The 55,677-nt window shown below is 61.9% G+C and carries 55 protein-coding genes, 1 tRNA gene and 1 pseudogene (1 of these 57 only partly in view); 20 read left to right on the forward strand and 37 right to left on the reverse strand.

The genetic code is table 11. The features are described 5' to 3' along the window. Positions 1-65: 65 nt before the first annotated feature. Positions 66-464, reverse strand: a complete 399-nt coding sequence (gene tnpA / locus EA462_RS03475; protein WP_124177810.1) for an IS200/IS605 family transposase — start codon at positions 462-464, stop codon at positions 66-68. 43 nt (positions 465-507) lie between these two features. Between tnpA and EA462_RS03480 the strand changes: the two genes are divergently transcribed. Beyond that, positions 508-1,824 (forward strand): RNA-guided endonuclease TnpB family protein, encoded by a 1,317-nt coding sequence (locus EA462_RS03480; protein WP_124177195.1) that lies wholly within the window; start codon positions 508-510, stop codon positions 1,822-1,824. A 10-nt stretch (positions 1,825-1,834) separates the two neighbouring features. Here EA462_RS03480 and EA462_RS03485 read toward each other — a convergent pair whose 3' ends face one another. The 4 genes from EA462_RS03485 to EA462_RS03495 form a co-directional block, all read right to left on the reverse strand. Beyond that, positions 1,835-2,092 carry a hypothetical protein gene (locus EA462_RS03485; RefSeq protein ID WP_243641355.1) on the reverse strand — a complete coding sequence of 86 codons (258 nt, stop codon included), beginning with the start codon at positions 2,090-2,092 and terminating at the stop codon, positions 1,835-1,837. A gap of 291 nt (positions 2,093-2,383) precedes the next feature. Next, entirely contained in the window at positions 2,384-2,524 is a 141-nt protein-coding gene (locus EA462_RS17170; protein WP_165872012.1) for a hypothetical protein, read from the reverse strand. A gap of 25 nt (positions 2,525-2,549) precedes the next feature. Continuing rightward, complete coding sequence (locus EA462_RS03490; protein WP_124177196.1) at positions 2,550-3,038, reverse strand: type II toxin-antitoxin system death-on-curing family toxin; 489 nt, start codon at positions 3,036-3,038, stop codon at positions 2,550-2,552. Positions 3,039-3,379: 341 nt separating this feature from the next. Next, a complete protein-coding gene (locus EA462_RS03495; RefSeq protein ID WP_124177197.1) occupies positions 3,380-3,661 on the reverse strand; it encodes a hypothetical protein in 282 nt (93 codons plus the stop codon). A 233-nt stretch (positions 3,662-3,894) separates the two neighbouring features. Here EA462_RS03495 and pyrF point away from each other — a divergent pair, with 233 nt between their 5' ends. After that, the gene (gene pyrF / locus EA462_RS03500; RefSeq protein ID WP_124177198.1) at positions 3,895-4,695 is read left to right on the forward strand and encodes an orotidine-5'-phosphate decarboxylase; all 801 of its coding nucleotides are present in this window, start codon (positions 3,895-3,897) and stop codon (positions 4,693-4,695) included. Positions 4,696-4,737: 42 nt separating this feature from the next. Here pyrF and EA462_RS03505 read toward each other — a convergent pair whose 3' ends face one another. Further along, positions 4,738-4,989 carry a hypothetical protein gene (locus EA462_RS03505; protein WP_124177199.1) on the reverse strand — a complete coding sequence of 84 codons (252 nt, stop codon included), beginning with the start codon at positions 4,987-4,989 and terminating at the stop codon, positions 4,738-4,740. Between the two features lie 174 nt (positions 4,990-5,163). Further along, a complete protein-coding gene (locus EA462_RS03510; protein WP_124177200.1) occupies positions 5,164-5,343 on the reverse strand; it encodes a hypothetical protein in 180 nt (59 codons plus the stop codon). A 148-nt stretch (positions 5,344-5,491) separates the two neighbouring features. Here EA462_RS03510 and EA462_RS03515 point away from each other — a divergent pair, with 148 nt between their 5' ends. After that, positions 5,492-7,147 carry a GTPBP1 family GTP-binding protein gene (locus EA462_RS03515; RefSeq protein ID WP_124177201.1) on the forward strand — a complete coding sequence of 552 codons (1,656 nt, stop codon included), beginning with the start codon at positions 5,492-5,494 and terminating at the stop codon, positions 7,145-7,147. Positions 7,148-7,258: 111 nt separating this feature from the next. Then, the gene (locus tag EA462_RS03520; RefSeq protein ID WP_243641356.1) at positions 7,259-7,579 is read left to right on the forward strand and encodes a hypothetical protein; all 321 of its coding nucleotides are present in this window, start codon (positions 7,259-7,261) and stop codon (positions 7,577-7,579) included. A 17-nt stretch (positions 7,580-7,596) separates the two neighbouring features. Here EA462_RS03520 and EA462_RS03525 read toward each other — a convergent pair whose 3' ends face one another. The 5 genes from EA462_RS03525 to EA462_RS03545 all read right to left on the reverse strand — a co-directional run bounded on the left by EA462_RS03525 (position 7,597) and on the right by EA462_RS03545 (position 10,595). Further along, positions 7,597-8,277, reverse strand: coding sequence for an HAD family hydrolase (locus EA462_RS03525; protein ID WP_124177202.1), 681 nt, complete (start codon positions 8,275-8,277; stop codon positions 7,597-7,599). A 37-nt stretch (positions 8,278-8,314) separates the two neighbouring features. Then, positions 8,315-8,857 (reverse strand): hypothetical protein, encoded by a 543-nt coding sequence (locus EA462_RS03530; RefSeq protein ID WP_207891626.1) that lies wholly within the window; start codon positions 8,855-8,857, stop codon positions 8,315-8,317. Positions 8,858-8,859: 2 nt separating this feature from the next. After that, positions 8,860-9,792 carry a methenyltetrahydromethanopterin cyclohydrolase gene (mch, locus tag EA462_RS03535; protein ID WP_124177203.1) on the reverse strand — a complete coding sequence of 311 codons (933 nt, stop codon included), beginning with the start codon at positions 9,790-9,792 and terminating at the stop codon, positions 8,860-8,862. 55 nt (positions 9,793-9,847) lie between these two features. After that, positions 9,848-10,162, reverse strand: coding sequence for an MTH1187 family thiamine-binding protein (locus tag EA462_RS03540; protein ID WP_124177204.1), 315 nt, complete (start codon positions 10,160-10,162; stop codon positions 9,848-9,850). Positions 10,163-10,235: 73 nt separating this feature from the next. Further along, positions 10,236-10,595: a HalOD1 output domain-containing protein gene (locus tag EA462_RS03545; RefSeq protein WP_124177205.1), complete on the reverse strand. Its 360-nt coding sequence runs from the start codon at positions 10,593-10,595 to the stop codon at positions 10,236-10,238. A 188-nt stretch (positions 10,596-10,783) separates the two neighbouring features. Between EA462_RS03545 and EA462_RS03550 the strand changes: the two genes are divergently transcribed. The 7 genes from EA462_RS03550 to EA462_RS03580 all read left to right on the forward strand — a co-directional run bounded on the left by EA462_RS03550 (position 10,784) and on the right by EA462_RS03580 (position 19,919). Beyond that, complete coding sequence (locus tag EA462_RS03550) at positions 10,784-12,085, forward strand: Single-stranded DNA binding protein (protein ID WP_124177206.1); 1,302 nt, start codon at positions 10,784-10,786, stop codon at positions 12,083-12,085. Beyond that, positions 12,082-13,788, forward strand: coding sequence for a hypothetical protein (locus EA462_RS03555; protein ID WP_124177207.1), 1,707 nt, complete (start codon positions 12,082-12,084; stop codon positions 13,786-13,788). The genes EA462_RS03550 and EA462_RS03555 overlap by 4 nt, the downstream gene beginning before the upstream one ends. A gap of 15 nt (positions 13,789-13,803) precedes the next feature. After that, the gene (locus EA462_RS03560) at positions 13,804-14,673 is read left to right on the forward strand and encodes a metallophosphoesterase (protein WP_124177208.1); all 870 of its coding nucleotides are present in this window, start codon (positions 13,804-13,806) and stop codon (positions 14,671-14,673) included. 162 nt (positions 14,674-14,835) lie between these two features. After that, positions 14,836-16,380, forward strand: a complete 1,545-nt coding sequence (locus tag EA462_RS03565; protein ID WP_124177812.1) for an acyl-CoA carboxylase subunit beta — start codon at positions 14,836-14,838, stop codon at positions 16,378-16,380. Between the two features lie 9 nt (positions 16,381-16,389). Then, a complete protein-coding gene (locus tag EA462_RS03570) occupies positions 16,390-16,731 on the forward strand; it encodes a hypothetical protein (RefSeq protein ID WP_124177209.1) in 342 nt (113 codons plus the stop codon). Positions 16,732-16,805: 74 nt separating this feature from the next. Next, positions 16,806-18,635, forward strand: a complete 1,830-nt coding sequence (locus EA462_RS03575; protein ID WP_124177210.1) for an acetyl-CoA carboxylase biotin carboxylase subunit — start codon at positions 16,806-16,808, stop codon at positions 18,633-18,635. A gap of 114 nt (positions 18,636-18,749) precedes the next feature. Continuing rightward, complete coding sequence (locus EA462_RS03580) at positions 18,750-19,919, forward strand: NAD(P)/FAD-dependent oxidoreductase (protein WP_124177211.1); 1,170 nt, start codon at positions 18,750-18,752, stop codon at positions 19,917-19,919. 192 nt (positions 19,920-20,111) lie between these two features. Here EA462_RS03580 and EA462_RS03585 read toward each other — a convergent pair whose 3' ends face one another. Continuing rightward, a complete protein-coding gene (locus tag EA462_RS03585) occupies positions 20,112-20,678 on the reverse strand; it encodes an acyltransferase (protein ID WP_394341813.1) in 567 nt (188 codons plus the stop codon). Positions 20,679-20,749: 71 nt separating this feature from the next. Next, positions 20,750-21,571 (reverse strand): Nmad3 family putative nucleotide modification protein, encoded by an 822-nt coding sequence (locus tag EA462_RS03590; RefSeq protein WP_124177213.1) that lies wholly within the window; start codon positions 21,569-21,571, stop codon positions 20,750-20,752. A gap of 361 nt (positions 21,572-21,932) precedes the next feature. Here EA462_RS03590 and EA462_RS17175 point away from each other — a divergent pair, with 361 nt between their 5' ends. Further along, a complete protein-coding gene (locus tag EA462_RS17175) occupies positions 21,933-22,088 on the forward strand; it encodes a hypothetical protein (RefSeq protein WP_165872013.1) in 156 nt (51 codons plus the stop codon). 207 nt (positions 22,089-22,295) lie between these two features. Here the strand turns inward: EA462_RS17175 and EA462_RS03595 are convergent, their stop codons facing one another. The 12 genes from EA462_RS03595 to EA462_RS03650 form a co-directional block, all read right to left on the reverse strand. Further along, on the reverse strand, positions 22,296-23,549 hold the full coding sequence (locus tag EA462_RS03595) for an XdhC family protein (protein WP_124177214.1): 1,254 nt from the start codon (positions 23,547-23,549) through the stop codon (positions 22,296-22,298). After that, complete coding sequence (locus tag EA462_RS03600) at positions 23,546-24,409, reverse strand: Rossmann-like domain-containing protein (RefSeq protein WP_124177215.1); 864 nt, start codon at positions 24,407-24,409, stop codon at positions 23,546-23,548. Before EA462_RS03600 ends, EA462_RS03595 begins: the two co-directional genes overlap by 4 nt. Next, the gene (locus EA462_RS03605) at positions 24,402-25,892 is read right to left on the reverse strand and encodes a VWA domain-containing protein (RefSeq protein WP_124177216.1); all 1,491 of its coding nucleotides are present in this window, start codon (positions 25,890-25,892) and stop codon (positions 24,402-24,404) included. Before EA462_RS03605 ends, EA462_RS03600 begins: the two co-directional genes overlap by 8 nt. A gap of 21 nt (positions 25,893-25,913) precedes the next feature. Beyond that, a complete protein-coding gene (locus tag EA462_RS03610) occupies positions 25,914-26,939 on the reverse strand; it encodes an AAA family ATPase (RefSeq protein WP_124177217.1) in 1,026 nt (341 codons plus the stop codon). Further along, a complete protein-coding gene (locus EA462_RS03615) occupies positions 26,936-28,027 on the reverse strand; it encodes an XdhC family protein (protein ID WP_124177218.1) in 1,092 nt (363 codons plus the stop codon). The genes EA462_RS03610 and EA462_RS03615 overlap by 4 nt, the downstream gene beginning before the upstream one ends. A 41-nt stretch (positions 28,028-28,068) precedes the next feature. Beyond that, entirely contained in the window at positions 28,069-30,570 is a 2,502-nt protein-coding gene (locus EA462_RS03620) for an aerobic carbon-monoxide dehydrogenase large subunit (protein ID WP_124177219.1), read from the reverse strand. Further along, entirely contained in the window at positions 30,567-31,211 is a 645-nt protein-coding gene (locus tag EA462_RS03625) for a (2Fe-2S)-binding protein (RefSeq protein WP_124177220.1), read from the reverse strand. Before EA462_RS03625 ends, EA462_RS03620 begins: the two co-directional genes overlap by 4 nt. Next, positions 31,208-32,095, reverse strand: a complete 888-nt coding sequence (locus EA462_RS03630) for an FAD binding domain-containing protein (protein ID WP_124177221.1) — start codon at positions 32,093-32,095, stop codon at positions 31,208-31,210. The genes EA462_RS03625 and EA462_RS03630 overlap by 4 nt, the downstream gene beginning before the upstream one ends. After that, the gene (locus tag EA462_RS03635) at positions 32,092-32,691 is read right to left on the reverse strand and encodes a CoxG family protein (protein WP_124177222.1); all 600 of its coding nucleotides are present in this window, start codon (positions 32,689-32,691) and stop codon (positions 32,092-32,094) included. Before EA462_RS03635 ends, EA462_RS03630 begins: the two co-directional genes overlap by 4 nt. A gap of 171 nt (positions 32,692-32,862) precedes the next feature. Next, entirely contained in the window at positions 32,863-33,021 is a 159-nt protein-coding gene (locus EA462_RS03640) for an AbrB/MazE/SpoVT family DNA-binding domain-containing protein (protein ID WP_124177223.1), read from the reverse strand. Positions 33,022-33,085: 64 nt separating this feature from the next. Beyond that, positions 33,086-33,343, reverse strand: a complete 258-nt coding sequence (locus EA462_RS03645) for a hypothetical protein (protein WP_243641357.1) — start codon at positions 33,341-33,343, stop codon at positions 33,086-33,088. Between the two features lie 269 nt (positions 33,344-33,612). Beyond that, positions 33,613-34,695 carry an anthranilate phosphoribosyltransferase gene (locus tag EA462_RS03650; RefSeq protein WP_124177225.1) on the reverse strand — a complete coding sequence of 361 codons (1,083 nt, stop codon included), beginning with the start codon at positions 34,693-34,695 and terminating at the stop codon, positions 33,613-33,615. Positions 34,696-34,818: 123 nt separating this feature from the next. On the opposite strand from EA462_RS03650, the gene ahbB reads away from it, so the two are divergent. Next, complete coding sequence (gene ahbB, locus EA462_RS03655; RefSeq protein WP_124177226.1) at positions 34,819-35,859, forward strand: siroheme decarboxylase subunit beta; 1,041 nt, start codon at positions 34,819-34,821, stop codon at positions 35,857-35,859. Positions 35,860-35,922: 63 nt separating this feature from the next. On the opposite strand, the gene EA462_RS03660 is transcribed toward ahbB, so the two are convergent. Together EA462_RS03660 and EA462_RS03665 are read right to left on the reverse strand one after the other, a co-directional pair. Continuing rightward, positions 35,923-36,432 carry a peptidylprolyl isomerase gene (locus tag EA462_RS03660; protein ID WP_124177813.1) on the reverse strand — a complete coding sequence of 170 codons (510 nt, stop codon included), beginning with the start codon at positions 36,430-36,432 and terminating at the stop codon, positions 35,923-35,925. Between the two features lie 265 nt (positions 36,433-36,697). After that, entirely contained in the window at positions 36,698-37,216 is a 519-nt protein-coding gene (locus tag EA462_RS03665) for a peptidylprolyl isomerase (RefSeq protein WP_124177227.1), read from the reverse strand. Between the two features lie 79 nt (positions 37,217-37,295). On the opposite strand from EA462_RS03665, the gene EA462_RS03670 reads away from it, so the two are divergent. Next, positions 37,296-38,279 (forward strand): succinylglutamate desuccinylase/aspartoacylase family protein, encoded by a 984-nt coding sequence (locus tag EA462_RS03670; RefSeq protein ID WP_124177228.1) that lies wholly within the window; start codon positions 37,296-37,298, stop codon positions 38,277-38,279. Between the two features lie 43 nt (positions 38,280-38,322). Here the strand turns inward: EA462_RS03670 and EA462_RS17515 are convergent, their stop codons facing one another. Next, positions 38,323-38,706 carry a hypothetical protein gene (locus EA462_RS17515; RefSeq protein WP_243641358.1) on the reverse strand — a complete coding sequence of 128 codons (384 nt, stop codon included), beginning with the start codon at positions 38,704-38,706 and terminating at the stop codon, positions 38,323-38,325. A gap of 477 nt (positions 38,707-39,183) precedes the next feature. On the opposite strand from EA462_RS17515, the gene EA462_RS03680 reads away from it, so the two are divergent. After that, positions 39,184-41,169, forward strand: a complete 1,986-nt coding sequence (locus EA462_RS03680; protein WP_124177229.1) for an archaea-specific SMC-related protein — start codon at positions 39,184-39,186, stop codon at positions 41,167-41,169. A gap of 288 nt (positions 41,170-41,457) precedes the next feature. Here EA462_RS03680 and EA462_RS03685 read toward each other — a convergent pair whose 3' ends face one another. From EA462_RS03685 to EA462_RS03695, 3 genes are all read right to left on the reverse strand, one after another. Continuing rightward, a complete protein-coding gene (locus EA462_RS03685; RefSeq protein WP_124177230.1) occupies positions 41,458-42,621 on the reverse strand; it encodes an acyl-CoA dehydrogenase family protein in 1,164 nt (387 codons plus the stop codon). Positions 42,622-43,195: 574 nt separating this feature from the next. Beyond that, entirely contained in the window at positions 43,196-45,433 is a 2,238-nt protein-coding gene (locus EA462_RS03690; protein WP_124177231.1) for an LUD domain-containing protein, read from the reverse strand. Then, positions 45,433-45,993 (reverse strand): LUD domain-containing protein, encoded by a 561-nt coding sequence (locus tag EA462_RS03695; RefSeq protein ID WP_124177232.1) that lies wholly within the window; start codon positions 45,991-45,993, stop codon positions 45,433-45,435. Before EA462_RS03695 ends, EA462_RS03690 begins: the two co-directional genes overlap by 1 nt. A gap of 673 nt (positions 45,994-46,666) precedes the next feature. Between EA462_RS03695 and EA462_RS03700 the strand changes: the two genes are divergently transcribed. Beyond that, on the forward strand, positions 46,667-49,738 hold the full coding sequence (locus tag EA462_RS03700) for an FAD-binding and (Fe-S)-binding domain-containing protein (RefSeq protein ID WP_124177233.1): 3,072 nt from the start codon (positions 46,667-46,669) through the stop codon (positions 49,736-49,738). Positions 49,739-49,887: 149 nt separating this feature from the next. Here EA462_RS03700 and EA462_RS03705 read toward each other — a convergent pair. Next, a tRNA-Leu gene (locus tag EA462_RS03705) sits at positions 49,888-49,971 on the reverse strand. Positions 49,972-50,206: 235 nt separating this feature from the next. On the opposite strand from EA462_RS03705, the pseudogene EA462_RS17520 reads away from it, so the two are divergent. Beyond that, positions 50,207-50,461 (forward strand): annotated as a pseudogene (locus EA462_RS17520) (IS630 family transposase); the annotation flags it as partial. Here the strand turns inward: EA462_RS17520 and EA462_RS03710 are convergent. Continuing rightward, positions 50,411-50,761, reverse strand: a complete 351-nt coding sequence (locus tag EA462_RS03710) for a hypothetical protein (RefSeq protein WP_124177234.1) — start codon at positions 50,759-50,761, stop codon at positions 50,411-50,413. The pseudogene EA462_RS17520 and the gene EA462_RS03710 overlap by 51 nt on opposite strands. A gap of 226 nt (positions 50,762-50,987) precedes the next feature. Between EA462_RS03710 and EA462_RS03715 the strand changes: the two genes are divergently transcribed. Then, a complete protein-coding gene (locus EA462_RS03715; RefSeq protein ID WP_124177235.1) occupies positions 50,988-51,296 on the forward strand; it encodes a hypothetical protein in 309 nt (102 codons plus the stop codon). A gap of 38 nt (positions 51,297-51,334) precedes the next feature. On the opposite strand, the gene EA462_RS03720 is transcribed toward EA462_RS03715, so the two are convergent. Then, on the reverse strand, positions 51,335-52,705 hold the full coding sequence (locus tag EA462_RS03720) for an NRAMP family divalent metal transporter (protein WP_124177236.1): 1,371 nt from the start codon (positions 52,703-52,705) through the stop codon (positions 51,335-51,337). 147 nt (positions 52,706-52,852) lie between these two features. On the opposite strand from EA462_RS03720, the gene EA462_RS03725 reads away from it, so the two are divergent. After that, positions 52,853-53,377 carry a DUF5817 domain-containing protein gene (locus EA462_RS03725; RefSeq protein WP_124177237.1) on the forward strand — a complete coding sequence of 175 codons (525 nt, stop codon included), beginning with the start codon at positions 52,853-52,855 and terminating at the stop codon, positions 53,375-53,377. An 87-nt stretch (positions 53,378-53,464) separates the two neighbouring features. Beyond that, on the forward strand, positions 53,465-53,821 hold the full coding sequence (locus EA462_RS03730; protein WP_124177238.1) for a hypothetical protein: 357 nt from the start codon (positions 53,465-53,467) through the stop codon (positions 53,819-53,821). Between the two features lie 119 nt (positions 53,822-53,940). On the opposite strand, the gene hmgA is transcribed toward EA462_RS03730, so the two are convergent. Then, complete coding sequence (gene hmgA / locus EA462_RS03735; RefSeq protein WP_124177239.1) at positions 53,941-55,167, reverse strand: hydroxymethylglutaryl-CoA reductase (NADPH); 1,227 nt, start codon at positions 55,165-55,167, stop codon at positions 53,941-53,943. Between the two features lie 145 nt (positions 55,168-55,312). Next, positions 55,313-55,677 carry the 3' portion of a hypothetical protein gene (locus EA462_RS03740; RefSeq protein WP_124177240.1) on the reverse strand. The gene runs 67 nt beyond the window's last position, so the window shows 365 of its 432 coding nt (coding positions 68-432); its start codon lies off the right edge, out of view; the stop codon is at positions 55,313-55,315.

Genomic DNA, 55,677 nt, shown 5'->3' on the forward strand with positions numbered 1-55,677 from the left:
AATCTAAAGGGAACAGCGAGAGTTCCACGGGTCACCTGACCCGTGGGTGAATCGCGTACGCTTGCCTAATGTTCAGTCTCCTCGATGTACCGACGAACCACATCCTCAGAAACTGCACCCGTTGTTCCGACGTAGTATCCGTCCTTCCACAGACCACTTCCCCAGAAGTACCGCTGTTTGATCTCGGGGTGACGCTTGAGAATCGTTCGTCCCGAGTAGCCCTTGAATTGCTTCGCTATCTCGGCAGGACTCCATTTCGGGTCGGCCTCGACGAACAAGTGAACGTGGTCGGTGGCAATCTCTCTGGACACAATCTCGTGACCGAACCGTTCAGCAGTTCCTTGGAACAATTCCGCAAGTTCGTCTTGAACTAACTCCAACACCTCGTGCCGGTACTTCGGGCACCACACGAAATGATATTTACACAAACTAATCGAATGTGCATGACTCTTGTAACTTTCCACCATAATCCCTACTTTTATCATCATTTGATACGATAGTCAAGATATGGGTATCGAAGAAGTCACGAAGACCGCACGCACCCGACTCTGCATAGAGTCTGGTGAGCGGTCGTGGCTCAAAGATGCCCGTTACACCGCACGAGACATCGCCAACGACACACTCCGACTCAAACAACAAGGCTACAACAAGACCGAGATTCAACGCGAGGTTGACCGCGATGACTTCCTTCGGAACAACAAGTGCGCGGTCGTCGGCAAAGCCCTGCAAGCGTGGGACTCCTACAAAGAACTCCTCAACTGGTGGTACGACCAAGACGACACCAACGTTGGAAAACCGTCGCCACCAGCCACAGACAAGAAAGGAGCCTACCCACTCGTCATGGCACACAGCGAAGGGTACCGCCTCACCTACAATGACGAAACTGACCGTCTTAGGTTTCGTGTGAGTCCGAAGCCGTACAAGAAGGTGAGAGGACATCTTCGAGGGAGACAAGAAGACCTCAACCTCATCGAGGCAGCCTTGACCGAAGAGGAGTGGTCGTTGGGACAGGCCGAGCTTCTGTACCGAGATGGCGTGTACTACCTACACGTCACGGTCAAAACAGAAGTTCAAGTGCCTGAACCCGAAGACGCTGACACACTCGTCGGCGTCGATATTAACGAACGCAACATCGCTCTCACCGCTCTTAACCGTGAGACGATGGACACGCTCGGAACACTCGTGCTTGATTACGGCTCGGTGAAAGCCGAACGCCAACGCTACCACACCATCACGAAACGCTGTCAAGAACATGGGCAACACTCTATCCACAACCAACTCGGTGAAAAAGAAGAACGCTACACCGAGTGGATTCTTCACCGACTGTCGCGAGTCGTGGTGGAGTTCGCCCAACAGTTCTCAAACCCGGTCATCGTGTTCGAGGACTTGAGCGGGATTCGAGACGCCATCAAGTACGGCACGTACATGAACCGTCGTCTGCACAAACTGCCGTTCCACAAGTTCGAGCAACAAGTTCGATACAAAGCAATGTGGAATCAGATTCCGTGTGAGACGGTTGAGTCGCCGTACAACTCGAAGTCGTGTTCGTGCTGTGGACACCGTGGCTACCGCCAAGGTCGGCGGTTTCGGTGTACGAACGACTCGTGTGCAGTTCAGCAAGATCACGCTGATCGAAACGCGAGCGTGAATGTGGCGTGGCGATCGTGGGCGAAACACGCTGGTGTAGACGTTGAATCAGTTAATTACCGGACTCGCAAAACCCAACCGTTTGTTCGGAAGGTGAGCCTGTCTGGGTCGGGGCGCTCTGTAAACCGCCCATCCTCATCCCGCGAAATCGCTTCGCGTGGAGTGCTTACGACGTAGGCTGAGGGAATTACAAAAGCCACGGGTCACCTGACCCGTGGTTGTTTACTTCGAGATCGTCTTCAGATCGCATTCCGTTTTGAACAACAAGAATATAGGATTCGTCGAAATCCGTCTCGTCACTAAAAGCCGATACTTGTTCAACATCGTCAAATTCGCTGGCTGCAGTTTCTTCGTCTGCGATAAGCGTATAAGATTCTTCCCTCAGGGCAAAGACATCACGTGGGTCGAAGACATTTCGTTCGAGATATAATGTCTCTACGGTCATACCATCGGGTATTGACGGAGATTGAAATCTGTTCCATGCGAGATACCCTCCTGTCCCAAGACCAAGACCACCGACAGCAAGGAACTTCCGTCGATTCACAATCAAATGTTTGAGATGATTCATCATATGTCCTCGGGAAGCTCAAACCCCAATTTGATCAATCCGTACCTGTAGTGACCGCGAAGATCAAGGCGAATCAAAAGCGAGTTTATACGTTGTGTACGTTGTCTGTACTCAGAACTGGAAATCAAGATCGTGAGTACGAACTGATACAATCGGAACCGTAGCGTGTTACTCGTGTTCGAGCGCGTCGTAGATATCTCGATTCGCGTCACGGTCTGCCGTTGCCACTCGCTGGACGAGTTCTCGTCGGATGTCGTCCATCACTTCATCGAGCGGGGAACCAGACTCTGAACCCTCCTCGGTTGCCATATGCAGAGTATCGTCTCGACTGCGGTTAATCGTTTGGGTTAGATGAGTCGCCGGTTAGTTCGTCCAGTCCGTACCGGATGAGGTCGTCGCGCCATTGTTCAACCTCGCCTATGAGGTCGATCTCTTCAGTGTGCGAACGCAGGTATTCGATGGTTTCTGCTTCTTCGACGGTCGTCTGATCGGTGCCGAACTGTTTGAGGATCGTCCTGATTTCGTTGTCGTACGCGAACCGATATCCGTTGAGGAAGTAGAACACGACCGTCGTGTTGAGTGCAGTACGCTTGTTTGCGTCGACGAACGGGTGGTTCGCCACCAACAGCCGGATGAGGTGGAACGCTTTCCCGTGAATCGTCTCGGGTACCGTTCCGAAACTCCCGTCCTCGATGTAGTTCAGGGCAAACTCGAGATCTCCACGATTTTGGACGCCAGCGTGCGTGTCAGAATACTCTGATACGATGTCGTCGTGGATGGCAAGAACGTCGCCCACTGACGGATACCAGAACGAGTCTGCCATTCGTTCGTTCAATCAGACTGCACCCGACGTAATCCTTGCTATTGCAGCTCACGGAGTTAGACTGGATTTATCCGTTGTGTACGTTGTGAGTACTCAGAAGTACTGATCAAGACCGTGAGTACTAACTGACAACATTGGAGTCGAGTACGCTACTCGTTTTCGAGCGCATCGTAGATACTTTGATTCGGTCCCGGCCAGCCGCTGCTACCCGCTGGATGAGACCGGTCTCGTCGGTTCGAGGACCCGGATACTCGGCGGATTCGCCTCGTCGCCGGTTGTCCGATCGATGTGAACTGAGAGAGGATTGTCTCGATGAGCTCCGAGTCACAGCCGACGGAAATTTATCGGCACGAAAGCGTCGAAGAGACCTGCTCTAGGTCCTCATCACACTCGGAACAGACGCGCTTGTCGTGGGCGATATAGACGGTTCGACACGTCGAGCAGTGAAAGAGATTTCCCGGTGAGTCAGGCGACCCGCTCGGTGATTTACCGTCGGAATCGCACTCCAGATCGGCGTCCGTAGACCGGTTCGTCCGCGGTCTGGATCCCGAAAGCGTCGTTCGAACGCGTTTGCGAAGGGATCCAAGCGACGGCACCGACGTCAGTTTGTTTCGACTATCCATAGGATGGGACTCAATCATCCGAGACAAGTACGTACCCCCTAACATATTTGGATCCGCGACAGACAGCGAACGACGAATGACGTCCGGTGACGAGACTTAACCGTTCGACGGCGAGAACGTTCCCCAGTGCAGTGCGGCCGAAAACGATTGCGCCGCTCGAGAAGCGCGCATCGTACTCGCTTCAACGACGACGATAGCAACCTTTTCGGCCGTTGCGCGTCCACTCGAGGATAATGAACTTCTTCGATCGACTGCACGACCGTATTCGGACGGTCGACAGCGTCGTCAGCGTTGGACTCGACGCCGACCGTTCGCGAATTCCCGACCATCTCGAATCGCACGATCTTCCCCGGTGGGCGTTCAACCGGCGTATCATCGATGCGACCCACGAACACGCGGCGGCGTTCAAGCCAAACGCCGCGTTCTACGAAGATCCTGACGGATGGCAGGCGCTCGAGGAGACCGTCGCCTACGCACACGGAAAGGACGTCCCGGTCCTCCTCGACGCCAAGCGGGCGGATATCGGGAACACGACGCGCCAGTACGCCCGGATTCTCGAGACGGTCGACGCGATCACCGTCAATCCCTACATGGGTCGTGATTCACTCCAGCCGTTCTTGGCGAACGAGGAGGCCGGCGTCTTCATCCTCTGTCGGACCTCGAACCCTGGCGGGAGTGACCTTCAGGACCTCGAACTCGAGACCGGCGAACCGATCTACGAGCGGGTCGCGGCGCTGGCCGACCTCTGGAACGAACGCGATAACGTCGGCCTCGTCGTCGGAGCGACGAACCCCGACGAACTCGCGGAGATCCGCGAGCAGGTCCCGGATCTCCCCTTCCTCGTGCCCGGCGTGGGTGCACAGGGGGGCGACGCCGAGGCGGCGATCGAGCACGGACTGTCGAACGGCGTCGGACTCGTCAACTCCTCCCGAGGGATTATTTTCGCGGGCGAGAGCAGCGGCAAGGAGTTCGCACGCGCGAGCGGACAGTCGGCAAAGCGGCTCAAAGAGCGGCTCAATCAGTACCGTCGATAGCGCGTCGATACCGTCTTGAGACGGAACGGGTGGACGGGGTCGTCAGTCCGCGTCGGCGTCGACGATTTTGCCTGCGACTCGGCCGTCGACGACCCTGTCGAGGATTTCGACCGTGACTGGCTGGGGTGGCGGACGGCGTGTGATCGACTCGAGTCCCTCGACGACGGCGACGTCCATCGGACTGTCGTCGTCCGGGTGAACCGCGACGAGCGTTCCGTCGCGCTCGGTGAGGGTGAGACGATAGGTCTCTCCGACGCCGACTCGGTCCGCGAGCAGGTCTCGAATGGAAGTCATGGGTTTTCGTCGTTGAGGCGGGGTTCTCGGTAGGCGATGGCTCGTGTTCGACGATCACAGGGGCGGTCCTGCGCCCGCGTCATCGGTGACCTCATACGGTTTGCTGTGACTTTTTACCGGGACGACCACGAGCCGTCCTGCGGTCGCTCCGGTAACGACTTACAGTAGACCGTATCAGAACCGGTGGACGTCCACGTCATCGTGGCCACGTTCCGGATCCGCGCGGGCGACACAGTCGGCACACAACCCCGTTCCCCGCTCGTAGTGTTTCTCACACGCGAGCGTGCCACAGTTCGAACAGCGCTCCTGGGCGGGCCGTGACTCGCAGATCTGGCAGAGGCCGCTGACGCTCATACGGTACGTAAGCGCTCGAGTGTCTTGAAACCGGTCCCGAAACACGTCGACGTGACGGTCGAAAATTGCTTCGTGAGCGGTGAACGCCCACGCCCTCTGGTAACACACGACGAGAAAGCTTTTCACGTGGGGGCCGCTACCGGACCCTATGAGCCGTGACCGGGCTCTCCTCGAGCGGGCCCTGGACCGTGGCGAACAGGACGGTGGGAGCGTCGAATTCAAAGAACGGCTTTCACGGGACGTCCACCTCGAGGGAGGACGTCGGGAGAGTTTGGCTGCACAGCTTCGCCACCGGTTGCTATCCGGTGACGGCGAGGCGACGTACGTCGTTGGAGTCACCGATGACGGCGGACTGGCCGGCGTTGACCACGACACCTTCTCGGAATCGATGGACGTGCTCTCGTTGCTAGCCGAGGAGGCCGACGCCCACATCGACGACGTCCAGACCTGGGGTGTCGACGGGGGAACGAACTCAAGCGCAGTCGATAGCGCTCCGTCGACTGAGAACGTAGGACGCGGCCTGGTCGGCGTCGCGACCATCCGTGACGGCGGCGTACTCGAGACGGACGACGAACACGTCGTCGTCGGGACGGCGGGTCACGTCGATCACGGAAAGAGTACGCTCGTGGGTTCGCTCGTTACCGGTCGACCGGACGACGGCGATGGCGCAACGCGTGCCTACCTCGATGTTCAGCCTCACGAAGTCGAACGCGGACTCTCGGCGGATCTCTCCTATGCGGTCTATGGTTTCGACGACGACGGTCCAGTGCACGTTCGAAATCCGAACCGAAAAGAAGACCGAGCGGCGGTCGTCGAGGAAGCCGACCGGCTCGTCTCGTTCGTCGACACCGTCGGTCACGAGCCCTGGCTTCGGACGACCATCCGTGGACTCGTCGGACAAAAGCTCGACTACGGATTGCTGGTCGTCGCGGCCGACGACGGTCCGACCCGAACGACGCGGGAACACCTGGGGGTCCTGCTCGCGACCGAGTTGCCGACCATCGTCGCGATTACCAAAACCGACGCCGTCGACGACGAGCGCGTCGAAGAAGTCGAACGCGATGTCGAGCGTCTCCTCCGAGAAGTCGAGAAATCACCGCTGCGAGTTTCACGACACGGCGTCGACGCCGCCGTCGAGGAGATCAACGAGCGCGTCGTCCCCATCGTCGAAACGAGCGCGATCACGATGGACGGCCTCGAGACGCTCGACGAGCTGTTCGATCGGCTTCCGAAGACGTCGACGGACGCCGGCGAGTTTCGCATGTACGTCGATCGGAGCTACTCGGTCACGGGTGTCGGCGCGGTCGCCTCGGGTACGGTCATGTCCGGCGAAGTCGAAGCGGGCGACGAACTCCTGATCGGACCGATGTCGGACGGTCGGTTTCAGGAGGTCGAGGTCCGATCGATCGAGATGCACTACCACCGCGTCGACAGGGCCCGAGCGGGCCGGATCGTCGGCATCGCGCTCAAGGGGATCAAAGAGAGTGCCATCGAACGCGGGATGGCGCTCGTTCCGCGCGACGCCACACCGGAACCCGTCCGGGAGTTCGAGGCCGAAGTCATGGTGCTCAACCATCCGACCCGAATCGGTGACGGCTACGAACCCGTCGTCCACCTCGAGACGATCGGTGAAGCCGCGGCCTTCCATCCAGAAGGCGGCCGTCTCCTGCCGGGCGACACGGGCGAGACCAGCGTTCGATTCAAGTTCCGACAGTATCTCGTCGAGGAGGGCCAGAAGTTCGTCTTCCGTGAGGGCCAGAGCAAGGGAGTCGGAACGGTCACCGAGATCCACCCGACCGACTGATCTCGACGCCAGGTGCGACACGTAGATGGGGGGCTCGTCGTACGCGATCACGTCGGAGACGTTCGTGATGATTCGGTGAACTTTTTGTCGTGCCAGAACGTTTTCCGGTCGATGCTCTCCGAGTCTCCCCGAAATCGCCTCGAATGGGCGATCGTCGAATCGCTGATCGTCTTCGGAATCTTCCTGTTCTGGATCGTCGCTGCCATCGCCACCGTCGTCGGCATACGGATACTGGTGTTCCCGCTCGTAGTACTGGGCGTCCGAGTCGAGAGGCCGTTTATCGAACTGTTTCAGTTGACGACACCGCTCTCGGACCTCGTTCTTCTGGTGGCGGTGATTACGTCGCTCCTGTACGTCCTCGTTCGTGGGGGAACGCTCCTCATCGATCACTATCACCGGACCGTCCGCCCGAGGTCAGGGTCGGACGAATAGCGGCGGAACGCGCCCGGCTACCAGGACAGCGACGGCAACTCCGCGAGCGACTCGAGTTGGTGATCCGGAACCGGGTCGGGACGGTCGGGAACGGTCTCGCCGTGTGGTACCCAGATCGACCGCAGGCCGGCGGCGTTCGCCCCCGCGACGTCGGACGAAAGCGAGTTTCCGACGTAGGCCGCTCGCTCGGGCGTCGACTCGAGTCGCCCGAGCGCGACGTCGAAGGGTTCGGGGTCCGGTTTCGGTGCCGTGTCGAATCCGGCACAGACGACCGTCTCGAAGCGTTCGGCAAGGCCGGTCGACTCGAGTTTCGCCCGTTGCATTCCCGGCGCACCGTTGGTGATCAGCCCGAGTCGATACTCCCCGGAGAGCGACTCGAGTACCCGCCGGACGCCGGGGAGACGTTCGACGCCAGCGCCGTCCCGAACCGTGGCGTACTCCTGAGCGACGGTCCAGCCCGTCTCGCGGTCGTATCCGGTAGCGACGGCCAGGTCCCCGAAGCAGCGTCGCCGGAGGTCCTCGATGTCCGCACTCTCCTCGAGATAGTCGCCGTATTGTCCGTGGTAGGCGTCGATCGTCCACGGATCGTCGACGCCGACGCGTTCGAACGCCGCCTCGAGGGCGACCTCGCCAGGCTGCGTGTACGTACACAGCGTGTCATCGAGGTCGAAGCAGACGGTATCGATCCCGTCGGTCATGTCGAAGCGTACCGTCGTCTCGCACAAAAGCCGATCGCTACCGATCCGAGACGAGGGTTCGATACCGTGGCCGGCGGTCGTCCGAATCCCCTGTCTGTTTGCCCTCGACCCGCTCTATGGCCCCGAGCAGGACGGCCCACTCGAGGATCCGTTCGGTCCGATCGAACTCCCGACGATTGGTCGAATTCCGGTCTCGAGCACCGGCGTCACCGGACGATCGATCCTCGGTCCGCTCGACGACGGCTCGTGCGTCGAGTGGTTCCCCGTGTTCTTCGAGGACGTCGAGTACCGCCGCCGAGCCGTAGACTCGCTCGCGAAACCGTTCGCGTAACGTCGGCGGGGACCGGCCCTCGCTCGTGCGAACGTACCCATGCGGCTCCGACCGAACCAGCTCGAGCGCTCTGAGGAACGTCAGCCAGTCGCCGGCGTCGTCTCGACTCCGGATGTGGGTTTCGTCGATCAGGCGGGCACAGCAGTCGATATCGTTCCGGCGCGACTCGGCGGGCAACGGCGTCGCGGCCCGGACGTCTCCGACGGTCTCGAGGTCGGACGGCGGCTCGGGGATCGGTTTGAACTGCACGGTTACAGCTCGAACGACTCGAGGAGGAGTTCCTCGTCCGTCTCGCCGTGGACGTACGTCGGCCCGCCGACGACGTCGACCGTCACGCGTGCGGGTGCGAACAGGTCCGAGGGAACCTCCTCGAACTCCCACTCGAGGTCGTCGAAGACGTCAGCGAACGGCCGCCCGTGATCGTCTCCGGCCGTCGATGGGACGGCGTCGAACACGTCGGCGTCCTCCCTGACGGAGAGGTGTGCGGTCCCGCCGTAGGCGATCGCGTCGGTGGTTCGGGCGATCGCCGTTCGTTCGTCCCCGGGAACGGGGGCGACCGGCCCTCGTCCCGTCGCGGAGACGATGTCGAGCGGATCGTAGCCGAGTTCCACGAGCCGGAAAGTGGCGAGTTCGGCCACGCGGGCGGCGTTCGAGATACTTCCGACGAGGCTCGCGGTCGGATACGCGAGCAAGAACACGCTGCCGGTCTCGACCTCCGCGAGCTCCGCGACCTGTTCGGCCGCGGCCTCCGTCGGGTGCGAATCGGCCTCGAGTGCGAGCGCGGTCAGATCGAACGCATCGGTGTAACCGATCCGTCTGAACTCCTCTTCTCTCGCGACCAGTGCGCGAGCGGGACCGCTCCCGAGGCCTTCGAAATCCTCGGTGGTCAGCTCCCAGCCGGCCTTCTGCGAGCAGAGTAACGACAGCGCCGGCTGGTCGCTCGAGAGCTGGACGAACGGAACCGACGCGTCACCGATCTCGCCCAGGTCGTAATTCAGCGTCGCCATTCCGGCCGTCTGAATCTCCGTCAGGAGCAATCCAGCCTCGATTCCCCCGTCGAAGTCGAGGCCGAAATCGAGCACCGTCGCCTCGTTGTCGAGATCGTATCCGCCAACGTTCAGCTCCTCGGCGTACTCGAGGGCCTCGTCGACCAGTTCGATCGCCATTCGGTTGAGACTCTCCATACCGTCGCTTTAGCGCCCGGCGTAAAACCGTTTGTCAGTTCGTGTCCGACGACCGTCAGACCCGGTCGCTCGTTGCGGCGCGACCGAGGCGGTCCTCGACGGCCTCGACTTTCTCGGCCGCGGATGTATCGACGGTTCGCTTGTCGTCGATCTTCAGGAACGTACTCACCCGATCGCCGTCGACAGCCTCGTGGGCGGCCTGTGCGGCCGAAAACAGCTCATCGGCGTCGTCAGCTTCGATCACCGTCCCCATCGGGTTCGTCTCGTACTCGACGTCGTAGGCCTCGAGCGCGTCGACGGCGTCCGCGACATCGCTCGCCATACTGTCTTCGATCACCGGTGCGACGCTGAGGAGTGCAACGACTGTCATCGGTGGTACCGTCGCGACGGGCGTTCCTAAATCCGTGGCCTTCGTTGTCGTGGGAAGCCGGGCTATCCCGTCGTCAGTTCGAGACCGGCGGATGGCTTACGTTCGCGTCCGTCGGCGGGTAAATGATGACGTCGCCGTTTGCATAGACGTACACCTCGTGTTCGAGGGCACTGAAGGCGACGTGACCGCCGGTCCGGTCCGTTCCGTCGGCCTTCTGACTGAAGATGTGCTCCAGGGCGTCCGGGTCGACACTGTCGTAGAGGGAGAACTCTCCCTGGGAGACATCGATATCAGCGATCGATGCGATCGCGTGGACGATCGTGGTCGTGATCGTTGCCGTTCCATCGCTGTCGTAGTGAAAGACGTATCTGTCGTTTGGCTGGTCGTACTGTGGCACGTTCACGTCGTCGGCGGAGGACAGTTCAGTTTGCATTGCTCTCTAATCGGTCAATCGTCAGTTAGTCCGTAGCAAACGGCAGTATAAAAACTAACCGCACCGGGGAACGGTTGTGGGAAGTGAACTATCTGGGCTATGAGCGTTCCTTTCTAAAGACTGTCTGCTGGGCGTGACGATCCGCACCGAACTGAACGTTTTTTACGGCCCACCCCGAATACCCAGTGATGGAACTCGACAGCCATGCCGAGGATCTCGCCTCCGACCTCGGTGTCGACAAAGAGGAGGTCAAAGCCGACCTGAAGAATCTGGTGGAGTACAGTGTTCCGATCGACGAGGCCAAAGGAAGCCTTCGGCGGAAGTACGGCGACGGCTCGAGCGCTGGAAGCTCGACGCCGTCAGCGAGAAATCTCGGAGACGTTACGCCCGACGACGGGAGCGTTACCGTTACGGGAGTCGTTCTGACGGCCGGCGAGCGGTCGATCCGGTATCAGGGTGACGATCAGGTTATCGTCGAAGGGCGACTTGCCGACGAGACCGGCGTCATCGATTACACCGCCTGGGAGGACTTCGGACTCTCTCCGGGAGAGACGATCACCGCGGGCAACGCGGGCGTCCGCGAGTGGGACGGCGAGCCAGAACTCAACCTCGGTGAGAGTACCTCGCTGTCGTTCGTCGACGAGTCTCTCGACGTCGACTACGAGATCGGCGGCGACGCACAGCTCGCGGAGCTACAGACGGGCGATCGAGCGGTGTCGATCGAGGTCTCGGTCCTCGAGTGTGAACGTCGGACGATCGACGGCCGCGACGGCGAGACGGAGATCTTGAGCGGCGTCTTCGGTGACGAGAGTGGCCGTCTTCCGTTTACGAACTGGGATCCCGCTCCCGAGATCGAAGACGGCGGACCCGTCCGTATCGAGAACGCGTACGTCCAGGAGTTTCGGGGGGTTCCCGAGGTCAACGTCTCGGCGTTTTCGACCGTCAGCGCGCTCGAGCGCGAGGTCGACGTCGGGGCGGATGCGACGACGATGGAGATCGGTGACGCCGTCCGTACCGGCGGTATCTACGACGTCGAGATCGTCGGGAATCTCATCGCCGTTCGAGACGGCTCAGGGCTCATCCAGCGCTGTCCCGAGTGCTACCGCGTGATCCAGAAGGGACAGTGTCGAACCCACGGCGACGTCGACGGCGTCGACGACCTCCGCGTGAAAGCGATTCTCGATGACGGTACCGGCACCGTCACCGTCGTCCTCGACGACGACCTCACGGAAGACGTCTACGACGGAACGCTCGAGGACGCCCTCGAGCAGGCCCGCGAAGCGATGGATCAGGAAGTCGTCGCGGACACGATCCGGGAACGGATCGTCGGTCGCGAGTATCGCGTTCGGGGTCACCTCTCCGTAGACGACTACGGTGCGAACCTGGACGCGGAAACCCTCGAGGAGAGCGCCGACGATCCCACGACTCGAGCGCGAGCGTTCCTCGAGGAGTTTGGAGCTGACGCCGAGGCTACCGAGGTGGATTTATGAGCGAGACCGGCGACGATGGCGAGGAAATTCCGGGGCGAGAGATCGCCTATCGGATTCTGGCGGCCGAGTACGACGATGCCTCGGTCTCTCACACCGAAAGCGACGAAGAGCGTGCGCCGAACTACGTGATCACGCCGACCGGCGCGCGAGTCAACCGGCTGTTTGCGGTCGGAACGCTCACCGAGGTGACGTCGGTCAACGACGAGATGGTCCGTGCTCGCGTCGTCGATCCGACGGGCGCGTTCGTCGTCTACGCCGGGAAGTACCAGCCGGACGCCCTCGCGTTCCTCGAGGGGACGAACCCGCCGGCGTTCGTCGCGGTCACCGGCAAGGCACGGACTTTCCAGCCGGATGACTCGAATCAGGTTTACACTTCGATCCGCCCGGAGAGCATCGCGACGGTCGACGCCGATACGCGAGACCGCTGGGTCCTCACCGCCACAGAGCGGACGCTCGAGCGAATCGGAACGTACGCCGAAGCTACTGGGCTCGACGTGACCGGTGACGAGCTGACGGCCGCGTTGCTCGAGGCCGGCGTCGAACAGGGGCTCGCGTCCGGTGTTCCGCTCGCACGGGAACACTACGACACGACGCCGTCGTACCTCGGCGCTGTTCGTGACTGCGCACTCGAGGCCGTCGAAGTCGTCGCCGGCGATCGAGACGAGGTGAGCGGTATCGGAACGGCTCCCAGCGATGCAGGCGATTCGTCGGTGACGTTCGACGCGCTTTCGACGCTCGGTGACGTCGACTCCCTCGAGGAGGCGTCCGTGGCGGTCGCCAGCGAAGGCGCGACGAGCGCCCCCTCCAGCGCGGACGACGCAAGCGGTGCTGGATCCGACGACGAGAGCGAGACGACGGATGAGACTGCTGTGCCTGATGAGACTGCCGTGACGGACGAAGCGAGTGACACAGTGTCTATGGACGAGGAGGATGACGCGCCGTCGATCGACGAGGGAGCGGACACTCCGTCGGTCGACGAGACGGATGGGCTATCGTCGCCGGCCGAAACAGTCGACGCCGGTGAGGACCTGCGTGACGGCAACGACGGAGCTACCGACGAACTCGGTGACTTCGACGCCGCCGACGCCGGCGACGGAATGTACGAGATGGACGACGATGAACGCGAACAGCTCGAAGCCGAGTTCGGTACCGAATTTACGACCGGCGGCGAGGTCGACGAGCCCGGTCAGGCGGGAATCGACGTTCCGTCGTCCGAAGACGGATCGGCTGAGGACGAGCCGACTGAGGACGAACCGACAGAAGACGAGTCGGCCGCTCCCGAGTCGGACGATCTCGGCGCGCCGCCGACATCTCGACTCGAGGAACCGTCAGCGGAATCCGAGGATAAGACGGCCGACGAACCAGATGAGGCTGAGTCTGCAGGCGATTCCGGCAAGGCAGAAACAGCGTCTGACGAGCCAGAGACGGGCCGCGATGACGACTCGGACGACGGCGTCGAGCGTGAGAGCGCTTCGGAGCCGGCCGACGAGGCCGACCCGGACGAGGACCTCGACGTCCAGAAGTACGTTATCGACACCATGTCGGAACTGGACGACGGCGACGGTGCGGATCGAACGGAGCTGATCGAGACGGCGACGACCGAGACCGGCCTCACAGCGGACGAAGTCGAGGACGCGATTCAGGACGCGCTCATGGGCGGACAGTGTTACGAGCCGAACGACGAGACGGTAAAGCCGATCTAACTCGCCCGAAGCGCGATGTCGGATCTTCCGTCTTCCGTTCACGTCGAACCGGTCCCCGGCGAGCCCGCGGCGACGGCGCTCGTCTCGAACGAGCGAATCCTCCTGATCGCGGACTACCACGCCGGCTACGAAGCGGGGCTCCGATACGAGCGTGGTGTCGACGTGCCCAGCCACGCTTCCGACCGACGAGAGCGGTTGCTCGCGCTCCTCCAGCGAACGAACCCGGACCGACTCGTCGTACTCGGTGATCTGATGCACTCGATCGGTGATCCCGGTGGAGCCGAACGGGGCGAACTCGAGATCCTGTTCGAGTCGTTCCCGGCGGCACTCGATGTAACGGTCGTCAAGGGAAATCACGACGGGGTGATCGAGACGTGGCTCGGTGGAACCGGTGTGGACGAAATCGACGACGACGATCGCGGTATCGAAACTGGAGAGAGTTCCGGGACGGACGCTCGCGCTTTTTCGAGAACGGCGATCGTCCCCGGTTCTGGCGTGGCGTTCGACGGCCTCGGCGTCTGTCACGGACACAGCTGGCCTGCACCGGCCGCCCTCGAGAGCGACGTGCTCTGTCTCGGCCACGAACATCCCTGCGTTCGACTCGAAGACGAACTCGGCGGGAGTCGAACCGAACGCGCCTGGCTCCGTGGCCGGATCGATCCGACGCCGTTTCGGGACCGACCAGAGTACGAGGGCGTCTCCTGGCTCGAGACGGGAGCCACGCCCGAGGTCGTCGTGGTTCCGGCGTTCAACGATCTCGTCGGCGGAACGTGGGTGAACGTTTCAGGACGATCGTTTCTCTCGCCGTTCCTGCCGGATGGACTGGACGACGGCGAAGCGTATCTGCTGGATGGCACTCGGCTCGGCTCGTACCGACGGATCTGAGCTCCGATCGGAAGTATCGTCGATGGGAGCGGCGACTCCCATCCCGGTACAGGCAGATCGTGGCAACGGTCAGCCGCTGTCCCTTCGAATTGCAGAACGCTTTTCATTTGCCTCGCCGTTTCTCCCCCCAATGACCGACGACGGGAGAGGGCAACCATGACGATGGGTGACCGAATCGACGAACTCGAGGAGTTGCGCGAGGAGGCCCGTCTGGGCGGCGGCGAAGATCGAATCGAGCGACAGCACGAGAAGGGAAAGATGACCGCCCGCGAGCGGATCGATTACTTTCTGGACGAGGATACGTTCACCGAGTTCGATCAGCTTCGAACCCACCAGACGAGCGAATTCGGCATGGAAGAAAAGAAGATTCCCGGCGACGGCGTCGTAACGGGATACGGCGAGGTCAACGGACGGACCGTCTTCGTCTTCGCACACGACTTTACCGTCTTCGGCGGCTCGCTCGGTGAAGTGTTTGCCGAGAAGATCAGCAAGGTCATGGATATGGCGATGGAGGTCGGTGCGCCGATCGTCGGACTCAACGACTCCGCCGGCGCTCGCATTCAAGAGGGCGTCAAAAGCCTCGCCGGGTTCACGGAGATTTTTCGACGAAATCAGGAAGCCAGCGGCGTCGTTCCGCAGATCTCTGCGATCATGGGGCCCTGTGCCGGCGGTGCCGTCTACTCCCCGTCGATCACCGACTTCATCTTCATGGTCAAAGACACGAGCCACATGTACATCACGGGCCCCGGCGTCACCAAGACCGTCACCGGCGAGGAGGTGACCCACGAGGAACTCGGCGGCGCGATGACTCACGCGAACAAGACCGGAGTCGCGGAGTTCGCCTGCGAGAGCGAAGAGGACGCACTCGACGACATCAAACGACTGCTCTCGTATCTTCCTCAGAACAACGTCGAGGACCCACCACGCGTCGATCCCTGGGACGATCCCGACCGCCGTGACGAGGATCTGACCGACATCGTTCCCTCGAGCCCGCAAAAGCCCTACGACATGGTCGACGTGATCGATTCGGTCGTCGACGAGGGCTCGTTTTTCGAGGTGGCGGATAATTTCGCGAACGAACTGGTCGTCGGCTTCGCTCGACTCGACGGTCGGTCGGTCGGACTGGTCGCAAATCAGCCCCGGGTGAACGCCGGAACGCTCACCGTCGACGCGTCGATGAAGGGATCGCGATTCATCCGCTTCTGTGATTCGTTCAACATCCCGATCGTTACCTTCGTCGACGTTCCCGGCTACATGCCCGGAACCGACCAGGAACACCGCGGTATCATCCGCCACGGGGCGAAGCTACTCTACGCCTACGCCGAGGCGACCGTTCCGCTTCTGACGGTCATTACGCGCAAGGCCTACGGGGGTGCCTACTGCGTGATGGCCTCGAAGAACCTCGGCGCGGACGTCAACTACGCCTGGCCGACAGCCGAAATCGCCGTTATGGGCCCACAGGGAGCGGTCAACATCCTCTACCGTGACGAACTCGCGGAAGCGGACGATCCCGACAAATTGCGAGACGAGTTGATCGAAGAGTACCGCGACGAGTTCGCTAACCCCTACACGGCGACGGACAAGGGCTTCCTCGACGACGTCATCGTCCCGACCGAAACGCGTCCGCGCCTGATCGACGATCTCGAGATGCTCGAGACCAAACGCGAGGAGAACCCGGACAAAAAACACGGCAACATTCCGCTGTAACGAGATCAGATGGCATCACAGAATCAGGCGGAGACGGACCAGCAGACGACGGAGCCAGGACCCAAAAGCGACGCGGCGGCCGCCGATTCCGTCCCGGCAGCCGTCGAGATCGACGTACCGGACGACGCAAGCGACGAGGAGGCCGCTGCGATCGCGGCCGCGATGGGCGCTCACCTCCACGATCACGCGCTGGCGGTCGCGGCAGCCGCGGCCGACGACGACCAGGAATGGGATGGAAAGCGGTGGGCGTTCTCCGGACGGATTCGCACTCAGCAGGGTCGAACCGTTCGGGTTCCGCGCCATGCACCGACGAATCCGTGGTCGGCGGCGGGACGAACCGATCGGTTTTGATAGGGGCCGTGTCGATCGCCGTATTTTTCGTTGCGAAAAAGTAAGGTAGGAGCCCCGTGACGGTTCCAAAAGGGATGTTTAGGAAGGTTCTCGTCGCGAACCGGGGAGAAATCGCGGTTAGAGTGATGCGCGCGTGTGAAGAACTCAACGTCGGAACGGTTGCGGTCTATTCGGAGGCGGATGCGGATTCGGGCCACGTCAGGTACGCTGACGAGGCCTACAACGTGGGCCCGGCTCGAGCGGCGGATTCGTACCTGGACCACGATTCGGTTCTCGAAGCAGCGCGCAAGGCCGACGCCGACGCGATCCATCCCGGCTACGGGTTCCTTGCCGAGAACGCCGAGTTCGCGGAAGCCGTCGAAGCTGCCGACGGAATTACCTGGATCGGTCCCTCGAGCGAGGCGATGGAGTCGCTGGGCGAAAAGACCAAAGCGCGGACGATCATGAACGACGCCGACGTGCCGATCGTACCCGGGACGACGGAGCCGGTGACCGAACCCGAAGAGGTCGAGGCGTTCGGAGAGGAGTACGGCTACCCGATCGCGATCAAGGCCGAAGGCGGCGGTGGTGGGCGCGGGATGAAAGTCGTTCGCGATCGAAGCGAGATCGAAGACCAGCTCGAAAGCGCCCAGCGCGAAGGCGAGGCGTACTTCGATAACGACTCCGTCTACCTCGAGCGCTACCTCCAGAACCCACGCCACATCGAAGTGCAGATCGTGGCAGACGGTCACGGAAACGTCCGCCACCTCGGAGAGCGTGACTGTTCGCTCCAGCGCCGTCACCAGAAGGTCATCGAAGAGGGACCGTCGGCGGCGCTCTCGGACGCTCTGCGAGAGGAGATCGGTGCGGCCGCACGTCGGGGCGTCGCAGCAGCGGACTACACGAACGCGGGAACGGTCGAGTTCTTGGTCGAAGAGGATCCCGACCGAGACGGTCCCCTCGGACCCGAGACGAACTTCTACTTCCTCGAGGTGAACACACGAATTCAGGTGGAACACACCGTCACAGAAGAGATCACGGGGATCGATATCGTCAAACGACAGCTCCGCATCGCAGCGGGCGAAGAGATCGATTTCGCGCAGGACGACGTCGAGGTCGACGGCCACGCCATCGAGTTCCGGATCAACGCCGAAAACGCCGCCGACGATTTCGCGCCTGCAACGGGCGGCACGCTCGAGACGTACGACCCGCCGGGCGGTCCGGGGGTCCGAGTCGATGACGCACTTCGGCAGGGTGACGAGCTGGTGACGGACTACGACTCGATGATCGCGAAACTGATCGTCTGGGGCGAGGACCGCGACGAGTGTCTCGAACGCTCGTTGCGAGCGCTCCGTGAGTACGAAATCGCCGGCATCCCGACGATCATCCCCTTCCACCGACTGATGCTGACCGACGAATCCTTCGTCGCGAGCACTCACACCACGAAGTACCTCGACAACGACCTCGCTGAGGGCCGTATCGAGGAGGCCCAGTCCCAGTGGGGCGGCGACGTCGGCAGCGGCGGTACCGAAGGCGACGAGGAGAGCGTCGAGCGGGAGTTCACCGTCGAAATCAACGGCAAGCGCTTCGAGGTCGAACTCGAGGAACACGGCGCGCCGGCCATTCCGACCGGAGACGTCGACGTCGGCGGAGCCGGCGGACCACCCCAACCGGCGGGGGGCGAAAGCGACGATTCGGAGCTATCGGGCGACGGCGAAACCGTCGACGCCGAGATGCAGGGAACCATCCTCGATGTCACGGTGGCCGAAGGCGACGAGGTGGCCGCCGGCGACGTGTTGGTCGTCCTCGAGGCGATGAAGATGGAAAACGACATCGTCGCCTCGCGCGGCGGTACCGTCTCGCAGGTCGCCGTCGACGAGGGTGATAGCGTGGACATGGGCGACGTCCTCGTCGTTCTCGAGTGAACGATCACCGAGATCGAATCGACGACTCTCTCGGTGGAACTGTCGAATGGCAACAGACGGCACGGCCGTGCGCGTTCCAACACCTTTGTATCGTAGGGTTTCAGATAGCCCAGTATGACTAACAATGTCGTCGTACTCGGTGCCGGGTATGCCGGTGCTGGTGCGATCAATACGCTCCAATCGGAGCTCGGGGGAAACGCCCGACTGACCTGGATCGCTGACGTCGATTATCATCTCGTCTTACACGAATCCCACCGCGTTATTAGAGATCCGACCGTTCGATCGGACATTACGTTCGCGGTCGACCAGATCGCTGACCCGTCGACCCGGTTCATTCAGGACGAAGTCACCGGACTTGACGTCGACGAGCAAGCCGTCGAGCTTGCCGACGGCGACGACGTCGACTACGACTACGTGCTCGTTGCACTCGGAACCAAAACGGCCTACTACGGAATTCCCGGCCTCGAAGAACACTCGCGAACGCTCAAATCTCTCGACGACGCCCTCGAGATTCACGACGCCGTCAAGAGCGCGAGTCAGGACGCGACTCGCGGCGAGCCGGCACAGGTCCTCATCGGCGGTGCTGGACTCTCCGGAATCCAGACGGCCGGCGAAATCGCGGAGTTCCGCGACGAGCACCGCGCTCCCATCGAGATTCACCTGATCGAGGCGCTCGACGAGATCTTCCCGGGCAACGATCCCGAGATCCAGCAGGCGCTTCGCGATCTGCTCGAGGACGCCGGCGTTCGTATCCACACGGACGATCCGATCACGGAAGCCACGGCGGATCACATCGAGTTCGACGAGGGCGATCCGCTCGAGCACGACGTACTCGTCTGGACGGGTGGCATTACCGGTCGTGACGCGCTCGACGACGCCGACCTCGAGAAAGAGCACAACCGCGTCAACACGGAGGCGAACTTCCAGACCTCCGACGAACGCGTCTTCGCGATCGGTGACTCCGCGATCATCGACCAGGGCGACCAGCCCGCCCCGCCGACCGCACAGGCCGCCTGGCAGGCCGCCGACGTCGTCGGTGAGAACATCGCTCGAGCCATCGAGAACCGCCCGCTGAAGACCTGGGAGTACGAGGACAAAGGAACCGTCGTCTCCGTCGGTGACGAGGCTGTGGCCCACGGCGTCAAGCCCGCTTTCGGCGTGTCCCTGCCCGTCGATACCTTCGGCGGCTTCCCGGCGAAGAACCTGAAGAAGATGATCGCCGCTCGCTGGATCGCGGACATCACGTCCTGGGGAGAGTCACGGCGCTCCTGGTCCTCGCTGTAGTCCGAGAGGAACGAATTCGGTGCCGCTCGAGATGTCCGTTCGATTTATTTGATCGTGGCCGTTCGTCTGGGGGCCAACAGCACCAATCGATACTCGAGCGTGTTCCCAATCATACGGTCTGCTGTAACTGTTTACCGGCGTATCCGGAGACCGGGTTCCGGGTACGCCGGTACTGACTTACAGTAGACCGTATCAGTCGTTTTCGTCAGGTTCGTCGGCGTTTTCCTCTCGCGTTCGCCGCCGGTTCCGTTCGTCACTCTCAGCCCCCATCGGTCGCGCGGGCACTCCCGCAACGGTGGTTCCCGGCTCGACGTCGGTCGTGACGAGCGAGTTCGCAGCGATGCTCGCGTTCGCCCCGATTTCGACGCCGGGCAACACGATCGCTCCGGCACCGATCATCGCACGCTCGCCGACGACGACCTCGCCCGTTCGATACTCGTCCTGTAGGAATTCGTGACAGAGCAGCGTCGCGTCGTAGCCGACGATCGCATGATCCTCGACCGTGATCAGTTCGGGCCAGAACACGTCGGGAGTCGCTTCGAGTCCCCAGGAGACGCCTTCACCGACCGTCACGCCGATGCGACGCAACAGCCACCGCTTGAGCCGAAGGCTCGGCGAGATCCGAACGAGCCAGACGACGACGTAGGTAATCGCGACCCGAACCGGGTGTCTGGCGTCGGTCCAGTCGGCAAGCGAGTTGCGCGCGTTCGGCGTCGGATGGCGAGTGATCCGGTCGTGTCGGGTACTGTCTCCCCTCACTATCAGTCCCTTCGACGTGTCGTTACAAGAAACCGATCGATCCGGCGGTGTCGATCAAGAGGAGACGAAAGCTATTCAGCCGTATCAACCTTTCCGTGCGCCACCGACCGATCCCCCGGCGTTCCGACGTTCGACCGAAACTCTTCGCCGGACAGCGAACAGCGGTACGCCGGCTTGAACATCATGTTCGATTTCCCCTCACGGACGTTCCAGGCGGCGGCGAGATCCTCGCGCAGATAGTACTGCGGGCGCTGATTGCCGGGCGCTACGTAGTACTCGCTGAGTCGGATCGGATACCGATCGAAGAGACCACCTGGCTCGCGACCGTCGACGATCACGATCTGTTTCTCGGCCAGGTACGGCGTATCGCCTCGAGCGCGCTTCGAGTGAGCGTTTTCCGCGTGCCTCTCGAAAAGCGCCTTTCGTTCGGCCGGGGGCGTTTCGGAGCCGATGACGTCGACGCGATCGACGGTAAAGTACCCGATCAGATAGCGGTGGGCGCGCTCGCCGTTCGGGCGGCGCAATCCTGCGTAGAACCCGACGACGTCGCCGGATTCGAGCGACCGAAGTCGAGTGACGTAACCGCTGGTCCGGTGTTCGCCGTACGTACGAGCCTCGAAGTTCGGATCGCGATGAAGGGGCCAGGACTCGAGATCGTCGCCGGTGACCGAGTCGACACCGCCGCGGACGGGTTGTGGATCGATTCGCGTCGTGAGATCCGCTGCGACGCGATCATCGGCTCGAAGCGTCCACGAACCGAGCGTTTCGACCTCGCTGGTCTCGCGCGTCTTTTCGGGAATCGGGACGTATTCGAACCGTCCATCGTCGTACAGCGGCCCGAGCGCGCCGAGATTCGTACTGTCGGCACCGACGCCGGCGAGGACGACCGTCATGTCTTCCGGTCGGTGAAGTGAGCCGATAAAGCTCCCGAAACACACGACCCGTTACCGGCCCGTCGGTTGGGTGGTATAAAAGAAGGGGAGCAAGAGTATGAGAAATAGTCCACCCATTGCGGCGAAGCCGATCCAGCTACCGCATCTGAGGCGATCCATCCGGTGCCACTCGAGTCAACCGATGCTGAAACTATCTCGGAAACACGCTGGCATTGGGGACGTTCGAGACGCCCATCGAACCACTATTTGTAGTAGATGATCCCGGTTGCTTGAATCTTTGTACGGTTGGTTTTTTCGATCGGTCGAAGACGGATCACATCGACGGCTACAGATTTTTGGGCCGCTGCATCGTCCGTCTCCCATGGCGACCAGAACACCAGTCGAGTGTCCGCTCTGCCGAGAGGTTCTGACCGGTCGATCGCTCGAGGAACACCTCGTGGACGGTCACACCAAGCGCAAACTGGCGAAGTTCGTCGTCTCCGAAACCGAAGCAATGAACGACGGTAAGACGTCCTGACTCGAGGAACTCATACGGTTTGCTGTGACTTTTTACCGGAGCGACCGCGAGCCGTCCTGCGGTCGCTCCGGTAACGACTTACAGTAGACCGTATCAGGCGGGGTACTATCGCTCGCTTCGGTGCAACCGCAAACCGTTCGTGGGTGCACCGATACGCAGGTACGACACTCCGTATGAAACTCCCGCTAGTCGGTCGATCCGGTCGCGTTATTTCGGAGGGGTCGGGTCGGCTTCGACCTCGATTCGGTCGTGGATGTGTCCCTCGCGCGCTCTCAGGTGGCGCGGGTCGCGGTCGTTGTGGACGGCGAGTACCTCCGCGACGATACTGTGTGCGATCTGGTACGGTGAGCCGCCACCGAGGTCTAATCCGATCGGCGTATAGAGCGACGAACGATCGTCGTCGGTAATCGTTCTTTCCTCGGCGTCGAACTCCTCGATCATCTCCTCGAATCGTTCGTGGGGTCCCATCAATCCGACGTACGGAACGCCGGCATCGAGTAGCGTCTCGACGGCCAGTCGATCGTCGACGAAGTTGTGAGTCATGACGACGGCATAGGTCCGATCGTCGAGGCCCATCTCGAGGTCGTCCTCGATCGTACCGGGCGACGTCGTCACGGTCCGATCGGCGTCCGGGAACCGCTCAGCGAGGTCGACCGCGCCGCGAAATCCGACGACGGTCACCCGAAAGTCGTTCTTGCTCGCGAGTTCGGTCACCGGGCCGACGTCGTGACCGCTGCCGAAGACGACGAGTTCGGCCGGAGCGGCGATGCCGTCGACGAACACTTCGAGCCTCGTCCCGTCGACCTCGAGGTCGATGACGTTCGCCCGTCCGCGACCGGCGAGTTCGGACGCCGGCTCAGAGAGTACGTCGATCGGCCAGTCCGCTTCGGTCGTCTCCCCGCCATCGCCACTCGCTCCGTCGTCGTCCGACGGCGTCGAAAGGCGATCCTCACCGGGGTGATAGTACGCACGGTCGCCGTACGCAAGCGGCGAATCGGTATCGCTGGCGTCGACATCCTCACCGTGGACGCTCAACACCGTCAACACGGCGACGTCCCGACCCTCGGTGAACGCGTCGGTTGCCGAGCGATACGAGGGCGTCAACGGCTCGAGCAGAACCTCGATGATGCCGTTACAACCGACGCCTAGCCCCCAGACGTCGTCGTCATCGTCCATCAGATCGTAGGTGACGAGTTCGGGCTGACCTGTCCCGCGGACGCTCTCGGCTGCACGCAGGATATCGTCTTCGAGACAACCGGCCGTGATGCTTCCGACGCCGTCGCCCGCGTCGTCGAGGAGCATCTTCGCACCCGGTCTGCGGTAGGCGTTACCGTCGACGTCGACGATGGTTGCGAGGACGTCCGAACCATCGGCCTCGAGACGCTGGTGTACGCGCTGTACGACTTCCGTTTCGGGAACGCTCCAGTTACGCTGGGTCTGTGTCTTCTGTGATTCGGTCATGGCTGATCTTTCGTGCTGACGGATTCTAGTTGGATACCGGATGGACGGTCGGTTGCGGTGTAGACCTTTCGGACGCCCGCATCGTGAAGGCCGGTTCCGCAGGATCCGTCGGAAATCGCTTCGCGAACGCGACCCGGTTCGTCGATGGTGGCACCCGCGACCACGTCGACGCCCGATGCGAACAGCGGACCGGGGAGGAACGACGCCGTCGCGCCGACGACGACGACGGTCGCCGCATCCGGCGCTGTCTCGAGGTAGTTCGTTATTCCGTCGTAGACGAACACGGACCCCGTGACGAAGACGACCTCCGAACCCGCCATCGCCCGGGGTGCGTCCGCGGGTTCGAACGCCGAGACGCGCACGCCGTCGGGTGTCGAGAGGTCGTCGTCGACCGACGTTCGTTCGATGACGCGGACGTCCACGTCTTCGAACTTCCGAAACGCCGGTCGAAAGAGCCCGACAGTCGTGATCGTCTCGACCGACGGGTCGAGCAACGCCATCGGATCACCCGCCCGCCACTCGAGAAACGGAACCGACAGGGCGTTCACCGTCGCGACGGCGACGGCTCTCTCGAGCGATCCGACGTTCTCGTCACAGTCGCGGTCGTCCGCCTCGATCGGCTCGAGTAGCTCGTCGACCGTCCGGTTCGAACGCGACGATTCCGTACCGTCGAGATCGAGTTCGGTGTTTCGCGGACGGTGTGCGAGCCCTGCGAGCGGGTGATCGTCCGATTCGGAGGAGTCGGATAACTCCACGAGAACGACCGAGTCACCGACAGTGACGCGGTTACACCTCACGCTTCGTAGCGCATCCCGCGCTCGAAGGCGGTCGGAGACGGTCTCGAGAATGGAGTCAGTCACTCTTCTCACCCCCGGATTCGGTCGGACGCCGACGTGGGTCGTACTCGTAGCCGATCGGTCCGTCCAGCCCGCGACGTTCGATCTGTCGGGCGGCCGACTCGAGGTCGGACGGGGCGACGAATCCGAACAGCGCGTCGACGTACGGAACGCTCGTCGCCATCCCTCGCGAGCGCGGCTCGAACGCAGGCGAAGCCGCGAGCGGGTTCAACCAGATGAAAGAATCGGCCCGGGATGCGAGCCAGGTGATCTGCGTTTCGAGGAGCTCTTGATCACCGACGTCGAGACCGTCGCTTACGACGACTACGACGGTCCGCCGATCGACTGCGTTCGGATGACGCCGACGAAGTGAGGCGATCGCAGCTCCGATCCGCGTTCCGCCCCCCCACTCGACTTCGGCATCGCGCAGGGTAGCCGCGGGGTCGCCGTCCGCACGGGCGAACTCCGCCGTCGCGTCGACGAGGTCGGTATCGAAGAGAAAGACGCGGGCGTCGCGCGCACTCTCTTGGAGGTATTCCGCGAAGGTCAACAGCACGCTCCGGTCGATGGTATCGAGGACCGACCCGCTGACGTCGACGAGCAGGCAACACCGAAGCTCGCTCCGAATCGCCTCCGTCGCTGGGAGTTCGATCGGTGCGCCGCCGGTTCCGAGGCTCGATCTGAGCGCCCGGCGTGCGTCGACGGCCGATCCGGACGGTGACGTCCTGCTTCGGCGGCCAGGAAGCGTGGCGAGTGCATCTACGAATCGTCGAATCGATGTCCGTTCTCCTCGCGAAAGCGGATGAATCTCGGCATCGACAGGTTGGCTTCCGCCGACGGAACTGTAGCGCCGAACCTCTGACTCTTCGGTTGACGCCGAACGGTCGCCGGACACTTCCCGGCGGTTCGTCGCGATCCGGACCGACGGAACCGACTCGTCTTCGTCACCAGAGTTTTCGGCGTCCATCGGCGGCGCGTCGGCATCGTTGAGGAAATCGGCGTCCCGCGGTGACTCGGATCGATCCTGATCGGGGTCGATCGCACCCTCGTCATCCTCGCCGTCAGGCGACGTCCAATCGTTCGCGGTCGCGATCCGCTCGAGACCTGTCCTGAGCCGGTGCCAGAACGTCGGAAACGCTGCGTCGAACGCTTCGCGCTCGTCCGCTTCGGTGACGAGCGTCGCCCGGAGTGCGGCGCTTGCGCGTGACTCGTCCGCCAGACCGATCACGGAGAGCGATCGCGCGGCCTCGAGCGTCCCCGTCGGTGGAACGGCGACACCCTCGCTTCGCAACGCGGACGCGAACCGGACCAGTTCCGTCAGGACGTGCTGACGCGCGCCGACGAAATCGGGGACGCCGTGATCCGATCGTGATCGGCCGGCTCCGAACCGGGCCACCGCGTCGTCGTCATCGTTCCGTCTCTCGGTCCGGCTCGTCGAATCCGACGCTATCGATCGCTCGACTCCATCGATCGCTTCTGTCGCGTCGAAATCGCCAGGTGGTGACATTGTCCTCTCGTGTGGTTACCGTCACTCCTCGAGTCGACCTCGTGCCGTCGCGGCCGCATCACGAAGCTGCTCGAGGAGGTCGGTGTCTACCCGGTCTACGTCCTCGGCCTCCTTAAGCAGACAGCCGAGCGTTCGTTCGATTTCGTCGGGTGAAATCGCCTCGGGATCGCCCTCGTCGCCGGAAGCCGACCCATCACCGGCGTCCTGTCGTAATCTGGCGACCGCACCGGCCCAGTCGAGCGTCTCCGCGACGCCCGGGCGCTTGAGAAACGCCTCTTCGCGAAACCGTTCGACGATGGCACATACTTCGGCGGCGACGGCGGCGTCGAGCTCGGGAACCTTGCGACGGACGATCTCGTATTCGGTCTCGAACGACGGTGGTTCGACGTGTAAGTACAGACATCGGCGTTTCAGAGCGTCGCTGAGCCCGCGGGTCCGGTTCGACGTGAGAACGACGATCGGCGGATGTTGGGCGCTGACGGTTCCGAGTTCGGGAATCGACACCTGAAAGTCGGAGAGCAACTCGAGCAAGAACGCTTCGAACTCCTCGTCCGCTCGATCGATCTCGTCGATGAGCAACACCGGCGGCCGATCGGTTCCGGACCTAATCGCGCGCAACAGCGGTCGCTCGAGGAGGAACTCCTCGTCGAACACCGTCCGAGAATCCGACGGTCCGTCCGCGTCGGTCGGCGTCGTCGCATCGACGGCGGACTCCCCATCGCTGGTGCCGGCGACCGTCCCCTCGTTCGCCTGGACCGCGAGCAGCTGTTTGGTGTAGTTCCACTCGTAGAGTGCGTTCTCTGCGGTCAGTCCCTCGTAACACTGAAGCCGAATCAGTTCGGCGTCGAACGCCGCCGCGAGAACCTTGCCCAGCTCGGTCTTCCCGCTCCCGGGCGGTCCCTCGACGAGCAGCGGACGCTCGAGTTGCAACGCGAGATAAACGGTCGTTACCGTCGCGTCGTCAGCGACGTAGTCCCGTTCGTCGAAGCGATCTCGGAGCGACCCCTCCGAAAGCGACTCGAGCGCGAGGGGTTCGGTCCCGGTCATGGCGTCGACACCCTGGTCTCGGTCGTCTCGAGGTACGATTCCGGATCCGATCGAAATGCGTCCGCACAGCCGGGACAACAGAAGTAATACCGTACGTCGTCGTGGTCGACGGTCGCCGGTGCGTCGGATCGGACGACCGTCATGCCACAGACGGGGTCGATCGCCGGCTCTCGATCGGCCGAACCGTCGCCCGCCCCGCAGTCCGCGGGCGTGTAGTTCCCCGTTGCACCCCCGACGGTGGCGCGCACGTCGACGATTTCGGCCAGCAGGCTCGCAGCGATCTCCGCCGGCGTGTAGGCGGCGACGTCGACTCCCGCCGGGTTCGTTACGGCCTCACGAACCGCGCCGGGATCGGTTTCGAGGACCGTCGCGGCGCGCTCGATCACCTCCTCGGCTCGCGTGTTGCTCGCCACGAGCCCGATATAGAGCGCGTCCGTCATGATTCCCGCCGCGATTCCGCGGGCGTCGAACTCCCCCATGGAGGCGACGACGACGATCGGTTCCCGATCGATCGCGTCGACGATCGCGTCGGGATCGGTGGACGGTCGAACGGTCGTACCCGGCGGAACGTCACCGTCGAGCCCGTCGTCACCGCCTCCGCTGACCATCGTGACGTCGAAAGTCAACTCGCTCGCGAGCCGTGCGAGCGAGCGCGCGACCGGTGAGTCACCGACGATGAGGAGATCCGGTGCGGTGTTGACCGACTCGAGGAACACTTCGAGGACGCCCTCGCTGTGACACGTCATCTGGAACGCCTCGAGCCCATCGCGGTCGATCCGTTCCGGATCCGGGGCGATACCGAGAAGCTGTGGTTCGCCGGATTCGAGCACCGATCGGGCTTCGGTCGTGACGATCGACTGGGCGCACGATGCGCCACCGATCCATCCGCGAAGTTCGCCGTCAGCGGTGATCACCGCCCGATCGCCCACGTTCGCGGACACCGGGGGCTCCCGGCGAACAACCGTCGCTCTGACGTACGGTTCGCGTCGCTCGACCAGGCGGTCCTCGATGGACTCGAGTCCGTCCTCGCGTTCGCCCTCGGCTGCGTCTGTCGCGGATTCGTCGTGTGGTGTCGTGTCGTGAGTCATTCGTCGATCAGTATCGATGAGTTCGACTCGAGGATCGTCGATCAGTCGTCGGCGGCGGCGTCCTCGTTCGATTCGTCTTCGAAGGCGAACTCGACGTTCTGTGCTGGTTGCTGTGCGAGCCCCGATTCCTTGAGCGTTTCCCAGACGACGTCGGGCGTCATCGGCATCTCGACGTGGCTGACGCCGGCGTGGGCCATCGCGTCGACGACGGCGTTGACGATGGCCGGCGGCGAACCGACCGTCGGGGATTCACCGACCCCTTTCGCACCGATCGGGTGGTGTGGTGATGGCGTGACGGTGTGGCCCGTCTCGAACTCGGGAATCTCCATCGCGGTCGGAAGCAGGTAGTTCATGAAGTCGCCGCCGGTTACGTTGCCGTTGTCGTCGAAGGTGACGTGTTCCAACATTGCGGTTCCGATCCCCTGAGCGAGACCGCCGTGGATCTGGCCCTCGATGATCATCGGGTTGATACGGTTTCCGCAGTCGTCGACGGCGACGAACTTCTCGAAGTCGACCTCGCCGGTTTCGCGGTCGATCTCGACGATGACGACGTACGAGCCGAACGGATACGTCATCTCCGGCGGATCGTAGTAGTTGACCGCCTCGAGACCTGGCTCCTCGCCGGCCGGCTTGTTCATGTACGCACCGGCCGCGATCTCCGTGATCGTGATCGATCGCTCGGGCGCGCCGACGACGTGGAACTCGCCGCTCTCGCGGTCCCAGGTTACGTCGTCCTCGGCGGCCTCGAGTTCGTTCGCCGCGATCGATTTGGCCTTGTCTCGGACCTTTCGAGAGGCAACGGCGGTCGCCGCACCGGCGACGGGCGTACTCCGCGAGCCGTACGTTCCCAGCCCGTAGGGATCGGTATCCGTGTCGCCGTGTTCGACGGTGATATCCTCGACGTCCATGCCGAGTTCCTCCGCGACGATCTGTGCGAACGTCGTCTCGTGGCCCTGTCCCTGAGTCTGGACGCCAACGCGTACCGTGGCCTTCCCCGTCGGATGGACGCGGATGTCCGCGGAGTCGAACATCTCGACGCCGGCGATGTCACAGGACTTTCCGGGACCGGCTCCGACGACCTCCGTGAACGAGGAGATGCCGATCCCCAGAAGCTTCTTCTCGTCGGCTTCGATCCGACGGCGCTGTTCTTCGCGGTAGGCCTCGTAATCGGCCATCTCGAGGGCCTTGTCCAGGGCCGTCTCGTAGTCGCCGGAGTCGTAGTTCCAGCCCGTCGGACTCTCGTAGGGGAACTGCTCTGGCTGGATGAAGTTCTTCCGGCGAACCTCTGCCGGATCCATCTCGAGTTCGTCCGCGAGCACTTTCACCATCCGCTCGATCAGGTAGACCGCCTCCGTGACCCGGAACGAACAGCGGTAGGCGACGCCGCCGGGCGCGGAGTTCGTATACGCCGCCGTGAGCGAGCCGTAGGCGGTATCGATGTCGTACGACCCCGTGAAGATATTGAAGAATCCCGCGGGGAACTTCGACGGCTGGGCAACGGCGTTGTACGCACCGTGGTCTGCGAGTACGTCGGTTCGAACCGCCAGGATCTCGCCGTCCTCGGTGGCGGCGATCTCGCCTTTCATGTCGTAGTCTCGAGCGAACCCGGTCGACTGGATGTTCTCCGACCGCTCTTCGACCCACTTCACCGGCTGTTCCAGGACGTACGACGCGGCAGCCGCGACGACGTAGCCGGGGTAGATCGGCACCTTGTTCCCGAAGCCACCCCCGACGTCGGGGCTGACGATCCGGATTTTGTGTTCCGGAATCCCCGAGACCTGCGCGAACAGCGTTCGGTGAATGTGCGGTGCCTGCGAGGTCATGTGGACCGTTAGCTTGTCCTTGCCAGGATCGTAGTCACCCACAGCACCGCAGGTTTCGATCGGTGCCGGGTGCAGCCGCTGGTAGAGCATCTCCTCTTCGACCGTGACGGGCGCGTTCGCGAACGCGTCGGCGGTGGCCTCCTCGTCGCCGGTCTCCCAGTCGAGACAGTGATTGTCCTCTTTTCCCTCGATGTCGTCACGGATAACCGGGGCGTCGTCTTCGAGCGCGGCCGCGGCGTCGACGACCGGATCGAGTACGTCGTACTCGACTTCGACCTTTTCGGCCCCGTCCTTGGCGGCGTAGCGGTCCTCCGCGATGACCGCCGCGACCTCCTGGGACTGGAACTTCACCTTGTCGTTGACGAGGACGTCCTGCGTGTCGTCCATCAACGTCGGCATGGTCGCCAGACCGTACTCGAGTAAATCGTCCGCGGTCAACACGGCGACGACGCTCTCGAGCGCCATCGCGCGCGAGCCGTCGATATCCTCGATTCGAGCGTGAGCGTGGGGGCTCCGGACGAGTTCGCAGTGGAGCATTCCCGGCCTCTTGACGTCGTCGACGTAGTTCCCTCGCCCGGTGATGAACCGCTGATCTTCCTTCCGGGAGACCGATTCACCCATGCCGCCGCGGCCGTGTCCGCAGTGTTTCTCCGGCTGTGGTCCGTCGTCTTCCGGGTGTTGATACTCCGTGTCCGCCGAGTTTTCGTGATCACTGCTCATGATGACCCTCCGTCGTCGTGATCGCCAGAACCAACTCCCGGACCGCCACAGCAGTTCTCGAGGCCGCAGTCGATGCTTTTCCCCTCGCTCCCGGTTGCTCCGAGGCTCGACGAATTCGTCGAATCGATCGGCGTCCCGCCGTCGGCGGCCGCACGCGACTCGAGTTCGTCGGCCGCGTACTCGATCGATCGAACGATGTTCTGGTAGCCGGTACACCGACAGAGGTTGCCGCTGATCGCCTCGCGAATTTCGTCCTCGTCGGGATCGGGGTTCTCGTCCAGGAGCGCTTTGCCCGCAATGATCATGCCCGGCGTACAGTACCCACACTGGAGCCCGTGTTCCTCGTGGAAGCCTTCCTGAAGTGGGTGTAATTCGCCGGCTGCAGCGGGTAACTCCTCCATCCCTTCGACGGTGAGGATCTCGCTTCCATCGGCCTGGACGGCGAAGGCGAGACAGGATTTGATCGGTTCGCCGTCGACGAGGACGGTACACGCCCCGCAGTTGCCCGTATCACAGCCGATGTGCGTTCCAGTCAGATCCAGGTTCTCGCGGAGGGCGTGGACGAGCAATCGCCTGGGCTCGACCTCGATCATCCGTTCCGTTCCGTTGACCGTCAGCGTGAGTTCTCGTTCGTCGGTCATGGTGACACCGTCCGTTTGACGACTCCGGCGCGCTCGGCTGCGTCACCGAGCGCCCGCTGTGTGAGTACGTCGATCATGCGTTCTTTGTAGGACGCATCGCCGTGTTCGTCCGATTCGGGGTTCGACTCTTCCGCGGCGAGTTCACCGGCCTCCTCGAAGAGGGCCGAACTCGGACGCTCGCCCTCGAGCCGGTCTTCGGCGTCGCGTGCACGAGCGTTCGTGATGTCTACCGCGGTCATTCCGATCCCTGCCGTCTCGATTCGCCCGTCCTCGTCGAAGACGAGCCGCGTGGCGACGCCGGCCATCGCGTAGTCTCCCGTCTTGCGTTTGAGTTTGTGGTAGGCACTCCCCTCGCGAGCGTCGGGCGTGGGGACCCGAACCTCGGTGACGAGCTCGCTCTCCTCGAGGGTCGTATCGTACGGCAACAGGAAGAACTCGTCGGCGGGAATCACTCGCTCGCCGTCGGGACCCTGTGCGACGACCGCTCCCTCGTGGGCCAGGAGAACGCTTCCCCAGTCGCCTTTCGGATCGGCCTGTGTGATCGAGCCGACGACGGTGCCGCGGTTGCGGATCTGCGGGTCCGCGACCAGCGGTGCGGTATCTGCAAAGCTCCCGTAGCTCTCTGCGATCACGTCGGCGTCTGCAACGTCGGCGTGGCGCGCGAGCGCACCGATCCTGAGAAAGCCGGCTTCCTCGCGGAGATAGTCGAGTGCGTCGATACCGTTGATGTCGATAACCGTCTCCGGGCGGGCCAGCCGAAACCGGAGCATCGGAACCAGGCTCTGTCCTCCCGCCAGGATAGTCGGCCGCTCGAGGCTTTCGAGCAGGCTGACCGCTTCGTCGGTCGTCGACGGTTCGTGGTGTTCGAAGGGTGCAGCTTTCATAACATGTTGCGGAGTCTGTCGGTCACGCCGGAGTCGGTTTCCTCGTCGACGTCCGTCATCTGCTGTTCGATACTCGAAAAGAAGTTGTTCACGATCTTGGTGGCGACGGGCTGGATGACCCGGGAACCAAGCTGGGCGATCCGTCCCGAGATGTCGGCTTCGGTCCACCACTCGATGCGAGAACCATCGCCGTCCTCGAGTTCGTGGATTCGCATGCCCGAACTCATGCTGAAGCTACTGCTGCTCGCGTCACCACTGCCGGATGCGATCATCTCGAACGTTTCGTCGTCGCGCTCGTCGATCGTCACCGTCGTCTCGAAGCGGGGCTTGACGCTGCCGACGCCGACTTGCATCAGTGCCGCATACGTCCCCCCTTCCTCGAACGCCCGAGCCGCAACGACCTCCGCATCCGCCTCCGGGAGCGTCTCAAGATCCTCGTCGGGCTCGTACTCGTCGAAATTGAAGTCGTCGTCCATCGGAGCGATGTACCGACACCCCTTCAGGGAGTTTCGAACCGCGACCGGATCCGAGAGAACGATCCACGCCTTTTCGGGTGGGACATTCTCGAGGTCGAACTCGCCGTCGAACTCCATCATCTTTTATACCCCTGTCCTATGAGCATACTATTACCACGATCAATCATACGGATCCGTCTATGTTAAACATTGCCTTGGTCTTCGTTGGCACGTTTTTGACCGAAACGGCGACCAGCATATCCACTCTCGGCCCGTACCAGTGTCCGCCTTCAGGAAGAACTGCCGTCTTTCTCAGGGGTCGGTCGTCGATTGTTTTTCCACGATGATCCGTCCGTCCTCGACGTGCCATTCGACGCGATCACCCGCACCGACGTCGAGGAAGTTTCGAACCGGTTTCGGGACGGTCGTCAGGTTCTTTTCTGAGACTTTCGTATCGGCGAGACGGCCCATTACCACTACGTTTTCGCGTAGCAACTACATAGCTTTCGCTATGCAATCGTCGGACCCATTCGAATCAATCCGCCGAGTTCCAGCGGTGAGCGCCGCCATCCGTCGCTCGTTCGAAGTCCAGATCGTACCGGTCCGACTCGACCAGAACCGGACCGGGAACGTAACAGTCCCGTCCATCGAGTTCCTCGAGGACGCCACGCTCCGCCATCGTCGAGAGGACGTCGCGGACGGTCCGTTCCTTGCCGGGGACCAGGTTCGCCTCCTCGACGACGCTCTCGACGTCGACTCGACCCTGCAAAAACGCGAGGCGAATCGCTGCCACCCACGACGGTTCACGCCGCAACTCCCGGCACATAGCGTACTGAAAGAGTGATCCTGTCTTATAATTACTGGGAGGATATTCTACGACCGGTTCGCACGGTTCGCACCGGACCGAGCGCTGTCCCCGTCTCCCGGTACAATCACGAGCGGTGTGCGTTCACACCGAGACCGAGTGACAGTAGTTCCCTCATGCGGATTGCTGTAACTGTTTACCGGAGCGACCGGACACCGTCTCGCGGTCGCTCCGGAAATGACTCACAGCAGTCCGTATCAGAACTGCTGTAGTTCCTCGAGAACCGCACGGGCGCTGCCGTCGGCAATGGCGTCGCGCGCTCGCTCGAGGCCGTCCTCGAGACTGTCGACGTCCTGGCGGGCGTACATTCGGAACGCGCCGTTGAGTGCGATCGCATCCGCGAAGTGGTCGTCGCGCTCGCCGGCCAGCACGTCCGTCGTAATCGCGGCCGAGTCCGCTGTCACGTCCTCGACGGCGAGATCGTCGCTTTCCATCTCCATGCCGTACGTTCCGGTCTCGATCTCGTAATCGTCGAAGGACTCCGAACCACCCTCCCCGCGTCCGTCCCACTCTGCTACCTTCGTGTATCCCGGTCGAACGTCGTCGTACCCTTCCATTCCCTGGAAGAAGATGGCTCGAGAGAACGATAGTTCGGCGCTCTCTTTGAGCAGCTCGGTCATCTTCTTTGCGAACGCCAGATGGTAGAACGAGCCGAGGTGAACGTCGGCGTTCGCCGGATTCGCGACGGTCTCGACGGTGTTGACGAACACCCGAACGCCCATCTGATCGCGCCGATCGGAGAGATCGTCGATACCGGGATTGAACGCGGGCTGATAGTAGAACCCGAAGCCGGTTTCGTCGACCATCTCGGCGCTTTCGGTCGGCTCGAGTTCCGTCCGCACGTCGAGATCGTCGAGCACGTGTTTGTACGCCGTCGCCTTCTGGGTCGGGACGCGATCCCCCGAGTGGACCACGACCGGGGTCCCCGCGGCGGCAGCGACGACGCCGGCACCGACGCCGAGAACGGCCGAGGTGTGTTTGCCGTCGTAGTTGGCACCACAGTCGACGGGATCGCAGTCGGGTTCGCCAGTGACGACCGATTCCTCGCGCATGACGTCGGTGTAGGCCGCGAGCTCTTCGGGCGTGTTTCGCTTCCATCGGTTCGCAAGCCAGAACGCACCGAGCGTCGTCTCGTCCGGCTCACCCGCGAGAATTCGCTGAAAGGCCTCGCGAGCCTGTTCGCGCGTCATGTCGTCGGCGGATTTGTGCCCGGATCCGACGACCTCCGTCATCAGCCGTTTCAACGGCCACTCACCGAACTCCTGGGTTGCCTGAGCCATACCCATCGTACGGATAGCTGGCGCAAAAGCCTCCCGCTTCCGTACCGCTCGAATGTGGCCGTACAGCGCTCGAGCGGAGACGAACCCGAAAACGATACCTTCCGAACCTCCCTATACCCGATAATGAGCAGTCTCTCGAGGGACTGGCGCGACGAGATCGACGAGGTGGACGCCGCCATCATCGACGGCTACCAGAGCGATGTTCCGGTCGATCCCAGACCGTTCGAACGGATCGGAGCGAAGGTGGGGGTCGACGAACTCGACGCACTCGAGCGAGTGAGGCGTCTCTCCGGGCTCGGAATCGTCCGCCGGTTCGGTGCGGTTCTCAACCCCCCAGTTATCGGCTCCTCGACGCTCGCGGCCGTCCAGGCACCCGAAGAGCGATTCGACGAGATCGCGACGACCATCAACGAGTACAGACAGGTTAACCACAACTACGCCCGCGATCACGACTGGAACATGTGGTTCGTCCTCACCACCGGCTCGCGCGACACGCGAGACGAGATCATCGACGAAATCGAGCGCCGTACCGGCTGTTCCGTTCTGAATCTCCCGATGCTGACGGACTACTACATCGACCTCGAGTTCCCGGTCGTCAACACGGACCGGTTCGCCCGCGAATCCGTAGCGGAGCGTACGGACTCCTCAGCGACCCGAATCAGCGAGGAAGCGACCGGTGACCTTTCGTCGTTCGACGCTGACCTCCTGCTCGCGATCCAGGACGGGTTTCCCCTCTCCGCGACGCCATATCGAGAGATCGCGGACGACCTCGAAGCGGACCTCGAGGCGGTACTTACGGGAATCTCCCGGCTGAAAGCGAGCGGCTGTATCAAGCGAATCGGGTGCATCGTAAACCACGTCGTCACCGGCTTCGACTCGAACTGCATGGTCGTCTGGGACGTCCCAGACGACGAACTCCACGAGCGCGGCGAACGCGTCGGCGCGCTTCCCTACGTCACCCTCTGTTATCATCGTCCCCGTCGTCCCGACCAGAAGTGGTCGTACAACCTGTTTACGATGATTCACGGCCGCGATCCCGGAGCCGTCGAGGAGAAGATCGACGAATTGGCCACGAAACATCTTCCAGTCGAACACGAGCGCCTCTACTCGACGGAGACGTTGAAGCAGACGGGGGCTCGCTACGACGAAATTCTGCCCTCGTGAGCACGACGAGGCGATCGCTTCGTGGAAGGGACGGTTTCGCCTCGAGAGCTGACTCGGTTGGAATCAGTTCCCGTGAACGGAAACCGACTCGAGGAGGACGTCCTCCGTCGGGCGGTCGTTTTCGTCGGTGTCGACGTCACCGATCTCGCGGACGACGTCCATCCCGTCGAAAACTTTTCCGAAGACCGTGTGATCGTCATCGAGGTGTGACTGAGCGTCGAGCGTGATGAAAAACTGCGACCCGTTCGTATCCGGTCCGGAGTTCGCCATGCTCAAGACGCCAGCGTCGCCGTGACGAAGCTCCTCGTGGAACTCGTCGTCGAACTGGTAGCCGGGGCCGCCGCGTCCCGTTCCGGTCGGATCGCCGGTCTGGATCATGAACCTCTCGATAACTCGGTGGAAGAGAACGTCGTCGTACAGCGGTTCCTCCTCGATTTCGTCGCCGGTCTCCGGATCGGTCCACTCGCGCTCGCCGGTCGCAAGGCCGACGAAGTTATCGACGGTCCGTGGCGCGCGCTCGTCGTACAGTTCGACGGCGACGTCTCCCTCGCTCGTGTGCAATGTCGCGGCCAATCCGTCAGTATCCGCGCTGTCGCCCACGTCGGTGTCGGCGTCCGACCCGTCGTCGGCGTGCGCTCCGCCGGTCTCCCCGTCCGCTGTTCCATCGTCAGTCCCGTCGCTGCCCGAGCCCGAGCACCCGGCGACGACGCCGCCAAAACACGTGGCCCCCGCAGCCACTAACGTTCGTCGGTGAATACTCGAGTGTGATCCGGCGAGACAATAATGATACTAATCGACAGCGGCGGACTATCGGTTCCGAACCGATCGGAGATCGTGTCTACTCGTAGTCGATCGAAACCGACTCGAGGAGGACATCCTCCGTCGGGCGGTCGTTTTCGTCGGTGTCGACGTCACCGATCTCGCGGACGACGTCCATCCCGTCGACGACTTTTCCGAAGACAGCGTGACGGTCGTCGAGGTGTGGCTGAGCGTCGAGCGTGATGAAAAACTGCGACCCGTTCGTATCCGGTCCGGAGTTCGCCATGCTCAAGACGCCGGCGTCGTCGTGACGAAGCTCCTCGTGGAACTCGTCGTCGAACTGGTAGCCGGGACCCCCACGACCGGTTCCGGTCGGATCGCCACCCTGAATCATGAAGCCGTCGATGATTCGATGAAAGAGGATATCGTCGTACAGTGGTTCGCCTTCGATTTCGTCACCGGTCTCTGGATCGGTCCAGCTCTGTCCGCCGGTGGCGAGACCGACGAAGTTATCGACGGTTCGAGGTGCGCGTTCGTCGTACAGTTCGACGTCGATGTCGCCCTCACTCGTGTGCAGGGTTGCAGTAACGTTTCCCATACGCCGACGACGAGGCGGCGACCCAAAACGGTAGTGGTCTCGAGTCAGGTACATATCCCAGGCCGATGAAGGGAAAGCCATGAGTACCGGGACGCATTCGGTCGAGAAACTGACGCTCGCACGATTGCCGTCGGGCGTCGAACTCACGACGACGGCCCATACGTATCGTGGTTCCGCCGATGGCGATGGGCCGACGGTTTACGTCCAGGCAGCCCAGCACGGTCGCGAAGTGAACGGAACCGAACTCCTCCGGCGGTTCCACGGTCGAATCCCCCTCGAGTCGCTCTCCGGAACGGTGATCGCCGTTCCCGTTGCAAACCCACTCACGTTCGATCGCATTTCCTACACGACACCCGAAGCGTTCGACAGCGTCAACCCTAACATGAACCGCGTCTGGCCGGGCGACGCCGGAGGAACGCTTCACGAGCGCATGGCCGCCCGCCTCTGGGAGTTCGTCGACTCAGCCGACGCCGTCGTCGATCTCCACACGGGCAGCCCGGACATGCTCTCTCACGTCGTCTATCTCGAGGGAGACGATCGATCCCGTTCGCTCGCGAATGCGTTCGGGAACGGTCTGGTGTTGTCGGAACCCGCCGACGACGATGCCACGGACGAATGGCACCGACGCGACTTCGCGGGGAAGCTTCGGGTCGCTGCGTCGAACGAGGGGATTCCATCGATCACGCCCGAACTCGCTCACAACAAGCAGATCGTCGAACCAGCCGTCGAGGACGGCGTCGATGGCCTTCTCGATGTCCTCCGACACCTCGAGATGATCCCCGGTGAAGTGGCGGTCACCGGACGCACACTCGCCCGGAACTACCTCGGGCAGGTCACCACAGAGGAGTCCGGCCTGTTTCGACCGGTTCCGTCCCTCGGGGTCGGTGAGTCGGTGAGCCAGGGGACGACCATCGGAACCGTCTACGATCCCACGACGTACGAACCGCTACACGAGGCAACCGTCGAACGAGGCGGGTTGTTGTACGCCCACAACCAGGAGGCGACGGTGACCGCTGGCGATCAACTCGCGAGCCTCGCAACGATCCGTGAAGAACCACCGTAACGGTCCACCGACGGTAGTTGCCGTACGACGGTGTTCGTTGATTCTATTCGCGAGACGGACGCTCGGGAACGATTCGATACCAGAGCAGTTCGTCGTCACCGATGAGCACGATCAGAATGTCACCCTCTGCAATCGTATCGAATTCGTCGACTGAAGCGACGTGCTGGTCGACGGTCGTGCCGTCTTCCTCGAGGAGCAAAACGACGTGTTCGCCGTCGACGATTCGGTCGACGACGGCAACGTACCGGTCTGCATCACAGAGGAGGTCTCCCTGTTGGTCTGGCGGTGCACGAGCGCTGTCGGTACGATCACGATCCGTTTCCTCGGCTCGAGCCTCCGTGGATGCGACGGCCGAGAGCATTGCTGTGCCGGCTCCAGCGAGAGCACACAGAGTCGATCGTCGCCGCAGCCGCGTTGGATCTGACATGAACATGTTGGCCCCGCTATCGGTTATAAACTTTCGTCCAGTAGATCGATCTCGAGAATTACCCATTATAGAGTAGAGTTTGTAATTATAATATTTGGAAAAATATAATTTTGGTAAACTACTAGCCTGACAATATATTGGATAGCACGAATGTACGGTCGACCAACCGGGTCAGGAGCGGTGAACGGGGAGCTTATCGCACACCAGAACCGTGAAATACGAGTAAAACACTGCGTATCTGTCTCCCGAATATCGGCAAATCTGCTCGCCCACTAGGATCGCTTAGAGCCCCCCTCTAATCTGATACGGCTTGCAAAAAATCAGCCACGACAGACCAATCAGATATAAGTAAAAACTTTCCATCTATATCTGTTATCTTATTATAATTCATATCTCCCCCCACATGCCAATATGCAAGTGTATCTTGGTGAGAAAGATACCAAAGGTTTATCACTCAGCTGGGAAGTTGTTTGAATGATGGCTACGCAGCAACCTATTGCTCGAGAGGCTCAGTTACGAGCTCAGAATATTGGGGGTATCGAAGAGACGACAGTCGAACTGGAGTCGGGAATCACGGTTCTCGCGGGTCGAAACGCAACGAACCGTACGTCGCTTCTCCAGGCGTTCATGGCGGCTCTCGGCGGCGAATCAGCGTCGTTAAAGGCGGATGCAGACGAGGGATTTGCCGAACTCGAGATCGGTGACGAAACCTATCGACGGACCCTCCAGCGAAGCGGTGGATCCGTGATCATGGGTGGCGAACCCTATCTCGATGATCCGAAACTCGCGGATCTTTTCGCGTTTTTGCTCGAGTCGAACCCGGCCCGGCGTGCAGTCACCACGGGCGCTGATCTCCGCGAAATAATGCTTCGTCCCGTCGACACCGACGAGATCGAATCCGAGATCAACCGACTTACTGCGGAAAAAGAGCAGCTTTCCGACGAGCTTAACCGCCTCGATTCGCTCAAAAACGAGCTCCCGAAGCTCGAACAAGAGCGAACCGACATCCAGAGTCAGATCGAGGAGAAAGAATCCGAACTCGAAGAGGTCAAAACCGAAATCGAAGAGACCGAAGCCGAGACGGAAACCCGTCGCGATGGACAAGACGAACTCGAAGAGAAACTGAGCGAGCTACGAGAACAGCGCTCCGTACTCGAGGACGTCCGATTCGACCTCGAAACCGAACGCGAGAGTCTGGCAGCGCTTCGTCAGGAGCGCGACGAACTAGAAGAGGAGGCGGAGGAACTTCCGGAGTCCGACTCGCTCAACCGCGACGAGATCGACCAGGAGATCGATCGACTCCAGCAGCGGTCCCAGTCGATCGACAGCGTCGTAAATCAGCTTCAGAGTATCGTCCAGTTCAACGAAGAGATGCTCGACGGTGCACATCCCGAAATCCGTCGACTACTCGCCGGTGAAGACGCGTCAGCGGCCGACGGAACCGTTACCGATCAGCTTCTCGAGGGCGAAGAAACGGTCCAGTGTTGGACCTGTGGAAGTGACGTCCAGCGGACGGAGATCGAAGACACGATCGACCGACTTCGCTCCCTACAGGAGACGAAACTTGGCGAGCGTGACGATCTCGAAGACCAGATCACGTCGCTTCGGAGCGAGCGCCGCGAGATCGATCAGACGCGCAAGCGACGCGAGCGTATCGAAACTCGACTCACGGATGTTCAAAACGAAATCGACCGACGCGAAGGTCGTCTCGAGGACCTGACAACCCGGCAGGCGGAACTCGAAGACGAGATCGACGCCCTCGAAGACGAAGCTGCCGAGTTGGAATCCGAAGTCGACGACGAAGCCGAAGAGGACGACGAGGACGGCGGCCTGCTCGAACTCAACCGTCGTGCGAACGACCTGGAGTTCTCGCTTGGCCGACTCGAACGAGAACTCGAGACGACCACCGAAGAGATCGAAGAGGTCGAGTCCGCTCTCGGCGAAGAGGACGAGCTGAAAGACCGGCGTGAAAACATTCGAGAGGACCTCGAGGAGCTTCGAACGCGCATCGATCGCATCGAGCGACAGGCAGTAGAGTCGTTCAACGAACACATGGATGCTGTCCTCGAGGTGTTAGAGTACGAGAATATCGATCGAATCTGGATCGAACGCGTCGGTGAAACCGTCCGGGATGGTCGGCGGAAAGTCGAGCAAACGGTGTTCGATCTTCACATCGTTCGTAGCACGTCAAGCGGACAGACATACGAAGATACGATCGATCACCTGAGCGAGAGTGAACGAGAGGTCACGGGGCTGATCTTCGCACTCGCCGGCTATCTGGTACACGAGGTGTACGATATCGTTCCGTTCATGGTACTCGACTCGCTCGAGGCTCTCGACTCGAACCGGATCGCAGACCTCGTCGAGTACTTCGAGGAGTACACGGACTTCCTCGTCGTTGCCCTGCTACCGGAAGACGCCGAAGCGATCGACGAAACGCACGACCGGATCAGCGAGATATAAGGCATCCGAAGCGAAACCGTTCGACTGACGCTTCAAATCACTGAATATCTACGCTTTTCGAGTTTATCACGCTTTTCAGCGGCTGGTATGAGCGACAGTCTACCGATTCCTGTGAAATCGTCGGAGAAGGCTGTGTACACCGACTAATTGGAACCGTTTCCCTCTCTGAAACTTATACGAACTCTCTGTCATAACCGGAAAATCGAGTGATTTCATACTAGTTGGTCTCGAGCGATCAACCGGTTCGGTTTGAGTGAACGCCCGCGGCCGAACGCAACGTCGCTATCGCTACTGATACGCCGAGATCCCGGTTAGTTCCTCACCGAGGATTAGCGTATGGATGTCGTGGGTACCCTCGTACGTATACACCGTTTCGATGTTCGCCATGTGTCGCATCGGGGAATAGTCCGTCGTGATTCCGTTTCCGCCGAGCATCTCGCGGGACCGCCTCGACGTCTCTCGTGCCGTTCGAACGTTGTTCCGTTTGGCCATCGAGACGTGCTGTGATCGCAGCTCGTCACGCTCTTTGAGATCAGCGAGACGATAGGCGAGAAGCTGTCCGAGCGTAATCTGTGTCGCCATCTCGGCTAGCTTTTCCTGTTGCAACTGAAACCGAGCGATCGGTCCACCGAACTGATCGCGCTCTAGCGCGTACGTTCGTGCCTGCTCGAAACAGTCACGGGCCGCGCCGACGGCACCCCAGGCGATGCCGTACCGGGCCTGCGTGAGACAGGAGAGTGGCCCCGCCATTCCGGAGACGTCTGGAAACACGTTTTCTTCGGGAACGGTCACGTCGTTCAGTCCGATCTCGCCCGTAATCGACGCTCGGAGCGAGAGCTTGCCGGTGATTTCGTTCGTCGTAACACCATCGCGGTCGGTTTCGATCAGAAAGCCACGAACTGGATCGCCCTCGCTCGAGCGATCGCGCGCCCAGACGACCGCGACATCAGCGATCGGGGCGTTCGTGATCCACGTCTTCGATCCGTCGAGAAGATATCCGGAGCCGTCACGCTCTGCAGTGGTCCGCATTCCCGCCGGGTTCGAGCCGTGTTCGGGTTCGGTAAGTCCGAAACAGCCGACGGAATCGCCGTTTCCGAGTCTCGGAAGCCACTTCTCTTTTTGAGCTTCGGTTCCATAGGCGGAGATCGGATACATGACGAGCGCACCCTGGACCGACGCCATCGAACGCACTGCCGAATCGCCCGCCTCGAGTTCCTGCATCAGGAGACCGTACGCTGTTTCAGAGACGTTCGGTGAGCCGTACCCCTCGAGGTTGGGGGCATAAAAACCGAGCTCCCCCATCTCGGAGATCAACTCGGTAGGAAACGTCCCCTCTTCGAAGTGATCCCCGATCGTTGGTTTGACCCGGTCCTCGACGAACTCGCGGGCCGTATCACGGACGAGTCGTTCCTCCTCGCCTACGTCCGCTTCGAGTCGAACGAAATCGAGCATACGCCACCCTACGGAAGTAATCGTATAGAGTTTGTTGGGTCGTTGTCCCCTCACCAGCGACCCACCGATTGCACCATCGAGTGACCCGACGTAATCGACAGTAACTCGTTCCGGTTGATTCGAGACCGGTAGTCACCCGTGTGGTAACCGGTTCGAGATCCGGCGTCATCGACCCGACTGGTCAGCGATCACGTGAGGATTCAGGGGATCATATAATGATTATGATCTTAATATAGATCTCCTCTAAATACTTCATGACAGATAGAATTGAAAAAAGACCTACATAGCTTATAGTGCTAAAAGAGCAGTTGAATAGTATCTCTTGAATAAACACCACGTTTTCTAACAGTAATATGTATTATTTGATAAGGATAAGATACATATTTTCTATCACATACTTCTGCCCAGTCGTTCTTCGGCACCGATACGACGGAAGCGGACGGAGATCCAGCATGGATTTACACCAATACGCCTGTAATACCTGCCAGAAGACGGTACGTACTGCTGAACAACACCCGCGACAGTCGGTCTTCAGAAATCATGCTCAGAACTGCAGTTACGGGATTTGCTCCCTTCAACACGACGGATCGAGTAGTTGTACGGGATGAACCGGTCGACGCTCGAGCAACGACTCGAGCTGTTCGTGACACGACGTCCCGGACGCCACGACCGTTCGGCCGACGGTCTCTTCGGTGGTAAACTGGTCTCGGAGGCGCTCTCCGACCGCCATGCTCAACTCGTAGTAGTCGCGCTTGTAGCCGAAGCTACCGGCCATTCCACAGCACTCGACGTTCGAGGTCGTCACGGCGTAGCCGACTCGTTCGAGGACCGCGACAGTGTGTGAGTCGAGGCCGAGAGTGCGCTGTTGACAGTGGCCGTGGTAGGCCAGGTCTTCGTCCCCCGTTCGAAGGGCGTCCGCGTTCGCACCGTTCTCGAGCAATCCGTAGACGTATTCGAGTATCTCGTAGCTTCGTTCCGAAATCCGCTCGTACTCCGCCGGCGAGAGTAGCTTCTCGTACTCGCTACGGAACATCGCGAGGGCGCTCGGTTCGATGACGACGACGTCGTACTCGAACTCCGGATACCGCCGAAGCGCCCGGTCGACCGCCTCGGCCTTCCGTTCGGCCGTCGCGATCATCCCCTGCGAGAGGGGTGCCCGACCAGAGCCCGGCGCGTCCGGAACCGCGACCGGAACGCCGAGGGATTCGAGGACGCGGACGGCTGCTACACCGCGTTCGACCTGAACGTGGTTCGTGTAGACGTCTGGATAGAGCAGGGCCCGCCGATCGTACTCGAGGGTGTCCGAGCGGGCGCGGTTCGCTCGGGCCGTCGAGGCAGCCTCGCCACCTCGCGTTTCGAACCAGTCGACGAGCGTCTCGCGCTCGAAGACGGGAAAATCACGCCGTCCGTCCACCCCCAGAAGGCGCTCCACGATCGCGTTCGCACCGGGTAGCCTCACCGCCCAGTTCGAGACGGGTGCGGTTTTACTTCCCAGCCTCGCGAGCGTCTCGAAGTTCCCGAAGAATCGCTTCTGGAGGGGGTAGCTCGAGGCTTCCTCGTCGGGAACGAGTCCGTCGACCAGGTGATCGAACCGGCCCCGGCTCTCGCCGTCGTTGATCCGGTTTCTGACAACAGTGTTGATCCAGGGGATATCGATCTTGACCGGACACTGGTTCATACAGCGCGAGCAGCCGGTACAGAGATCGTTGAACTCCGCGGCGCTTTCCTCGCCGTGAACACCGGCTTCCCAGCCGGTGGCGATCCCGCCGGAGTAGGTCTCGCCGCCGAAGGCGTGTCCACCCACCTGCTGAAAGTTCGCACACGAGTTGAGACAGGCCGAACACCGGATACAGCGAAGCGTCTCTCGTAACTGCTCGTCGTCGCGCATCGCCATCCGTCCGTTGTCGAGCAATACGAGGTGGAACTCCCGATCGATATCACCGTCCTCGATCGGTCCTTCGAGATCTCCGGGAATCGCCGGCGTATCGACCGGCGGGGTCAACAGCGAGACGTAGGACGTGATCGACTGACCGGTCCCGGATCGGCCGATGAGTTCGACGAACGGCTGAAGGTCTCGAAACGACGGAACGATCTTCTCGACGCCGGCGATGGCGACGTGCGTCTCCGGAACCGCGACGCATTTTCGGGCGTTCCCCTCGCTCGTCACCAGCGCCATCGTTCCCGTATCCGCCGTGATGAAGTTCGCACCCGTGATCCCGACGTCGGCCTCCTCGATGGCGTCGCTCAGGACGTCCCGAGCGAACGCGGTCAACTCGTCGGCCGTCTCGAGGGGCTGGTCGAGATCGTAGTGCTCGTTGAACAGGGTCGCGATCTCCTCGCGGGACTTGTGGATCGCGGGCGCGACGATGTGCGACGGTGTCTCGTCTGCCACCTGCAGGACGAACTCTCCGAGGTCAGTCTCCCAGACCGCCACACCCGTCGCCTCGAGGCGGTCGTTGAGGTCGATCTCCTCCGTCGTCATCGACTTCGACTTGACGACCGTTTCGGCGTCGCAATCGGTGACGACCCGCTCGACGTAGTCGTTCGCGTCGGCTGCGTTCTCGGCGTGGTAGACGGTTCCACCGTTGTCCTCGATCGTCTCGGTTACGTCATCGACGAGCTCCGGTAAGCGTGCGATCGCGTCGTCCTTGATCGCCATCGCCCGGTCTTTGAGCGCCTCGTACTCGTCTAACTCCTCGACCGTCGCGTAGCGTCCCTCGTTGAACGAGCGTGTCCCTCGCTCGACGTGTGGTCCCTCGGTCTCGAGGAGCCGCCTGATCGCCGCCGCCTTCTCGTCACGATTCGACGCCATCAGTGTCGTCCCTCCGGGTCGTCCGTTGCGTCCTCTTCGATCCCCCCATCGTCGGTGGCAACGATCACGACGTGGACCTCCGTCGGTCCGTGGACGCCGTGGACGAGTGCGCCCATGTCCGCGGTCGCGCTCGGACCCGTCGCCACGATCACGTCCGCCCCATCGCTTTCGACGATCGGTGCGAGTTCGTCGAACGCCGTCACCATGTCGTCGACGACGTCGCATTCGCGGACGAGGACGACGTGGCGCTCGGGAAACAGCGCGGCGAGTTCGTCGACGTCGCCGGTCGCCCGAAGAACGACCGAGCCGTAGGACGCGATACCGAGCGTCGCACCGGTGACGCCGGTCTCGGCCTCGAGGAGTTGGATCCGAGTCGGGCGGGTGTCGATCGAAGGGGAAACCCGTTCGAGCGAGACGTCGTCGAACGGAAGCGGAGCACCGACTGCCGGAAGAGTGATGACCTTCGAGAGTATCTCGTCAATTGTTTCCGGCGTCGCCACGGTTACCGACGCATTCGTTTCCCGAATCGCGTTCTCGAACACTTCGAGACGAGTTGCCATCGTTCGTCGTATCGGAGCGCAGAAGCATTGTTCTTTCGTCACGTGACGGCAGCACGGCGGCCAGTTTACCGGTTCGGAGCGTCACGATCGTACCGGATCAACTCGCGGTCCCGGACGAAGTGATCGCTCACGGATCGCGCCGGTGTTCTATCGGGTGTTTTGACGCGACGGCTCGTTCGTCCTCGAGCGTCGACGTCGATGCTGTCGACGTTGAAACCGTACCCGTCCCCACCGCTTCAGATTCTGTCGTCGGGTACCACCAGAAACGGTATGAGCCATCTCACCGGACCGGACTCCACCGACCTAATGCAGCGACTGGTCGGTCTGGACAGCAATCGGATCATATAATATCTCAGTCAAGATCCAAATATAGTCTGTATTCAATGCATTCAGAAAAATAACCTCGAGTAAGAAACATCCAAAATAGTCTATAAAAGGACTTACTATAGATATTTATCCACTATTTAGATAAATAGTAATAGATTGCAAGATTATTATCGAGTACTATTCCATCCGCTATACGGCCGATAATACTATCAATAATACAATATATGTGAGTATATGTTTATATCAGTAAAATATAGAAAACGATTAGAACTCGAAACGGGACACGGTGTGCAAACGCTGAGACCAAAGACCGACGCTTTATCCCCTGGAACAGCAATAGAGTGATATGTCCCTCGAGCCGAGCGCCGATCCCGCGGCCGATCGGCGCGCGAACTACGAGTACCGGAGCGACGACGTGGATCGACCCGCACTCGAAGCGGATCTAGAGCGAGTCGTCGACTGCGAGGTCCGGGCCGATTCGTACTCTCGAGAGCTGTACGCGACGGACGCGAGCGCCTACGAGATGACGCCCGTCGCGGTCGCGTTCCCCGAATCAACCGACGACGTCGCGGGTATCCTCGAGTACTGTGCCGACCGGGAGATCCCGGTCCTCCCCAGAGGTGGTGGGACCAGTTTGGCCGGACAGGCGGTCAACCGGGCGGTCGTGCTGGATTTCACGCGTCACATGACGGAGGTTCTCGACGTCGACGTCGACGGTCGGATCGCGACCGTCCAGCCCGGCGTGATTCTCGGAACGCTCGACGAAACGCTCGCTCCCGACGGTCTCAAATTCGCTCCCGATCCCGCCTGGGGAGACAAGAGTTCCATCGGCGGCGCGATCGGCAACAACTCGACCGGTGCACACTCACTCGAGTACGGCAAAACCGACGCCTACATCCAGGCATGCGAGGCCGTCCTGGCTGACGGCACCGTCACCGAGTTCGGTGAGGTCTCGCTCGCGGAAATCGAAGAACGGGGGGATCCCGACGGAGATCTCGAGCAGCGAATCTATGCGGAAGTCGGCCGCATTCTCGACGCCGACGCCGATCGGATCGAGGACACCTATCCCGATCTCAAACGAAACGTCTCCGGATACAACCTCGACCGACTGGTCGCGGAGGCCCGCGGGAACACCTTGCCGGGCGGGGAGGAGACCGGCGAGTCGGGGACCGTCAACCTCGCGCGGTTGCTCGCCGGCAGCGAGGGTACGCTCGCGATCGTCACCGAAGCGACGATCGCACTCGAGACCGTTCCGGAGACGAAAGCCGTCTCGTTGCTCTGTTACTCCGATCTCCACGACGCGATGGCTGACGTCGGACCGATCCTCGAACACGATCCCGCGGCGCTCGAAGTCCTCGACGACGTGTTACTCGACCTCGCCCGCGACACCGCCGAGTTCGGCCCGGTCACGGAGATCCTCCCCGCGGAAACGAACGCGGTGTTACTGGTGGAGTTTTACGCCGACAGCGACGGGCATGGCCGCGAACAGGTCGCCGGGCTGGTCACCGATCGCTGTCCCGACGCAGCGTCTACAGGCCAGCCGCCACGGAACCCCCCGCGAACCGATGCGGAGACGCTCGCACTCGAGGCGATCGAGGCGTACGACGACGCAGAGCGTGCGAAACTGTGGAAGCTCCGCAAATCCGGCCTGCCGATTCTCCTCTCGCGTACGACCGACGCAAAGCACGTTTCGTTCATCGAGGACACCGCCGTTCCGCCGGCTCGCCTCCCCGAGTTCGTCGAGCGCTTCGAGGCAATTCTCGAAGTGCACGACACGTACGCCAGCTTCTACGCCCACGCCGGTCCCGGCGTCCTTCACGTTCGACCGCTCGTCAATACGAAGTCGGAGCTGGGGATGGAACAGCTCTATGGCATCGCGGACGACGTAACGGACCTCGTCGTCGAACTCGGTGGTTCCGTCTCGGGTGAACACGGTGATGGGCGGGCTCGGACTCAATGGAACCACAAACGCTACGGCGACGAACTCTGGGAGACCTTTCGGGATCTCAAAACGGCGTTCGATCCGGAGTGGATTCTCAATCCCGGACAGGTCGTTTTTCGCGAGGACGATCCGACCGACTTGCGCGAGCACTTGCGCTTTGACCCCGAATACGCCTTCGACGCCGGCTTCGAGCCGAACCTGGAGTGGGAGATCGATAACGGCTTTCAGGGGATGGTAGAACTCTGTCACGGCTGTGGTGGCTGTCGCGGTGAACAGTCCACGACTGGGGGCGTGATGTGTCCGACCTATCGGGCCAGCAACGAAGAGATCACGGCCACTCGTGGCCGCGCGAACGCGCTCAGGCAGGCGATGGCCGGCGATCTCGAGCCCGGAGAGGCGTTCACTGACGAGTTCGTCGAAGAAGTGATGGGGCTCTGTATCGGCTGTAAAGGCTGTGCGATCGACTGTCCGAGCGAGGTCGACATGGCGAAGCTCAAAGCCGAGGTGACCCACGAGTATCACGAACGAAACGGAGCCACGCTCCGCGATCGCCTCTTTGCTAACGTCGCAGTTCTCTCGCGGTGGGGTTCGAAGCTCGCCCCCTTCTCGAACGTCGCACCCAAGGTTCCGGGTGCCCGGAAACTGCTCGATGCGACCGTCGGGATCGAACCGAACCGTTCGCTTCCAACGTTTCGGGCCACGACGTTCCGCGACAGGTTCGAAGAACGCGGCGGTTCCCGCGTTCGCGTAACCGACGCCGACCGCAAGGCGGTCGTCTACCCCGATCCGTACACGAACTACAGCAATCCCGGGGCCGGAATGGCCACCGTTCGCGTCCTCGAGGCCGCGGGCGTTCACGTTACCGTTCCCGACGAACTCGATGATACCGGCCGACCGGCGTTCTCGAAAGGATTTCTCGAGGACGCGCGGACGACGGCAATCGAGAACGTCGAAACCCTCGCACCGCTCGTTGCCGAGGGGTGGGACGTCGTCGTCATCGAGCCCTCCGATGCGGTCATGCTCCAGTCCGATTACCGTGACCTCCTCGACGACGACGCCACCGAACTGGTCGCGGAGACGAGTTACGGGGTGTGTGAGTACATCGACACGTTCGGGCTCGACGCCGAACTGACCGTCGACGAGACGACCGACGGATCGCTGACGTACCACGGCCACTGTCACCAGAAGGCAACCAGAACGGACCACCACGCCGTCGCTGTGCTTCGACGGATCGGGTACGACGTCGATCCGCTCGATTCGGGCTGCTGTGGGATGGCCGGAAGTTTCGGCTACGAGAGCGAGCACGCCTCGATGAGCGATGCGATCGCGTCGATCCTCTACGAGCAAATCGACGACAGCACCGGCGAGGTGGTCGTCGCACCCGGTGCCTCCTGTCGAACCCAGCTCGAGGGCCATCGCGGAAGCGACGGCACGCCACCGACGCCGATCGAACTCGTCGACGACGTACTCGAGTGAGCGGACGCGGTCTTCACCCGCTTACTGGAGGTATGCGGGAGTTGGGATGTGGACCATGCCCGAGAGCCAGCTCGCATCGCTCGCAGAATCTCGATCTGATTCAACGCCCGAATCTCTCATACACGACTCTCACGGTCTTCGAGTCGGTATGCGAGGGTTGGGATTTGAACCCAAGGACCCCTACGGGAGCGGGTCTTAAGCCCACCGCCGTTGGCCTGCTTGGCTACCCTCGCATAGAAGGCAGTCGTCCGTTGTCGGCGGGGGTGGATGTGCGTTTCGGTGTGGCTCGAGTCGATACGACAGCGATCGGGCGGTTCGATCAGGTCGGCAAGCGATGATCGCTACACAGGCAGATACTATTAAAACTTTTTGCTCGTATACTCTCGTGATAGTTAGTGGATCGCCTCGACGAAACCGCTGTCGAAGAACTGCGAGATGCCTCGACAACGTGGAAGGGGAAAGCCGACACAGCGGTCGCTCAAGGAAGCGAGATTGAACTATCAAAAACCGCGCCGTACGGCCGCCGATGTTGACGCTGAGGAGCAAGAGCCGGCCCACTACGAACTCAAAAACGGCTGGGAATGGACACCACAGTAGTCTGTCCGATCAAGCCGAGAACTCCGTCCAAGTCGAGCCGCGTGCCGCGTGGTTTCTGTGCGGTCGGCGGTCAGGTTATCCGGCCAACGCGATTGGACGCGTCTGTTTAACGCGACCATAGAGAATATAAAATGAGCAGATACTTCTAAAGTCTACTATGGCTTCGACAGTCGACGCCGTTGATCTCCGCGTCGCCGTTACACTCGAGGTGGGAGTCGTCCTCGCGAACGCGTGACCGACAATCGTGGCGTCGTCAAGACTGAGCGTTCCGCTGTCCGTCTCGAGATCACCCTCGACGACAGTCCCGTCGACCATCTGGACGTCGTCGGTCGTCCGAACGCTTCCGTCGACAGCCGTCGGTTCGATCGATACCGGCTCGTAGTGTCCGGTAACGTCCCCGCCGATGTCGCTGTCTGTGAGATCCATCTCTTCACCGTCGATATCTCCGTCGATCGTCGCGTCCTCGAGAAGGACCGGCGCTCTGTCCGTGTCGACGTGGGTACCGACGGTACTATCACGAACGGTAACACCGCTCTCGCCGTCGATCGCTCCAGTAACTATCGTTTCGTCGATAGTCGCCGTTCCAGAACCGCATGGAAATTACCAAAAATTATAAATTAACTTTTTGCGTATTGGTTTCGAGCGAACGAGCATGTCTCAGAAGCCCACTCCTCACGACGACGTTCCGGCGTTCATCGTAGAACGGTTTGCAGACCATTCGGCCGCGGAACTCCGGAATATCGCCACCTACGCCGAATCACTCGAGACGTCTATCGACGTTCCCCAGTACGTCGTTCAGGCGTTTGCGATTCAGGACGACGAAACACGAACCGTGGTGGCGATTTACGCCGCAGAACTCGCCGCGTTTCTCGAAGAGCAAGCCCAACGGAAATCGGAGGACGAGGAGGACGACTCGAGTCCGCCGGGACCCGGTCGGATGGGCGGTGCGTTCTTCGGGTGAAGCGTAACCGGTCGCGTCGCTGAGGAGGGAAAACGGGCTTACGTACGAATCCGTTTTCGGAGGAACGTCACACCGAGGCCGACGATTGCGAGCGCCATCGCGGCGGCGAATGCGACGACGAACGCGGACACGGGTTCGGTCACGGTTTCGAGTTCATCGAGAACGAACTCGCCGGCGAGAACGGTGGCGACGACGAACAGGGCGATACCGCCGACGTTGGCCAGGTGGGAGTTCGTTTCGGGGACGACCTCGCGGTCGTTCAACAGGACGAGAATAACGGCGAGCGCGAACGGCGTTCCGACGAGACCGAACGCCAGGACGAGGACGAGAAGTTGGAAGAACGCTCCCTCGAGGAAGGCACCGAGCGCGGAGGCGAGCGCGACGGTGACGATCGCCGCCCGGTAACGTCCGTCTTCGATGGAGCGATCCCAGCCGAGTTTGTCCGCGATCAGGTACGGCGGAACGATCGTGTTTCCACCGAGCGTCGAGACCGCTGCACCGAGTAGACCGAGCAGGAACAGCCACACGGCGTACTCGCCGGCAACGGGTCCGAGCGCGGCCGCCGCCTGAATCTCGTCGATCGTCGCCGGATCGATGCCGGCTTCGGGGAGGACGCTCGCGGCGACGAGGAAGACGGCGAGGCTGAAGACGCCGAAGGCGACGAGCATCGAGCTCACCACGTCGAACGTCGCGATGTCGCCGTCGTCACGACTCCAGCCGCGGGCGCGCATCGTGTAGCTCTGCATCGTCAACAGCGTGATGTGGACCGCGCCGCCGAGAACTCCCGCCGCGACGACTGCGCCACCGACGCCGGCCGGCATCGACGGAACGAGTCCGCTTGCGGCCGCGCCCGGATCGATCGGAACGACGAACGCGGAGACGACGAACGCGACGACGACCAGCGAAACGAGCACCTTGGCACCGATCTCCGCCAGCCGGTAGCCCCCTCCGGCCAGTCCGAGCGCGAGCACGATCGCCCAGGTGATTCCCCAGAGCCGAGGATCACCGAGCGCTGCGAATCCGAGGACCGAGCCGCCGACGATCGTCGCGCTGATCTCCGCGAGCGTCTTCATGATCACGAGCTGGGCCAACCCTGCCGCCAGGACGACGTCGACGACGAGTACCCACGCCCAGAACGAGCCGAGGTGCTCTTCGACCACGGTGACGATCCCAGCTTCGGTGAGCAATCCGAGTCGCATCGCGAGGTACTGCCCGATCGTCCCGAGAACTGCCGACAGCACGACGACCCACAACAGCGTATAGCCGAAGCTCGCCCCCGCAACCAGCAAACTGACCATCGTCGCCGGACCCGCGGCGATCGCGCCGGCGAGCCACGTCGGTCCGAGTCGTCTCAGAAACGTTCCCACCCGTCCGACCGTCACTCCATCCGTCGTCGTTTCGGTTGTCATCGGCTGAGCTTTCAGCCAGACCGGTATAACTCTGTAGTATTTCCCAGTGTTCACAGGGGGTCAGCGACACTCGAGCTATCCGCACCACGGTCGACAGTCATCGCCAGAACCGATGCGTTCAACTATCCTGCGGAGGGATTTTTCACCATGTACGCCGTCGTCGGCTGTAGCGAGTGCTCGAACCTCTGGATCATCGAGGGGCGCTCCGAGACGACCCAGTGCCCCCGCTGTGGGTCCCGGAAAGCCTTCGAGAAGCGCAAGAAGTTCGTCGAGACCGACGACGCCGATCACGCCCGCGAGGTCCGCGCTTCGATGCTCGCAAATCGGCAGGGACAGGGAGACGCGTTCGCCGCCGTCGACTCCTTTGCGGACCTCGAGAACGACGTCTCGGACGGCGTGGTCGACGAGACCGAGTATATAGAGCGCTCGGGCCTCGACGCGGACGAACTCGAGGCGGCCGGCGATCGAGATCCACGAGGGCCGAGTCGAGCCGGGAGCAAGGCCGATATCGTCGAGTGCGCACTCGAGGAACTCGACCGACCCACCGAAGCGGAGGTGATCGACTACGCCGACGAGCGCGGTGTATCCGCGGCGTACGTCCGAGACACGCTCGAAAAGCTCGTCCGCCGGGGCGCAGTCAGCGAAAATCGAGGACGGTACCGGAACCTGTAGCATCGCCGTCGGTCCTGTAGCACCGCCGTCGATCCTCCCCTGCTGGAAACGCCAGGGCTTTGGGCCGAGCACCGGAACTGTGAGGCGATGACGGAGCAGGTTGACGTCCAGGAACTCGTGATCGGCGTCGGAACGGTGCTCGCGTTCGTCCTCTACGGATACGGAACGTTCCTCAGGGAGACGATTCTGGGCGTCGCCGCCACCGATCTCGCAGTGGGCGCGTTCGCCGGCACGTTTCTCGTCGTCGCGGTGCTTCACGGGGCCTACGGCCGTCGAGATTTCGCGGTCGCACACGCCGCTGCGGGTGCCGGCCTCGTCTTCGTCGCGGCCGCCTCGAGCGGCCCCGAGGTGCTGGTCGGTATCCTCCTGCTCGTCGCCGGCGGCTCGTACGTTGCGGTCGCGACTATGCGTGCTCGACGCGACCGGCGAGCGGTCCAGGGGTAACCTGGTGTCCGAGGAGAGTTGGTAGTCCGAGAAGACTGGATGTTGCGTGAGACGACGGCGCACGAAGGCGTCGAACACGACGGAAGGACGACCGTCGTCCCCGACAGTTCCGGAGGACGTCAGCGACCGAGATCCTCGTGTGCGCTCGCGAGGTGGCGCGAGGCCAGCGCCGCGAGCAAGGAGAGTTCGCCCGCGAGCGCGCCGACGGCGATGATCTCGGCCAGTGCGTCGGCGTTCGATCCCGCCGGATCCCCGCCGCCCCGCAGGCCGAGAATTTCGAGTGCCTCGCTCTGGGTCGGGAGCGCCGTTCCACCCCCGACCGTGCCGACCTCGAGGGAGGCGAGCGAGACGGAGGCGTAGAGGTCGCTCGCGCCGTCCTCGCGGTCGCGTGCATCCATGGTGGTGATCGCGTTCGCGCCTTCGACGACCTGGGCTTCGTCCTGTCCGGTCGCGAGGAACGCAGCGCCGACGACGTTCGCGGCGTGGGCGTTGAATCCCAGGCTCCCCGCTTTCGCGCTACCGATCAGGTTCTTTCGGGTGTTCGCCTCGACGATCGCGTCGGCGGTCGTGTGCAATCGCTCCTCGAGGAGCGGACCGGGGATCACGACGTCCGCCGTCACGGACCGACCCCGTCCCTCGACGGCGTTGACGGCGGCGGGCTTTTTGTCCGAACAGAGGTTCCCCGAGAGCGCGACGAGCGAGGCCGGTGTCTCGCGTTCGACGATCGAACAGGCCTCGCCCGTTGCGATCGTGGCCATGTTCATTCCCATCGCGTCTTTCGTGTCGTAGGCGAAGCGAAGGTAGACCGAGTCACCGACGACGTACGGTTCGACGCCGAGCAATTCGCCGTGGCTCGTCGTCGACTCGGCCGCCTCGCGAAGCCGATCGACGTTCTTTTCGACCCACTCGACCGTCTCCGACGCCTCGACGACGCCCGCGACCCGGAACACCGGCGCGCGCGTCATCCCGGTTTTCGTCACTCGAGCGTCAGCACCGCCCGCGACCCGGATCACCGAGAGCCCGCGGTTGACGGATGCGAGCAGTGCGCCTTCGGTGGTCGCGAGTGGAAGATAGTGTTCCCCGTCGGCCGCGCCGCCGGAGACGGCCACCGGCCCGACGACGCCCAGCGGAACTTGTGCCGCACCGATCATGTTCTCGACGTTCGGCTCCGCTCGCTCGGCGGGGAAGGTGTAGTCGGAAATCGTCTCGAGTTCGGTTTCCGTCTCGCGCTCGACGAGCAGCCGGCGGGCCGTCGCTGCGGTGTCGTAGTCGGCGTGGTCCTCGAGTTCGTGAAGGCGAAGCTCGCCGTCCTGTACCCGGTCTGCGAGGGCGTCCGGATCTGTCATGGATCAGTGGAGACGGCGGTCCGTCCTAAGGATTGCTGATTTCCGCTCTGATCGGTTGGCAAGGCTGTCCGGGATCGCTTTCCGCGGTGTCGCGGGCGTTTACAAGCAGTCTAGGAGAATTCCCCGGGGCTTGACCCGAGGCGGTTCACCTGGCTGATTGTGACTCGTCGGTTTCCTGCGAGCGGTAGCCGGCGACGAACTCGTGACAGACGAGCGCGACGAACGCACCGCCGCCGATCGCGAGGATCGCGAGGTGCTGGAGCGTCTCGAGGTCCGCCCCGAGTATCCCGGACCCGAGTACGGCCTCGGCTCTCGAGACGTCCGCCATCACGAGCGCGAACAGTCCCCACACGATTGTGGCGAACCGGACTCTGGTCCGCGGTGGGACGTCGTCGTCGGTTGCGGCGAGGTAAAGCTGTGGTCCGACGATCGTCAGTCCGGCAAACAGGAGGTACATTACGAGCGGATACTCGCCCAGCGCGACGGTCGTCGCGCCGTCGACGATCCCGA

The sequence above is a fragment of the Natrarchaeobius halalkaliphilus genome (genome assembly GCF_003841485.1).
Classification (GTDB): Archaea; Halobacteriota; Halobacteria; order Halobacteriales; family Natrialbaceae; genus Natrarchaeobius; species Natrarchaeobius halalkaliphilus.

What these genes read in the sequence shown, in the direction of transcription:
- EA462_RS03710 (WP_124177234.1), bottom strand. Translation starts at nt 50,761, where the DNA reads ATGGATCTCACAGACAGCGACATCGGCGGGGACGTTACCGGACACTAC.
- ahbB (WP_124177226.1), top strand. Translation starts at nt 34,819, where the DNA reads ATGAGCAGTCTCTCGAGGGACTGGCGCGACGAGATCGACGAGGTGGAC.
- EA462_RS03490 (WP_124177196.1), bottom strand. Translation starts at nt 3,038, where the DNA reads ATGGCAGACTCGTTCTGGTATCCGTCAGTGGGCGACGTTCTTGCCATC.
- EA462_RS03730 (WP_124177238.1), top strand. Translation starts at nt 53,465, where the DNA reads ATGACGGAGCAGGTTGACGTCCAGGAACTCGTGATCGGCGTCGGAACG.
- EA462_RS03620 (WP_124177219.1), bottom strand. Translation starts at nt 30,570, where the DNA reads ATGAGCAGTGATCACGAAAACTCGGCGGACACGGAGTATCAACACCCG.
- EA462_RS03625 (WP_124177220.1), bottom strand. Translation starts at nt 31,211, where the DNA reads ATGACCGACGAACGAGAACTCACGCTGACGGTCAACGGAACGGAACGG.
- EA462_RS03715 (WP_124177235.1), top strand. Translation starts at nt 50,988, where the DNA reads ATGTCTCAGAAGCCCACTCCTCACGACGACGTTCCGGCGTTCATCGTA.
- EA462_RS03610 (WP_124177217.1), bottom strand. Translation starts at nt 26,939, where the DNA reads ATGACCGGGACCGAACCCCTCGCGCTCGAGTCGCTTTCGGAGGGGTCG.
- EA462_RS03570 (WP_124177209.1), top strand. Translation starts at nt 16,390, where the DNA reads ATGGCATCACAGAATCAGGCGGAGACGGACCAGCAGACGACGGAGCCA.
- EA462_RS03485 (WP_243641355.1), bottom strand. Translation starts at nt 2,092, where the DNA reads ATGACCGTAGAGACATTATATCTCGAACGAAATGTCTTCGACCCACGT.
- EA462_RS03685 (WP_124177230.1), bottom strand. Translation starts at nt 42,621, where the DNA reads ATGCTCGATTTCGTTCGACTCGAAGCGGACGTAGGCGAGGAGGAACGA.
- EA462_RS03565 (WP_124177812.1), top strand. Translation starts at nt 14,836, where the DNA reads ATGGGTGACCGAATCGACGAACTCGAGGAGTTGCGCGAGGAGGCCCGT.
- EA462_RS03635 (WP_124177222.1), bottom strand. Translation starts at nt 32,691, where the DNA reads ATGATGGAGTTCGACGGCGAGTTCGACCTCGAGAATGTCCCACCCGAA.
- EA462_RS03525 (WP_124177202.1), bottom strand. Translation starts at nt 8,277, where the DNA reads ATGACCGACGGGATCGATACCGTCTGCTTCGACCTCGATGACACGCTG.
- EA462_RS03575 (WP_124177210.1), top strand. Translation starts at nt 16,806, where the DNA reads ATGTTTAGGAAGGTTCTCGTCGCGAACCGGGGAGAAATCGCGGTTAGA.
- EA462_RS03690 (WP_124177231.1), bottom strand. Translation starts at nt 45,433, where the DNA reads ATGGCGTCGAATCGTGACGAGAAGGCGGCGGCGATCAGGCGGCTCCTC.
- EA462_RS03480 (WP_124177195.1), top strand. Translation starts at nt 508, where the DNA reads ATGGGTATCGAAGAAGTCACGAAGACCGCACGCACCCGACTCTGCATA.
- pyrF (WP_124177198.1), top strand. Translation starts at nt 3,895, where the DNA reads ATGAACTTCTTCGATCGACTGCACGACCGTATTCGGACGGTCGACAGC.
- EA462_RS03495 (WP_124177197.1), bottom strand. Translation starts at nt 3,661, where the DNA reads ATGGATAGTCGAAACAAACTGACGTCGGTGCCGTCGCTTGGATCCCTT.
- EA462_RS03560 (WP_124177208.1), top strand. Translation starts at nt 13,804, where the DNA reads ATGTCGGATCTTCCGTCTTCCGTTCACGTCGAACCGGTCCCCGGCGAG.
- EA462_RS03720 (WP_124177236.1), bottom strand. Translation starts at nt 52,705, where the DNA reads ATGACAACCGAAACGACGACGGATGGAGTGACGGTCGGACGGGTGGGA.
- EA462_RS03665 (WP_124177227.1), bottom strand. Translation starts at nt 37,216, where the DNA reads ATGGGAAACGTTACTGCAACCCTGCACACGAGTGAGGGCGACATCGAC.
- EA462_RS03550 (WP_124177206.1), top strand. Translation starts at nt 10,784, where the DNA reads ATGGAACTCGACAGCCATGCCGAGGATCTCGCCTCCGACCTCGGTGTC.
- EA462_RS03580 (WP_124177211.1), top strand. Translation starts at nt 18,750, where the DNA reads ATGACTAACAATGTCGTCGTACTCGGTGCCGGGTATGCCGGTGCTGGT.
- EA462_RS03615 (WP_124177218.1), bottom strand. Translation starts at nt 28,027, where the DNA reads ATGACTCACGACACGACACCACACGACGAATCCGCGACAGACGCAGCC.
- EA462_RS17170 (WP_165872012.1), bottom strand. Translation starts at nt 2,524, where the DNA reads ATGGCAACCGAGGAGGGTTCAGAGTCTGGTTCCCCGCTCGATGAAGTG.
- EA462_RS03520 (WP_243641356.1), top strand. Translation starts at nt 7,259, where the DNA reads ATGCTCTCCGAGTCTCCCCGAAATCGCCTCGAATGGGCGATCGTCGAA.
- EA462_RS03515 (WP_124177201.1), top strand. Translation starts at nt 5,492, where the DNA reads ATGAGCCGTGACCGGGCTCTCCTCGAGCGGGCCCTGGACCGTGGCGAA.
- EA462_RS03630 (WP_124177221.1), bottom strand. Translation starts at nt 32,095, where the DNA reads ATGAAAGCTGCACCCTTCGAACACCACGAACCGTCGACGACCGACGAA.
- EA462_RS03650 (WP_124177225.1), bottom strand. Translation starts at nt 34,695, where the DNA reads ATGGCTCAGGCAACCCAGGAGTTCGGTGAGTGGCCGTTGAAACGGCTG.
- hmgA (WP_124177239.1), bottom strand. Translation starts at nt 55,167, where the DNA reads ATGACAGATCCGGACGCCCTCGCAGACCGGGTACAGGACGGCGAGCTT.
- EA462_RS03595 (WP_124177214.1), bottom strand. Translation starts at nt 23,549, where the DNA reads ATGACCGAATCACAGAAGACACAGACCCAGCGTAACTGGAGCGTTCCC.
- EA462_RS03700 (WP_124177233.1), top strand. Translation starts at nt 46,667, where the DNA reads ATGTCCCTCGAGCCGAGCGCCGATCCCGCGGCCGATCGGCGCGCGAAC.
- EA462_RS03725 (WP_124177237.1), top strand. Translation starts at nt 52,853, where the DNA reads ATGTACGCCGTCGTCGGCTGTAGCGAGTGCTCGAACCTCTGGATCATC.
- EA462_RS03695 (WP_124177232.1), bottom strand. Translation starts at nt 45,993, where the DNA reads ATGGCAACTCGTCTCGAAGTGTTCGAGAACGCGATTCGGGAAACGAAT.
- mch (WP_124177203.1), bottom strand. Translation starts at nt 9,792, where the DNA reads ATGGAGAGTCTCAACCGAATGGCGATCGAACTGGTCGACGAGGCCCTC.
- EA462_RS17515 (WP_243641358.1), bottom strand. Translation starts at nt 38,706, where the DNA reads ATGTCAGATCCAACGCGGCTGCGGCGACGATCGACTCTGTGTGCTCTC.
- EA462_RS17175 (WP_165872013.1), top strand. Translation starts at nt 21,933, where the DNA reads ATGGCGACCAGAACACCAGTCGAGTGTCCGCTCTGCCGAGAGGTTCTG.
- EA462_RS03545 (WP_124177205.1), bottom strand. Translation starts at nt 10,595, where the DNA reads ATGCAAACTGAACTGTCCTCCGCCGACGACGTGAACGTGCCACAGTAC.
- EA462_RS03555 (WP_124177207.1), top strand. Translation starts at nt 12,082, where the DNA reads ATGAGCGAGACCGGCGACGATGGCGAGGAAATTCCGGGGCGAGAGATC.
- EA462_RS03540 (WP_124177204.1), bottom strand. Translation starts at nt 10,162, where the DNA reads ATGACAGTCGTTGCACTCCTCAGCGTCGCACCGGTGATCGAAGACAGT.
- EA462_RS03680 (WP_124177229.1), top strand. Translation starts at nt 39,184, where the DNA reads ATGGCTACGCAGCAACCTATTGCTCGAGAGGCTCAGTTACGAGCTCAG.
- EA462_RS03590 (WP_124177213.1), bottom strand. Translation starts at nt 21,571, where the DNA reads ATGACGGTCGTCCTCGCCGGCGTCGGTGCCGACAGTACGAATCTCGGC.
- EA462_RS03670 (WP_124177228.1), top strand. Translation starts at nt 37,296, where the DNA reads ATGAGTACCGGGACGCATTCGGTCGAGAAACTGACGCTCGCACGATTG.
- EA462_RS03640 (WP_124177223.1), bottom strand. Translation starts at nt 33,021, where the DNA reads ATGGGCCGTCTCGCCGATACGAAAGTCTCAGAAAAGAACCTGACGACC.
- EA462_RS03510 (WP_124177200.1), bottom strand. Translation starts at nt 5,343, where the DNA reads ATGAGCGTCAGCGGCCTCTGCCAGATCTGCGAGTCACGGCCCGCCCAG.
- EA462_RS03505 (WP_124177199.1), bottom strand. Translation starts at nt 4,989, where the DNA reads ATGACTTCCATTCGAGACCTGCTCGCGGACCGAGTCGGCGTCGGAGAG.
- EA462_RS03605 (WP_124177216.1), bottom strand. Translation starts at nt 25,892, where the DNA reads ATGTCACCACCTGGCGATTTCGACGCGACAGAAGCGATCGATGGAGTC.